At 65.7% G+C, this 57671-nt stretch carries 49 protein-coding genes (1 of these 49 running past the window's edge); 29 read left to right on the top strand and 20 right to left on the bottom strand.

Annotated elements, in window-relative coordinates:
* Positions 1-380, top strand: partial view of a LysE family translocator gene (locus tag WS46_RS15300; RefSeq protein WP_059691005.1) — the 3' portion only. It extends 268 nt beyond the left edge of the window; the window shows 380 of its 648 coding nt (coding positions 269-648); the start codon falls outside the window, past its left edge; it ends in the stop codon at positions 378-380.
* Between the two features lie 141 nt (positions 381-521).
* Here the strand turns inward: WS46_RS15300 and sfnG are convergent, their stop codons facing one another.
* The gene (gene sfnG, locus WS46_RS15295) at positions 522-1625 is read right to left on the bottom strand and encodes a dimethylsulfone monooxygenase SfnG (RefSeq protein WP_059691004.1); all 1104 of its coding nucleotides are present in this window, start codon (positions 1623-1625) and stop codon (positions 522-524) included.
* A gap of 139 nt (positions 1626-1764) precedes the next feature.
* Positions 1765-2073, bottom strand: a complete 309-nt coding sequence (locus WS46_RS35340; protein WP_156443137.1) for a hypothetical protein — start codon at positions 2071-2073, stop codon at positions 1765-1767.
* A gap of 88 nt (positions 2074-2161) precedes the next feature.
* On the opposite strand from WS46_RS35340, the gene WS46_RS15285 reads away from it, so the two are divergent.
* Positions 2162-3286, top strand: a complete 1125-nt coding sequence (locus WS46_RS15285) for a sigma-54-dependent Fis family transcriptional regulator (RefSeq protein WP_059691003.1) — start codon at positions 2162-2164, stop codon at positions 3284-3286.
* 165 nt (positions 3287-3451) lie between these two features.
* On the opposite strand, the gene WS46_RS15280 is transcribed toward WS46_RS15285, so the two are convergent.
* On the bottom strand, positions 3452-4648 hold the full coding sequence (locus WS46_RS15280) for a collagen-like triple helix repeat-containing protein (RefSeq protein ID WP_059691002.1): 1197 nt from the start codon (positions 4646-4648) through the stop codon (positions 3452-3454).
* A gap of 341 nt (positions 4649-4989) precedes the next feature.
* Between WS46_RS15280 and WS46_RS15275 the strand changes: the two genes are divergently transcribed.
* The 3 genes from WS46_RS15275 (at position 4990) to WS46_RS15265 (ending at position 9446) form a co-directional block, all read left to right on the top strand.
* Positions 4990-6699, top strand: coding sequence for a dihydroxyacetone kinase family protein (locus tag WS46_RS15275; RefSeq protein ID WP_059691001.1), 1710 nt, complete (start codon positions 4990-4992; stop codon positions 6697-6699).
* Between the two features lie 129 nt (positions 6700-6828).
* On the top strand, positions 6829-8217 hold the full coding sequence (locus WS46_RS15270) for an MFS transporter (protein WP_059691000.1): 1389 nt from the start codon (positions 6829-6831) through the stop codon (positions 8215-8217).
* A 296-nt stretch (positions 8218-8513) separates the two neighbouring features.
* Positions 8514-9446: an MBL fold metallo-hydrolase gene (locus tag WS46_RS15265; protein WP_059690999.1), complete on the top strand. Its 933-nt coding sequence runs from the start codon at positions 8514-8516 to the stop codon at positions 9444-9446.
* Between the two features lie 169 nt (positions 9447-9615).
* Here the strand turns inward: WS46_RS15265 and WS46_RS15260 are convergent, their stop codons facing one another.
* The 8 genes from WS46_RS15260 to WS46_RS15225 form a co-directional block, all read right to left on the bottom strand.
* On the bottom strand, positions 9616-11010 hold the full coding sequence (locus tag WS46_RS15260) for an aspartate aminotransferase family protein (protein ID WP_059690998.1): 1395 nt from the start codon (positions 11008-11010) through the stop codon (positions 9616-9618).
* 20 nt (positions 11011-11030) lie between these two features.
* Positions 11031-12509 (bottom strand): NAD-dependent succinate-semialdehyde dehydrogenase, encoded by a 1479-nt coding sequence (locus WS46_RS15255; protein WP_059690997.1) that lies wholly within the window; start codon positions 12507-12509, stop codon positions 11031-11033.
* 123 nt (positions 12510-12632) lie between these two features.
* Positions 12633-13103, bottom strand: a complete 471-nt coding sequence (locus WS46_RS15250; protein ID WP_059530774.1) for an Lrp/AsnC family transcriptional regulator — start codon at positions 13101-13103, stop codon at positions 12633-12635.
* A gap of 13 nt (positions 13104-13116) precedes the next feature.
* The gene (doeB, locus tag WS46_RS15245; RefSeq protein ID WP_059690996.1) at positions 13117-14154 is read right to left on the bottom strand and encodes a N(2)-acetyl-L-2,4-diaminobutanoate deacetylase DoeB; all 1038 of its coding nucleotides are present in this window, start codon (positions 14152-14154) and stop codon (positions 13117-13119) included.
* A 4-nt stretch (positions 14155-14158) separates the two neighbouring features.
* Positions 14159-15367: an ectoine hydrolase DoeA gene (gene doeA, locus WS46_RS15240; protein WP_059690995.1), complete on the bottom strand. Its 1209-nt coding sequence runs from the start codon at positions 15365-15367 to the stop codon at positions 14159-14161.
* 10 nt (positions 15368-15377) lie between these two features.
* Positions 15378-16382 carry a cyclodeaminase gene (locus WS46_RS15235; protein ID WP_059690994.1) on the bottom strand — a complete coding sequence of 335 codons (1005 nt, stop codon included), beginning with the start codon at positions 16380-16382 and terminating at the stop codon, positions 15378-15380.
* Between the two features lies 1 nt (position 16383).
* Positions 16384-17355, bottom strand: coding sequence for a hydroxyectoine utilization dehydratase EutB (gene eutB, locus WS46_RS15230; RefSeq protein WP_059690993.1), 972 nt, complete (start codon positions 17353-17355; stop codon positions 16384-16386).
* Positions 17356-17463: 108 nt separating this feature from the next.
* Positions 17464-18876, bottom strand: coding sequence for a PLP-dependent aminotransferase family protein (locus tag WS46_RS15225; RefSeq protein WP_059690992.1), 1413 nt, complete (start codon positions 18874-18876; stop codon positions 17464-17466).
* 402 nt (positions 18877-19278) lie between these two features.
* Between WS46_RS15225 and WS46_RS15220 the strand changes: the two genes are divergently transcribed.
* From WS46_RS15220 to WS46_RS15185, 8 genes are all read left to right on the top strand, one after another.
* Positions 19279-19758, top strand: coding sequence for a MarR family winged helix-turn-helix transcriptional regulator (locus tag WS46_RS15220; protein ID WP_059690991.1), 480 nt, complete (start codon positions 19279-19281; stop codon positions 19756-19758).
* Positions 19755-21905 carry an FUSC family protein gene (locus WS46_RS15215; protein ID WP_059690990.1) on the top strand — a complete coding sequence of 717 codons (2151 nt, stop codon included), beginning with the start codon at positions 19755-19757 and terminating at the stop codon, positions 21903-21905. Before WS46_RS15220 ends, WS46_RS15215 begins: the two co-directional genes overlap by 4 nt.
* A gap of 34 nt (positions 21906-21939) precedes the next feature.
* Positions 21940-22152: a DUF1656 domain-containing protein gene (locus WS46_RS15210; RefSeq protein ID WP_044849171.1), complete on the top strand. Its 213-nt coding sequence runs from the start codon at positions 21940-21942 to the stop codon at positions 22150-22152.
* A 2-nt stretch (positions 22153-22154) separates the two neighbouring features.
* On the top strand, positions 22155-23108 hold the full coding sequence (locus WS46_RS15205) for an HlyD family secretion protein (RefSeq protein WP_059690989.1): 954 nt from the start codon (positions 22155-22157) through the stop codon (positions 23106-23108).
* Complete coding sequence (locus tag WS46_RS15200; protein WP_059690988.1) at positions 23105-24604, top strand: efflux transporter outer membrane subunit; 1500 nt, start codon at positions 23105-23107, stop codon at positions 24602-24604. Before WS46_RS15205 ends, WS46_RS15200 begins: the two co-directional genes overlap by 4 nt.
* Positions 24605-24780: 176 nt before the next feature.
* On the top strand, positions 24781-25206 hold the full coding sequence (locus WS46_RS15195; RefSeq protein ID WP_059690987.1) for a molybdopterin-binding protein: 426 nt from the start codon (positions 24781-24783) through the stop codon (positions 25204-25206).
* A 16-nt stretch (positions 25207-25222) separates the two neighbouring features.
* Positions 25223-25813, top strand: a complete 591-nt coding sequence (locus WS46_RS15190; RefSeq protein ID WP_059690986.1) for a nitrogen fixation protein NifQ — start codon at positions 25223-25225, stop codon at positions 25811-25813.
* A 119-nt stretch (positions 25814-25932) separates the two neighbouring features.
* The gene (locus WS46_RS15185) at positions 25933-26298 is read left to right on the top strand and encodes a bleomycin resistance protein (protein WP_059690985.1); all 366 of its coding nucleotides are present in this window, start codon (positions 25933-25935) and stop codon (positions 26296-26298) included.
* A gap of 114 nt (positions 26299-26412) precedes the next feature.
* Here the strand turns inward: WS46_RS15185 and WS46_RS15180 are convergent, their stop codons facing one another.
* Together WS46_RS15180 and WS46_RS15175 are read right to left on the bottom strand one after the other, a co-directional pair.
* Complete coding sequence (locus tag WS46_RS15180; RefSeq protein ID WP_059690984.1) at positions 26413-27474, bottom strand: DMT family transporter; 1062 nt, start codon at positions 27472-27474, stop codon at positions 26413-26415.
* Between the two features lie 569 nt (positions 27475-28043).
* Positions 28044-28700 (bottom strand): ProQ/FinO family protein, encoded by a 657-nt coding sequence (locus tag WS46_RS15175; protein WP_059530813.1) that lies wholly within the window; start codon positions 28698-28700, stop codon positions 28044-28046.
* Between the two features lie 677 nt (positions 28701-29377).
* Here WS46_RS15175 and WS46_RS15170 point away from each other — a divergent pair.
* Positions 29378-29962 carry a DUF2889 domain-containing protein gene (locus tag WS46_RS15170; protein WP_059690983.1) on the top strand — a complete coding sequence of 195 codons (585 nt, stop codon included), beginning with the start codon at positions 29378-29380 and terminating at the stop codon, positions 29960-29962.
* Positions 29963-30150: 188 nt separating this feature from the next.
* Here the strand turns inward: WS46_RS15170 and WS46_RS15165 are convergent, their stop codons facing one another.
* Together WS46_RS15165 and WS46_RS15160 are read right to left on the bottom strand one after the other, a co-directional pair.
* The gene (locus WS46_RS15165; protein WP_059690982.1) at positions 30151-30642 is read right to left on the bottom strand and encodes an NAD(P)H-dependent oxidoreductase; all 492 of its coding nucleotides are present in this window, start codon (positions 30640-30642) and stop codon (positions 30151-30153) included.
* A 193-nt stretch (positions 30643-30835) separates the two neighbouring features.
* Positions 30836-31489 carry a TetR/AcrR family transcriptional regulator gene (locus tag WS46_RS15160; protein ID WP_059690981.1) on the bottom strand — a complete coding sequence of 218 codons (654 nt, stop codon included), beginning with the start codon at positions 31487-31489 and terminating at the stop codon, positions 30836-30838.
* 84 nt (positions 31490-31573) lie between these two features.
* On the opposite strand from WS46_RS15160, the gene WS46_RS15155 reads away from it, so the two are divergent.
* The 3 genes from WS46_RS15155 (at position 31574) to WS46_RS15145 (ending at position 36198) form a co-directional block, all read left to right on the top strand.
* Positions 31574-32701, top strand: coding sequence for an MBL fold metallo-hydrolase (locus WS46_RS15155; RefSeq protein ID WP_059690980.1), 1128 nt, complete (start codon positions 31574-31576; stop codon positions 32699-32701).
* A gap of 1777 nt (positions 32702-34478) precedes the next feature.
* On the top strand, positions 34479-35174 hold the full coding sequence (locus WS46_RS15150; protein WP_006759638.1) for a ParA family protein: 696 nt from the start codon (positions 34479-34481) through the stop codon (positions 35172-35174).
* On the top strand, positions 35167-36198 hold the full coding sequence (locus tag WS46_RS15145; RefSeq protein ID WP_059530826.1) for a ParB/RepB/Spo0J family partition protein: 1032 nt from the start codon (positions 35167-35169) through the stop codon (positions 36196-36198). The genes WS46_RS15150 and WS46_RS15145 overlap by 8 nt, the downstream gene beginning before the upstream one ends.
* 95 nt (positions 36199-36293) lie before the next feature.
* Here the strand turns inward: WS46_RS15145 and WS46_RS15140 are convergent, their stop codons facing one another.
* Positions 36294-37610, bottom strand: coding sequence for a replication initiation protein (locus WS46_RS15140; RefSeq protein ID WP_059682318.1), 1317 nt, complete (start codon positions 37608-37610; stop codon positions 36294-36296).
* A 2541-nt stretch (positions 37611-40151) separates the two neighbouring features.
* Between WS46_RS15140 and WS46_RS15135 the strand changes: the two genes are divergently transcribed.
* Positions 40152-40478 carry a hypothetical protein gene (locus WS46_RS15135; RefSeq protein WP_044848822.1) on the top strand — a complete coding sequence of 109 codons (327 nt, stop codon included), beginning with the start codon at positions 40152-40154 and terminating at the stop codon, positions 40476-40478.
* Between the two features lie 367 nt (positions 40479-40845).
* Here the strand turns inward: WS46_RS15135 and gcvA are convergent, their stop codons facing one another.
* Positions 40846-41748: a transcriptional regulator GcvA gene (gcvA, locus tag WS46_RS15130; protein WP_059690979.1), complete on the bottom strand. Its 903-nt coding sequence runs from the start codon at positions 41746-41748 to the stop codon at positions 40846-40848.
* A gap of 140 nt (positions 41749-41888) precedes the next feature.
* On the opposite strand from gcvA, the gene WS46_RS15125 reads away from it, so the two are divergent.
* Complete coding sequence (locus WS46_RS15125; protein ID WP_059690978.1) at positions 41889-43178, top strand: adenylosuccinate synthase; 1290 nt, start codon at positions 41889-41891, stop codon at positions 43176-43178.
* A gap of 235 nt (positions 43179-43413) precedes the next feature.
* Complete coding sequence (locus tag WS46_RS15120; RefSeq protein ID WP_059691044.1) at positions 43414-44355, top strand: LysR family transcriptional regulator; 942 nt, start codon at positions 43414-43416, stop codon at positions 44353-44355.
* A 319-nt stretch (positions 44356-44674) separates the two neighbouring features.
* On the opposite strand, the gene WS46_RS15115 is transcribed toward WS46_RS15120, so the two are convergent.
* Positions 44675-45388: a dienelactone hydrolase family protein gene (locus tag WS46_RS15115; RefSeq protein WP_059690977.1), complete on the bottom strand. Its 714-nt coding sequence runs from the start codon at positions 45386-45388 to the stop codon at positions 44675-44677.
* Positions 45389-45699: 311 nt separating this feature from the next.
* The gene (locus WS46_RS15110; protein ID WP_059690976.1) at positions 45700-46011 is read right to left on the bottom strand and encodes a DUF4148 domain-containing protein; all 312 of its coding nucleotides are present in this window, start codon (positions 46009-46011) and stop codon (positions 45700-45702) included.
* Between the two features lie 648 nt (positions 46012-46659).
* On the opposite strand from WS46_RS15110, the gene WS46_RS15105 reads away from it, so the two are divergent.
* The 9 genes from WS46_RS15105 to WS46_RS15065 all read left to right on the top strand — a co-directional run bounded on the left by WS46_RS15105 (position 46660) and on the right by WS46_RS15065 (position 56466).
* Positions 46660-47115 carry an antitoxin Xre/MbcA/ParS toxin-binding domain-containing protein gene (locus WS46_RS15105; protein WP_006753033.1) on the top strand — a complete coding sequence of 152 codons (456 nt, stop codon included), beginning with the start codon at positions 46660-46662 and terminating at the stop codon, positions 47113-47115.
* Entirely contained in the window at positions 47112-47591 is a 480-nt protein-coding gene (locus tag WS46_RS15100; RefSeq protein WP_059530847.1) for an RES family NAD+ phosphorylase, read from the top strand. The genes WS46_RS15105 and WS46_RS15100 overlap by 4 nt, the downstream gene beginning before the upstream one ends.
* 316 nt (positions 47592-47907) lie before the next feature.
* Positions 47908-48297: a hypothetical protein gene (locus WS46_RS33935; RefSeq protein WP_257129995.1), complete on the top strand. Its 390-nt coding sequence runs from the start codon at positions 47908-47910 to the stop codon at positions 48295-48297.
* Between the two features lie 162 nt (positions 48298-48459).
* Positions 48460-49005: a hypothetical protein gene (locus tag WS46_RS15090; protein WP_059690974.1), complete on the top strand. Its 546-nt coding sequence runs from the start codon at positions 48460-48462 to the stop codon at positions 49003-49005.
* Positions 49006-49306: 301 nt separating this feature from the next.
* On the top strand, positions 49307-50068 hold the full coding sequence (locus tag WS46_RS15085; protein WP_059690973.1) for a hypothetical protein: 762 nt from the start codon (positions 49307-49309) through the stop codon (positions 50066-50068).
* 328 nt (positions 50069-50396) lie between these two features.
* Positions 50397-51647, top strand: a complete 1251-nt coding sequence (locus WS46_RS15080; RefSeq protein ID WP_059690972.1) for a DNA repair exonuclease — start codon at positions 50397-50399, stop codon at positions 51645-51647.
* A gap of 3 nt (positions 51648-51650) precedes the next feature.
* Positions 51651-55121: a YhaN family protein gene (locus WS46_RS15075; protein ID WP_059690971.1), complete on the top strand. Its 3471-nt coding sequence runs from the start codon at positions 51651-51653 to the stop codon at positions 55119-55121.
* Between the two features lie 121 nt (positions 55122-55242).
* Complete coding sequence (locus WS46_RS15070; RefSeq protein WP_044848835.1) at positions 55243-55767, top strand: HD domain-containing protein; 525 nt, start codon at positions 55243-55245, stop codon at positions 55765-55767.
* A gap of 9 nt (positions 55768-55776) precedes the next feature.
* Positions 55777-56466: a DUF429 domain-containing protein gene (locus WS46_RS15065; protein ID WP_059690970.1), complete on the top strand. Its 690-nt coding sequence runs from the start codon at positions 55777-55779 to the stop codon at positions 56464-56466.
* Positions 56467-56655: 189 nt separating this feature from the next.
* Here WS46_RS15065 and WS46_RS15060 read toward each other — a convergent pair whose 3' ends face one another.
* Positions 56656-57126 carry a hypothetical protein gene (locus tag WS46_RS15060; protein WP_059690969.1) on the bottom strand — a complete coding sequence of 157 codons (471 nt, stop codon included), beginning with the start codon at positions 57124-57126 and terminating at the stop codon, positions 56656-56658.
* Positions 57127-57671: the final 545 nt, after the last annotated feature.

Below are 57671 nucleotides of genomic sequence, written 5' to 3'. Positions count from 1 at the left end.
AGGCGATCCGGCCGGGCGGCCGGTCGCCGTTCGAGGTGAAGACATTGCCGAACGAGCAGCCGCTGCGGCTGCTCGCGATGGGCGCGACGACCAGCGTGCTGAATCCGAAGCTCGCGATGCTGTTCGTGTCGCTGCTGCCGCAGTTCATCGATTACCGGCAAGGCAGCGTGTTCGGCCAGTCGCTCTTTCTCGGTTCGTTGCTGATTGCGGCGTTCGCGTCGGCGAACGGGCTGGTCGCGATCTGCTCGAGCGGCATCGCGAAGTTCCTGCATGGGCGTCCGGCGCTGCTGCTCGCGCAGCGCTGGGCGATGGGCGCGGTGCTCGGCGGCCTCGGCGTGCAGATGCTCGTCGAGGCATCGAAAATGGCGGGTGCGGTGTGACGCGGGCGGCAGGACGCAGATCGGATGAATTCACGCCCGACCCGCGCCGTTCGTTGTGACGCGGCGATCGTCGACGGCCGGCGGCACGCGGCGCCAGCCGTGACGTTCACGCGATCGCCACGTCCTGCACACCCGCGCGCATCACGCGGCAACCGCCTGCTGCTGCGCTTCGAGCTCGCGCACGAGCGGCAGCACGCGCTTGCCGAAATACTCGACTTCCTCGATGAAATGCAGGAACCCGGCGAGCACGAGATCGACGCCGATCGCCTTCAGCGCGACGATCCGCTCGGCGATCTGTTGCGGCGTGCCGATCAGGTTCGTGCGGAAACCGTCGTTGTACTGCACGAGATCCTCGAACGTGGATTTCGCCCAGTTGCCCTCGCCTTCCGGTGACGCCTTGCCGGCCTCCTTCACCGCATCGCCGAACGCATGCACGGCCGCGACGTGTGCGTGCCGGACGATGTCGTCGAGCACGGCCCGCGCCTCTTCCTCGGTGTCGCGCGCGATCACGAACGCGTTGACGCCGATCCGCACGCGATGGTCGTTCGCGGCGGCCTTCGCGCGGATGTCGTCGATCTGCGCCTTCAGGTTCTCCGGCGTATTGCCGTTCGTGAAGTACCAGTCCGACACGCTCGCCGCGTTGTCGCGCGCCGCGCGCGAACTGCCACCCTGGAATATCTCCGGGTGCGGTTTCTGAACAGGCTTCGGGCTCAGCGTGTAATCGTTGAAGCGGTAGAAGTCGCCCTTGAACGTGAAATTGTCCTGCGTCCAGATGCCCTTCAGCGCCTGGATGAATTCCTTCGAGCGCCGATAGCGTTCGTCGTGCTCGAGCCACGGCTCGCCGATCGATGTGAATTCGCCCTTGAACCAGCCGCTGACGACGTTGATCGCGATGCGTCCGTTGGAAATGTGGTCGATCGTCGCGAGCTGCTTCGCGACCACCGCCGGATGCCACGGCCCCGGCAGGATCGCGGCGAGCACCTTCAGTTTCGTCGTCGCATGCAGCAGCGCCTGGCTGAACGAGACCGACTCGTGCTGGTATTCGGCGCCATAGCCGGCCGTGAAGCGGATCTGGCTCAGCGCGTAGTCGAAACCGGCCGCCTCGGCCGTGCGCGCGAGCTTCTGGTTGTACTCGAGGCTCCAGTCGGTACGCTGCTCGATCGTGCTGACGACGAGGCCGCCGCTGACGTTCGGCACCCAGTATGCGAATTTGACGCCGTCGGCTGCTGGTTCGTGAATGCTCATGAGAGGTCCTGATCGAAGGGAAAAACGAAAGACGGGCTGCGCGGCGGCGACAAGCGCGCGCGACTGCAGGTCGGGTTCGCAAGGAGCGTGCCATTGTCGATCGATGCACGTTCGCGCAGATCATCTGCAGCACGAAGTTTCATTCGATCGCCCATCTGTCAAAGCTTTCGCGGCCAAATAACCAGCCATGGAAAGCGTTTCGCCAGCCGCATCGCATCGATATTCCACAGTGAGATGAACCGACGGAATCAGCGTTGCTGATACGCTGCTGCTCGATCAGCAGTTTCGCGCCCGCCATTCGGCGGATCGCCGCGACCGGACGCCATTGCATCGAACGCGATGACGTCGAATCCGCTGTCGCGACAGCGCGCTTCCGCGCCGTTGCATCCTGCGCAGCAATCCGGCTTTCGTTATCAGAAATCGATGTTTCCCGTGCGGCGCAAAACACTGAACACTCTGCTGATCAGGCAGCAACCGGACCGCGGCGCCAGTCGACGCTGGTTCGAACCGTTCGATCGACTCACGCCTTCATCGCCATGACTTCCCTGTTTGCCACGCCACGTCCGGTCAACCTTCGTGTCGTCACCGCGCAGCCGGACGAATCGCGCGGCGCGCCCGTTCTCGAGCGCTCCACGCACCATGCGCGAGCCCGCACCCGCGCGCCCGTGTTCGTCGATCCGCGTTCGCTCGCGCTGCTCGAACGCGTGCGGCTCGTCGCGCCGAGCGACGCGAACGTGCTGATCGTCGGCGAGACCGGCACCGGCAAGGAGTTGATCGCGCGCCACGTGCACGACGTCAGCCATCGCGGCGGCGGCCCGTTCGTCGCCGTGAACTGCGGCGCGCTCTCCGACACGCTCGTCGACAGCGAACTGTTCGGTCACGAGAAAGGCGCATTCACGGGCGCAGTCGGCGCGAAGCCCGGCTGGTTCGAAGCCGCGAACGGCGGCACGCTGTTTCTCGACGAGATCGGCGACCTGCCGCTGTCGATGCAGGTCAAGCTGCTGCGCGTGCTGCAGGAGCGCGAGGTCGTGCGGCTCGGCTCGCGCACGGGCATTCCGATCGACGTGCGCGTGGTGGCCGCGACCAACGTCGACCTGCAGCAGGCGGTGGCGGACGGACAGTTTCGCGCCGACCTGTTCTATCGGCTCAACGTCGTGCGGCTCGACGTGCCGACGTTGCGCGAACGGCCGGGCGACATCCTGCCGCTCGCGCGCCACTTCCTCGACGAATACCGCAGCCGCGTCGGCCACGGGCCGCGCAGCATCGACCCGCGCGCGGCGCGGCGCCTCGAAGCGCATTCGTGGCCCGGCAATATCCGCGAACTGGAGAACGTGATCCATCACGCGCTGCTGGTGAGCCGCCACGATGCGCTGCAGGACACCGACCTGAACCTGTCGACGTCATGCGTGCGGGCCGTGGTTGCCGGCGCGCGGGAAGCGGCGGGCCGCGTGCCCGGTCAGGAAGCGCTCGAACTGACACTGTGCGCGCTGTTCGACGAGCCGCACGAGAACCTGTTCGAACGCATCGAGGACACCGTGATGCGGGTCGCGTTCGACTTCAGTCACCGCAACCAGGTGCAGGCTGCGCGACTGCTCGGCATCAGTCGCAATGTGCTGCGTGCGCGGCTGATTCGCGCGAAGGCGATCGCAGCGCTCAAGTGAGCGCGATCGCGCGGCAGCACGCGGCGCCGCGCGTCGGCGATGCGGGCGCCCGATGCTTCAGCTTGTGGCAATTCATCGACGGCATGGGCCGGCAAAGCCGATGCGCTGCTCGCCTTCCCCACGGCGAGCAGCGCGTGGTCCAGCCGCTCGCCGTGTGGTACGCCACTATTTCCCGACGCCGCCCGTCACGCCGCCGAGCAACGACGTAACGGGCGCGAGCGGATTCGCCGAGGAACCGGCTCCGCCCGCCGCGCCACCGAGCGTGCCGGTGACCGTCGACACGAGATTCGTCACCGGTGCCAGCGGGCTTGCCGCACCGGCACCGGTCGTGCCGCCGAGCGCACCGGTCAGTGACCCGAGCGGCGTCGAGCCGAGCCCCGACAGCACGCCGCCGAGCGGGCCGGACGCGCTCGAACCGTTCGACGGACCGTTCTGCACGGTGGTGATGGACGCGCCCGCGAGACTCACGATCAGGCCGGGAATCGGCGCGACGCCGTTCGGGCCGTTGTAGTTCACGAGTCCACCCGCGTTCGTGACGGTATTGCCGAGCGCGCCGACGAGCGTTCCCACCGCGCCGACGGCCGGCTGCGACGAAACGGATCCCATCCGCGAGCCCGTCGTCGCCAGCGCGCTGCCGACTTGCCCGAGCAGACCGGCCACCGGCTGCCCGAGGCCCGTGGTCGCGCCAATCTGCTGCGTCGCCTGGCCGGCCGTGATGACGAGCGGCGTGACGGCCGAGCTGAGCGGCTGCGTGACCTGTTGCACGGCGCCCGACGCCAGCGTCGCGCCGACCGTGTTGCCTGCCGTGCCGAGTCCGCCGGCCACGGTGTCGAGCACCGCGCCGACGGGTGTCGTCACCGGCGCGAGCGGCGCCAGCGGCCCCGAGCCGAGCGCGCGGACGGTCTGCGCGAGGCCCGCGACCGGATTCGCCGTCGCGCCGACGACGTCGCCAAGGCCGGCGACCGTCGTGCCGACCGGGTTCGAGGTCGAACCGATCTTGCCGAGCCCGTTGCTGAGCGCATCGGTCGCGGCGCGCGAAATCGTGCTGACGCTCGAGATCGTGTCGCCTGCGCTGCGCGTCACGGTATTCCCGAGTACCGGCAACGATATCGCGCTGACGGTCGAGCCGACGCCGATCGCGAGCGCGCCGGCGGTGCTCACGACGCCACGGGTGCCGGGGGCGCCGCTGGTGCCCCAGCCCCCGTCCGAGGTGTTGCTGCCCGGCGTATTGCCGCCGTCGGTTGCGCCGCTGGTGCTCGCGTTCGCGCTCGACGGTGCGGCGACGTCGTTGCCGCCACAGGCGGCCAGCATGCCGGCGGCGGCGAGCAACGCCGCGGACGTGACAATGCGGGTTCGATACATGGTGGTCTCCTCGCGGTCCGGGCGATGGAAATGTTCGGTTGAGGACCGCGGGAGAAACAGCATTTTCCATGCCATTGGCGCCAGGCGAATGGGCCTGCCCGACGCCACGCCAGCCTCCGCACGCCCGTCCGGGTGCTGCTCGCAATCATGCTCGGTACGTTTCGGGCCCCATGAGCGGCTCTGTTTTCGTTACATTCGTGCTACGAATGCTTCGATGTTACGTAACGCCGGCCGCGCGGCGCGCCACCTTCGGGGGGCGCCGTCTACCATCCAAAGTTCGAAGCCCCACGGCACCGCATGCGTGCGGCCGGGCTTCGTCCCACCGTCAGGAACCCGTTGCCATGAAAAAGCTCGTGAACCACCCGTCCGATGTCGTGCGCGAAATGCTCGAAGGCATCGCCCGGCAGTCGCCGCATGTCGCGATCCTCGGTGACGAGCAGGTGCTCGTGCGCCAGCCGCTGCCCGAGCCGTCGCAGCGCCCCGTCGCGATCCTGTCCGGCGGCGGCAGCGGCCACGAGCCCGCGCACGGCGGCTATGTCGGCGAAGGGATGCTGAGCGCGGCCGTCTGCGGCGAGGTATTCACGTCGCCGCCGACCGACGCCGTGCTCGCCGCGATCCGCGCGTGCGCCGGCCCGAACGGCGCGCTGCTCGTCGTGAAGAACTACACCGGCGACCGCCTCAATTTCGGGCTGGCCGCCGAACTTGCGCGCGCCGAGGGCATTCCCGTGGAGACCGTGATCGTCGCCGACGACGTGTCGCTGCGCGGCCGCGTCGAACGCGGGCAACGACGCGGGATCGCGGGCACCGTGCTGATCCACAAGCTGGCCGGCGCGGCCGCCGCGCGCGGGTTGCCGCTCGCCCGCGTCGCGGCAATCGCGCGCGACGCAGCCGCGGAACTCGGCACGATGGGCGTCGCGCTCGACGGCTGCACGATCCCGGGCGCCGACAAGTCGGGGTTCAGCCTCGCGGATCACGAGATCGAGCTCGGCCTCGGCATCCACGGCGAGAAAGGCGTCGAACGCACCGCGCCGCTGCCGGCCGACTTGCTGGTCGAGACGCTGCTGTCGAGCATCGTCGCCGACCTCGTGCTCGATCGCGGCGAACGCGTCGCGCTGTTCGTCAACGGTCTCGGCGCGACGCCGGACATGGAACTGGCGATCGTGCTGCGCGCCGCGTACGACAACCTCAGCCGGCGCGGCATCGCCGTCGCGCGGGCATGGGCCGGCACGTTCCTGTCGGCGCTGAACATGCCCGGTTGCTCGATCTCGCTGCTGCGGCTGAACGACGAACGCGCCGCCCTGCTCGACGCGCCGACGCAGGCGCGCGCATGGCCCGGCGGCGGCGCGGTCAACGCGCAGATCCGGGTGGCCGCGGCAGCCGCGCCCGACCAGCCGCCGCCGCCGCTCGATGCGGCCGGCCATGCGTGGGCAACACGCCTGCAGCCGGCGCTGCACGCTGTCGCGCAAGCGTTGATCGACAACGAAGCGACGCTGACGGAGCTCGACACGGCCGCCGGCGACGGCGATCTCGGCGCGAGCATGTATCGCGCCGCGCAGGCGATCCTCGCGTTGCCGGAAGCCGCATACGGCACGCCGGCCGGCATGCTCGCGGCGCTGGGCACCGCGTTGCGTCGAGCGATCGCGGGCAGTTCGGGACCGTTTTATGCGACCGCGCTGCTGCGCGCGTCGCGGCGCCTCGCCGATGCCTCGGATACCGCCGCACCGTCGGCGCGCGACTGGGCTGCGGCATTGCGCAGCGCGGTGGATGCGATCTCCGAACTGGGCGGCGCACGTGCCGGCGACCGGACGATGCTCGATGCGCTGGTGCCGGCCGCCGATGCGTTCGATCGCGCGCTCGATCATGATCGCGACCCCGCCGGCGCATGGGCGCAAGCCGTCGAGGCAGCGGAACACGGCGCGCAGCGAACGGCCGGCATGACGCCGCGCGCGGGGCGTGCGAGCTATCTCGGCGAACGCGCGATCGGCACGCCGGATGGCGGCGCGGTGGCGGTCGCGTACTGGCTGCGCGCGTTGCTGCCGCACGTGCGGTAAACAGCGACCACGGCACGGGAAAACCCCGATCCCCACATCGTCCTATGACATCGGGCATCGCTAATTGGCGGGATTACTTTGATCCTCGTCGGCGCCCGCCCGGGCGCACGCTGATAGCGAGGACCCCTCATGCGATACGTGCCATCGTGGACTTCCGTTTCCGCCGCCACGTCCGTTCCGGACGAGACGGCTTCCCGCGGCGACGAGCCGCACTGCCTGCCGCGGGTCGCGATCGCGGCCGCCGCCCTCGGCAATGCGACCGAATGGTTCGATTACGGCATTTACGCGTACGGACTCGCCTACATCTCCGCCGCGCTGTTTCCCGGCAACACGGCCAGCGCGACGCTGTTCGCACTCGGCACCTTCGCGATCTCGTTCCTGATCCGCCCGCTCGGCGGCCTGTTCTGGGGCCCGCTCGGCGACCGCCTCGGCCGCAAGCGCGTGCTCGCGCTGACCGTCCTCACGATGTCGGGCGCGACCCTGCTCGTCGGCGTGCTGCCAACGTATGCGAGCGCCGGCTGGCTCGCGCCGGCCGCGCTGATCGTGCTGCGCATGGTGCAGGGCTTTTCAACCGGAGGCGAATACGGCGGCGCGGCGACCTTCATCGCCGAATACGCGCCGGATTCGCGACGCGGCCTGTGCGGCAGCTTCCTCGAATTCGCGACGCTCGCCGGGTTCTCGCTCGGCGCGCTGCTGATGCTCGGCTTCGCACTGCTGCTCGGCGACACCGCGATGCATGCGTGGGGCTGGCGCCTGCCGTTCCTCGTCGCGGCGCCGCTCGGGTTGATCGGCTTCTATCTGCGTTCGCGCCTCGAGGAAACGCCGGTGTTCCGCGAACTCGAGGAGCAGGCGCATCGGCGCGAGCAGAGCACCGCCGCGACCGCGCTGCCGATCGGTCAGCTGCTGGTCCGTTTTGCGCGGCCACTGCTGCTGCTCGGCGGGCTCGTCGTCGCACTGAACGTCGTCAACTACGTGCTGCTCGCGTACATGCCGACCTACATGCACAAGGAGCTCGGCGTCAGCGAGAACATGTCGTTGCTGATTCCGCTGATCGGCATGCTCGCGATGATGGTGCTGCTGCCGTTCGCCGGCTGGCTGTCGGATCGCGTCGGCCGCAAGGCGATGTGGTGGATCTCGCTGGTCGGGCTGTTCGTCGCGGCCGTGCCGATGTTCACCTTGATGACGCACGGCGTGCTCGGCGCATTCGTCGGCTTCGCGGTGCTGGGCCTGCTGTACGTGCCGCAGCTCGCGACCATCTCCGCGATGTTCCCGGCGATGTTCCCGACCCACGTGCGGTATGCGGGCATGGCGATCGCGTACAACGTGTCGACTTCGCTGTTCGGCGGCACCGCGCCGATCGTCAACGACTGGCTGATCGGCAAGACCGGCAATGCGCTGATTCCCGCGTATTACATGATGGCGGCCTGTGCGATCGGGCTGGTGGCGCTGTCGGGCGTGATCGAGACGCGCGGATGCTCGCTGCGCGGCGAGACGGTGCCCGGGCGACAGCCGGGTTGATACCGGATGCGGCGCGCACGCCGCTCCCATAAACGGCATCCCTTGCATCGCCCGCGGTCCGACGACGGACGGCGGGCGATGTGCATTTCAACGCCATGAACCCGCCGGCGGATTGTTGTCGCGAGGACAACACGATGTTCGCAGGCGCGGTGCTTCAGGCGTTCGCCGGGCCTCCCTACAATCGCCGACATGCTCGATCGGCATGCGCGCGACACAAAAAGCGCGTCATGCGCGATCGCGCGCGAACCGCGCTGCGCGGCGCGGAAGACCCCACTCGATGAAGAGGACGATTGAACATGAACGGATCAATCCACAACGTGCGGCCGGTAACGACCCCGCTGGGCAAGGAAGCGGCTGGTGAACTCGTTCCATCCCGCTACGCGGTGCGCATCGGCGACGTCGACGTCGTGCTGATCAGCGACGGCGTTCTGCCGCTGCCGACTTCCACGATGTCCACCAATGTGAGCGAGGCGGACCGCAACGAATGGTTCGACGGACGGTTCCTGCAACGCGACATGTTCGACTGGGCGCTGAATATCGCGCTGGTGCGCAGCGCCGATCGCCTGATCCTGATCGACTCGGGCGTGGGCGACAGCTTCGAATACTTCACGCGCGCGGGACGGTCGGTGATGCGTCTCGAGTCCGCGGGCATCGATCTCGCCGCGATCACCGACATCGTGATCACCCACATGCATATGGATCACGTCGGCGGCCTGAACGTCGACGGCGTCAAGGCCCGGCTGAGCCCCGACGTGCGCATTCACGTATCGGCCGCGGAATTGGCGTTCTGGAAGAATCCGGACTTCAGCAAGACGGTGATGCCGGAAACCGTCCCGCCCGCGCTACACAAGGCCGCGGCGCGATTCGTGGAGCTGTATCGCGAGCACATCGTACCGTTCGACCACACCGTGGAAGTTGCGGCCGGCGTATCGGCGCGCGTGACCGGCGGCCATACGCCGGGACACTGCGTGGTCGATATCGCATCGAACGGCGAACGACTGACGTTCGTGGGCGACGCGATCTTCGAAGTGAACTTCGACCATCCTGACTGGCAAAACGGCTTCGAGCACGATCCGCAAGCGGCTACCGACGTCCGGATCGCACTGTTCAACGACGCCGCCGAAACCGGCGCGATGCTGGCCGCGGCGCATGTCGCGTTTCCGTCGATCGGCCACATTGCGAGAGACGGCGACGGCTTCCGCTTCGTCCCTGTCGTGTGGGACTACTGAGTGATGCGGGGCACGCAGCGGGCTGCCGTGCAGACCGGATTGACGATGGTTGAGCGATCGCCGCCGTTCTTGCAGAGATGGTGATGCGTCGTGAAGCAAAAACGCCGCCGCACTTCCGTGCGACGGCGTCATTTCGCGCGCTTGCGCGCGCATCGGACCCGCAGGAAACTCAGGCTACGATCGAAACATTGCGCTCCGCGACCTCGTCCACCGCTTCCTTCACGATACCGACGATCTCGTCGGCTTCGGCGCGCGTCATCACGAGCGGCGGTGCGAAGCCGAGAATGTCGCCGTGCGGCATCGCGCGCGCGATCACGCCACGCTGCAGCGCCGCGGCCGATACCTGCGCGCCGATCTTCAGCGACGGATCGAACGGCGTGCGTGCATCCTTGTCTGCCATGAACTCGAGCGCCGCCAGCATCCCGACGCTGCGGACCTCGCCGACGAGCGGATGCGCGCCGAACGCGTCACGCAGCTTCGCGCCGAAATACGCGCCCACTTCGGCAGCGTTGCCGACCAGGTTCTCGCGTTCGAGGATCGCGAGGTTCGCGAGTGCGGCGGCCGCGCACACGGGGTGACCCGAATACGTCCAGCCGTGCCCCATCGGCCCGTGCGCCTGCGAGCCGCGCGCGATCACGTCCCACACCTTCTCGCCGACGATCACGCCCGACAGCGGCGCATACGCACTCGTCAGCCCCTTCGCGACCGTGATCAGATCGGGCGCGATCCCGAAGTGCTGCGCGCCCATCTTCGAGCCCAGGCGCCCGAACCCGCAGACGACTTCGTCCGAGATCAGCAGGATGTCGTGCTTGCGCAGCACGGCCTGGATCGCGGGCCAGTAGCCGGCCGGCGGCTCGATGATGCCGCCCGTGCCCATCACCGGCTCCGCGATGAACGCGGCGATCGTGTCGGCGCCTTCGCGCGCGATCAGCTTTTCGAGTTCGTCGACGCAGTACGCGACGAACTGCGCTTCGCTCATGCCGGCCGGCGCCTTGCGATACCAGTGCGGACACACCGTATGCTTCACGCGGTCGATCGGCAGGTCGAAATGCTGGTGGAAACTCGGCAGGCCCGTGAGGCTGCCCGTCACGATGCCGGAGCCATGATAGCCGCGCTCGCGCGAGATGATCTTCTTCTTGTTCGGGCGGCCGAGCACGTTGTTGTAGTACCAGACGATCTTGACCTGCGTCTCGTTCGCGTCGGAACCCGACATCCCGTAGTAAACCTTCTTCATCCCGGCCGGCGCCCAGTCGATGATGCGCGACGACAGCTCGATGATCGCATCCGACGAGTGGCCGACATACGTGTGGTAGTACGCGAGCTGCTTCGCCTGCGCGTACATCGCGTCGGCGACTTCGGTACGGCCGTAGCCGATGTTCACGCAGTAGAGGCCGGCGAACGCGTCGATATAGCGCTTGCCCTGGTGATCCTCGATGTGAATGCCTTGCGCGCCGCGCACGATCTTGCCCGGCAGCGCACCGGTCTCGTGGTCGTATGCGTGCGTCGACGGATGCATGAAGTGGGTGCGGTCCTCGCGCAGCAGTGCGTCGATCGATTGTTTCATGATGGGCTCCTTTGAATGGGTCAGGCCGTCGCCGCGACGGGCAGGCCGAGATTGCCGAGGCAGAAATACTTGGTTTCGGTGAACGGTTCGAACCCTTCGGCGCCGCCTTCGCGCCCGAGGCCCGACGCCTTCATCCCGCCGAACGGGATCGGCGCACCGGTGAATTTCACGCCGTTGACCGACACCATCGCGAAGTCGAGCCGTCGCACGAGCTGGAAGATCGTGTCGATGCGCGTCGCACACACGTAGGCGGCGAGGCCGTATTCGGTGTCGTTGGCCTTGCCGACCACTTCGTCGAGCGTGTCGAACGCACACACCGCCGAGATCGGCGCGAAGTTCTCCTCGTCGTACACGCGCATGCCGGGTGCGGCATCCGCGATCACGGTCGGTTCGTAGAACCAGCCGCCGAGCGCGTGCGGCCGCCCGCCGGTGACGATGCGCGCGCCGCGTGCACGTGCGTCGTCGACGCGTGCCGCCGTCGCGTCGAATGCTGCCTGGTGCATCAGCGGACCGACGTCGACGTCCGGCTCGAACGCCGGGCCGGTTTTCAGTTCGCGCACCGCGTTCGCGTAGCGGTTGACGAATGCTTCATAGAGCGGGCGCGCGACGAAGATCCGGTTCGCCGCGCAACAGTCCTGGCCGGAGGTCTGGAACTTCGCGCCGACGGCGATCCGCACCGCCTGCTCGAGGTCCGCGTCCTCGGTCACGATGAACGGCGCGTTGCCGCCCAGTTCGAGCGCGACCTTGCGAATGCCGGCCTTGGCGGCGGTCTCGGTGACGAGCCGCCCGACGCGCGTCGATCCGGTGAAGCTCACCGCGCGCACGCGCGCATCGCCGACGAGCGTTTCCATCGCCATCTGCGGCTCGCCGAGCACGACGTTGAACACACCGGCCGGGAAACCGGCCTCGTCGGCGAGCTGCGCGAGCGCGAGCGCCGAAAACGGCGTTTCGTGCGCGGGCTTCACCACCACCGCGCAGCCGGCCGCGATCGCGGCGGCGGCCTTGCGCGTGATCATCGCGGCGGGGAAATTCCACGGCGTGATCAGCGCCGCGACGCCGACGGGCTCCATCAGCGTGCCGAGATGCGCGCCGTCGATGTGCGTCGGGATCGTGCGGCCCGCAACGCGCTTCGCCTCGTTTGCGAACCACTCGACGAAGCTCGCCGCATAACGGATCTCGCCGCGCGATTCGGCGAGCGGCTTCCCCTGTTCGAGCGACAGCAACGCGGCGAGATCGTCGAGATGCCGCAGGATCAGCGCATGCCAGCGCAGCAGCGCCACGCTGCGCACGGCTTGCGGCGTCCAGCGCCACGTGTCGAATGCACGCTGCGCGGCGTCGACGGCCGCGACGATCTGTGCGCGCTCCAGCATCGGCACATGGCCGATCACGGCCTGATCGGCAGGGTTCACGACGGCGACCGTCGCGGCACTGTCGCTGTGGATCCAGCGACCGTCGACATAGCACGTCGACTTGAACAGAACGGGGTGTCCGGGCAGCATGCTGCGTCTCCTCGTTTGGGTGGGCACGAGCTTCATTCTGTCGTGCCGCCGGCTGCGGAAATTTCGGTTTCGGCGCTCACGCCTTGCGGTTTTTTCCGTATTGGCCCGCGTTCGCGCGAAGTTTCAGTGCCAGTCCGGCGCGCCGCCCGATTCGCACTTCACGACCTTCGTCACGACGTACGTGAAGTAGCGCTCGATGCCGAGGTCGTCCATCAGCAGGCCATCGATGAAGCGCTGGTAGTGGTCGATGTCGCGCGCGACCACGTGCAGCACGTAGTCGACGCCACCGCCCGTCGCATAGCACTGCGCGACTTCGGGCGCCGCGCTCACCCGGTCCTCGAAGCGCCGCATGTCGGGCGCGGTATGACGCGACAGCGTCACCTCGACGACGATGCGGCTGCCCGAGAACGTGCCGATCCAGTCGACGTCCGCGCGATAGCCGCGGATCACGCCGCTTTCCTCGAGCTTGCGCACGCGCTCCCACGCGGGCGAGATCGACAGGTTCACGGCCTCCGCGAGCTTCGACTTCGTGATGCGCCCGTCGCGCTCGAGGATGCGCAGGATCGCCAGGTCGTATCGGTCGAGCTTGATCACGTCGTGCGCATCCTCATGCGGCCACCGGAATGTTGCGCTCGACGATGTCGGCGACCACCGCGATCGTGTCGCCGGCCTGCACGATGCCCGGGAAGTGCCGGGCCGCGAGCAGGCCGCGCCGCCGCGCGACGTATTCGACCGGCGCGACGCCCGTGCGGTCGATGTCGTGCACGCGCGCGAGCACGTCGCCCGCGTCGACCTCGCTGCCGAGATCGCGGCACATCTCGAGCAGCCCGCGATGCTCGCTGGTCGTGAAGCACGAACCGTCCGGCATGTCGAGCAGCGTGGTCGTGCGTGGCGCGCCGCGCGTGCGGCCGCGCTCGCCGTCGACGTTCGCGAGCACGCCCGCATGCGCGAGAAAGCCGCGCACGCCGCGCTCGGCGATCGCGACGCTCGCGGCCGTCGACGATCCGCCGCCGCCGAGCTCGGTCGACACGAACACCTTGCCGGCCGCCTCGGCCGCGGTGTCGAAAAGCCCGACGCTGTCGAGCTCCAGCATGCGCATCGAGTACGGCGCGCCGAACGCGCGCATCGCGCGTTCGCAGCGTGCTTCCTGGTCGCGATCATCCAGCACGTGGATCGCCGCGAACGGCACGAAATCGAGCGTGCGGCCGCCTGCATGGATATCGAGCACGTGCGTCGCGAGCGGCAGCAGATGCCGCTGGAAATAGTCGGCGATCTTCTCGGTGACGGTGCCGTCCGGACGCCCCGGAAAACTGCGGTTGAGGTTGCCCGCATCGATCGGCGACGTGCGGCAGCCGGCGCGAAACGCCGGGTAGTTCATGAACGGCACGACGATCACGCGACCGGTCACGTCGGCTGCCTTCAGCGAGCCGGCGAGTTTCGACAGCGCAACAGGCCCTTCGTATTCGTCGCCGTGGTTGCCGCCGGTCAGCAACACCGTCGGCCCGTCGCCGCGCTTCACGACGGTCACCGGAATCATGATCGCGCCCCACGCGGAATCGTCGCGCGAATAAGGCAGCTTCAGAAAGCCATGCTGTTCGCCGTCCGCGTCGAAATCGACGGTCGGCGTGATCGGAGAAGCACGCATCGTCCTACTCCTTCACGAACAGCTTGCGCGGCACGTTGCAGAACGTCTCCACGCCGGTCTCGGTGATCAGGATGCTTTCGGTGATCTCCAGCCCCCAGTCGTCGAGCCACAGTCCCGGCATGAAATGGAACGTCATGCCGGGTTCGAGCACCGTGCGATCGCCCGGGCGCAGGCTCATCGTGCGCTCGCCCCAGTCCGGCGGATAGCTCGCGCCGATCGGGTAGCCGCAGCGGCTGTCCTTCTCGATGCCGGCACGGCGCAGGACCGCGAAGAACGCATTCGCGATGTCTTCGCATACGTTGCCGGGCTTCGCGGCGGCGAGCCCCGCCTCGATCCCCTCGACCACCGCGCGCTCGCCTTCGACGAAGTGCGCGGGCGGCTTGCCGAGATAGACGGTGCGCGACAGCGGGCAGTGATAGCGGCGGTAGCAGCCCGCGATCTCGAAGAACGTGCCCGCGCCGCGCGCGAATGTCGTGTCGTCCCAGGTGAGATGCGGCGCGGCCGCGTCGGCGCCGGTCGGCAGCAGCGGCACGATCGCGGGATAGTCGCCGCCGAAGCCGTCCGCGCCGCCGATCCCGGTCGCATAGATCTGCGCGACGAGATCGCTCTTCTTCATGCCGGGCTCGATCGTGTCGACGATATGCGCATGCATGCGCTCGACGATCCGCGCGGCGACGCGCATGTACTCGATCTCGCGCGGCGACTTCACCGCGCGCTGCCAGTTCACGAGCGCCGTCGCATCGACCCAGCGCGCGGCCGGCAAATGCTTCCGCAGCGACGCGTACGCCGCCGCGCTGAAGTAGTAGTTGTCGAGTTCGACGCCGATGCGCAACATGCTCCAGCCGCGCGCGGCGATCACCTCGGTCGACAGGAAGTCCATCGGGTGACGGGCCGTCGACTGCACGTAATGATCAGGATAGCCGACGATGTTGTCGTGCGCCATGAACACGGTGCGCTTCGCGCCGTTCGCGTCCTGGCCGCGGCCGTACCAGACGGGCTCGCCGTCCATCGGCAGCAGCACGCACTGGTGCACGTAGAACGACCAGCCGTCATAGCCGGTGAGCCAGGCCATGTTGGTCGGGTCGGTGACGATCAGCAGGTCGATGCCGGCCCGCTGCATCGCCGCGCGCGTCTTCGCGATGCGCGCGGCGTACTCGCTATGCTCGAACGCGAGGCGCGGCGCGGCTTCGTGGGTTTCGATGACTGCGGACATCTGTCTCCTCTCAAGTCGTGAGGTCGTTGTGAAAAATCGTGCCCACCTCGGCCGCGCGGGCGCGCTGCAGCGCGAGCACGGCAATGGCGGTGTCCTGCGCGCCGGTGCCGGTCAGGTCGCAGATCGTGATGTCGTCGCGATGAGTGCGGCCCTCGCGCTGCCCGGCGATCACTTCGCCGAGTTCGGGAAACACCGCGTCGGCCGCGACCGCACCGGCGGCGATCGCGTGCGCGAGTTCGCCGGCCACGCGGGTCTGCTGCAACCGGTCGCAGAAGTAGCGCGCCGCGCCGAACACCGACGGCGCGAGTTCGGTCTTGTAGTCGGCGTCCGAGCCCATCGCCGTCACGTGCAGCCCCGGATGCAGATCCTCGGCGTGCACGAGCGGCTCGCGGCTGGGGGTGGTCGTCACCGCGACGTCCGCGTCGGCGAGCGCTGCATGCACCGAGCGCGCGACAACCGCGTCGATCCCGTGCGCGGCACGCACGTCGGCCGCGAAGCGCGTGGCACGCTCGGCGTCGCGCGCCCAGACCGTCACGTGCGCGATGTCGCGCACGAGCATCAGTGCGTCGAGCTGCAGCCGCGCCTGTTCGCCCGCACCGATGATCGCGGCGCGGCGCGCATCGGCGCGCGCGAGCCGGCGCGCGGCCACCGCGCCGGCCGCCGCGGTGCGCACGGCGGTCAGGTAGCCGTTGTCGAGCAGCACGGCTTCGGTCAGGCCGGTGCGCGCGGACAGCACGAGCATCAGCCCGTTCAGGCTCGGCAGCCCGAGCGACGGGTTGTCGAAGAAGCCGGGACTGACCTTGATCGCGAAGCTGTCGAAGCGCGGCAGGTACGCGGTCTTCACGTCGACCTCACCGTGCCGCGCCGGCAGCGCGAGATTGAGGATCGGCGGCATCGCGACCGCATCGGTTGCGAGCGACGCGAATGCGGCCTCGACCTGGTCGATCGCGGCGAGATCGAGCGGGACCAGTGCGCGCAGTTGCGCCCGTCCGAGCAGCGTGACGGGATGGGCCATGTCAGTTCTCCGAAACGAGCCGGCGATGCACGGCCATGTCGATGTTCGCGCCGCTGACGATCACGACGATCGGGCCACTGCGATCTCTGTGCGCGATCCGTTCGTCCAGCACGGCGGCAATGCCGACCGCACCCGCGCCTTCCACGACCAGACGCTCTTCGCGATACGCATGCGCGACGCCGCGCGCGATCGCCGGCTCGTCGAGCAGCACGACGTCGTCGGCCAGCGCGCGCGTCATGTCGAACGTGTAGCGGTTGTCCAGGCCGATGCCGCCGCCGAGCGAATCGGCAAGCGTCGGCTGTTCGTCGATGTCGACCGGTCGTCCGGCCGCGAGGCTCGCGTGCATCGCGGCGCCGCGCGCCATCGACACGCCGATCACCTCGATCGCGGGCCGGATCGCCTTCGCGGCAAACGCGACGCCGCTGAACAATCCGCCGCCGGACAGCGGCACGACGAGCGTGCACGTATCGGGCAGCGCTTCGAGAATCTCGACGCCGATCGTCGCCTGCCCGGCGATGATGCGCGGATCGTCGAACGGCGGCACGTACGCGTAGCCCTCGTCGCGCACGAGGCGCCGCGCCGCGGCCTGCGCATCGTCCTGGCTGTCGCCGGCGATCACGACCCGCGCGCCGAGCGCGGCGACCGCGTCGACCTTGTTCGACGGCACGAGCGACGACATGCAGACGGCGGCCTCGATGCCGAACGTACGCGCCGCATGCGCAACCGCACGGCCGTGATTGCCGGTCGACGCGGTGACGACGCGCGTCACGCGCCGTGCCGCGAGTTCGGCGAGCGCGTTGGTCGCGCCGCGCAGCTTGAAACTGCCGGTCGGCTGCAGCGTTTCGAGTTTGAGGTGGACGGATGCGCCGACCCGCGCGGACAACGCAGCGGACGCGACGAGCGGCGTGACGCACGCATGCCCGGCGATGCGTCGGCGCGCGCGGTAGACGTCGGACAGCGACAGGAGGGACATGGATCGCACGCCTCATCATTGATGTAGTGCGATCCAGTCTAATGTTCCAAATTGCGCTTTCGAATGTCCTGATACATTGTGCGTCGCTGGCACGACGCCCGCTTCGCTTCAGTGAAAATCGTGCACGTGCGGATATTGCTCGAACACGCCAGCGATCGTCGCGAGCGCGGCGTTGCATGCGGCATCCGTCGTCTCCGCACCGATGCACACGCGCACCGCGTTCGGCCGCTCGGTGCCGCCGACGAGGAACGGATCGGGCGACGTCACGGCGATCTTGCGGGTCCGCAATTCGCGCACGAGCCGGTCGGCCTGCCAGTAGTCGGGCACGCGCAGCCACGCGGACAGCGCGTTCGGATGCGCACCCAGCACATAGGGGCCGAGCGTGGCCTTCACCATGTCCTGGCGCACCGCGAGCCGTTGCCGCTGCAGTTCGACGAGCCGTCGCGCGGTGCCGTCCGCGATCCAGCGCGTCGCGATCTCCGCGATCGGTGACGTCGCCATCCAGCTGCTCACGCGCAGCACGCTCTCGACGCGCAGCGCGAGCCGCCTCGGCATCGCGAGATAGCCGGTGCGCAGCCCGGTCAGCACCGATTTCGTCATGCTCGTGCAGTAGAAGCCGAGGTCCGGAATCAGGCTCGCGATCGGCGTGGCCGTCTTCGCGGGCAGCGGGCCGTATACGTCGTCCTCGATCACGTACACGCCGTAGCGCGACGCGATGCGCGCGATCGACTTGCGGCGCGAATCGGACATCATCGATACCGTCGGGTTATTGAGGGTCGGCGTGCAGACGAGCGCACTGATTCGCTCGCCGTCGCACATTTCCTCGAAATGTTCGGGACGGATCCCGTGTTCGTCCATCTCGAGCCCCTTCAGCGTAAACCCGAGCACGTTCGCGGAGCCGATCACGCCGTGGTCGGTCAGGCTCTCGCACAGCACGGTATCGCCCGGCCCGACGATCGACGCGAGCGCGAGAAAGATGCCGTGCGCGGCGCCGTTCGTGATCAACAGCGATTCGGGATGAATCGGCAGATTCAGCGACGCGAGCCATGCGGCACCGGCCTCGCGATGCGCATCGAGGCCCGCGATCGGCCGGAACGAGCGGATCCACGGCTGGTCGTCGACATCGGCCAGCGCCGCGCAGACGGCCCGCCACGCGGCGTCGTGCTCCGGCGTGTGCACGATGCGCGCGATCGAGAAGTCGACCAGTTCGCGCTCGGCCGTATCGAGGATGTAGTTCGACATCGATTCGGTCACGCGCGCGGCTACGAAGCTGCCGCGCCCGACTTCGCAGCGGATCAGACCCTGCCTTTCGAGTTCCTTGTAGGCATTGGTGACGGTCTGCACGCTGACGCCGAGACTCGACGCCACGTCGCGCTGCGGCGCGAGCCGCGCGCCCGGTGCAAGGGCGCCGCTTTCGATGTCGGCGGCGATCGCCTTCACGAGCCGCTTGTATTTCGACTCGATGCCGTGCACCGCGCCGATCGCGTCGTGCCAGCGCGCCGATACCTCGGTCCGTCCCATCTCGATGTCTCCGTCGTTGCTTCCGCATGGTCGCTCAGAAAGACACCCGGAGATTATTGTCCTAGTGCAATCGCGTGCGGAGCCAGGACAGTACGGTGCGCATCGCGCGATCCCGGTCGGGCGGCACGGCCGGTACGCGATTATCCAGGTCGCATTTTTCTTACAACGCCCCTACAACCCACGCTTGACCGCCGAGCCGTCACGTGCGATCGCCGCGTTCGATCCGGATTGCACGCGACACATGAGGATCCGCCGGTCGCTTGCAACGTGACAGCTTGACCGGCGCCGGACCGACCGCCTAAATTGCTCGTTGCGGGGCGACGCCCCGGGCGTGCGGCATGACATGCGAGTGACAAAAACGATAGTTTGCTATCGAATGTTTTTGCCCCTATCATCTCGCCCATGACCAATCTGCACGACCTCCGCCTCGCCGTCAGCAGCCTGCTGGTGCTCACCGCGCGCAAATGGCGCCGCACGAGCGACACCGTGCTGACCGCGTACAACGTGTCCGAAGCCTGCGCGACGCCGTTGCTGATTGCCGGTCGCCTCGGCGAAGGCGTGCGCCAGGGCACGCTCGCCGAACACGTCGGCATCGAGGGGCCGTCGCTCGTGCGCCTGCTCGACCAGCTGTGCGCGGCCGGCCTCGCTCGCCGCGACGAGGATCCGCACGACCGCCGCGCGAAGACGATCTCGCTGACGACTGCCGGCCGCGCGGTCACTGCCAAGATGGAGGAAGACCTGCGCGTGCTGCGCGCCCAGGTGCTCAAGGGTGTCACCCGTGCCGATCTCGAAGCGACGCTGCGCGTGCTGAACGCGTTCAACGCGGCTGACCCGCAGCATCCGGCGTCGCGCCCGTCTCACCCCGCCGATTCCGCGTCATGACCTATCCGAGCCTTCGCGACTGGCTGTTCTCGGGCAAGACGTTCGCCGCGTCGATGCTGGCGCTGTATCTCGGCCTCTATTTCCAGCTGCCGCGCCCTTACTGGGCAATGGCGAGCGTCTACATCGTGTCGAACCCGTTCGTCGGCGCGACGCGCTCGAAGGCGCTGTATCGCGCGCTCGGCACCGCGCTCGGCGCGGCCGCCGCGATCCTGTTCGTGCCGCCGTTCGTCGAGACGCCATTCCTGTTCAGCATCATCGTCGCGACGTGGTGCGGTACGCTGCTCTACCTCGCGATCTCCGACCGCACCGCGCGCAGCTACGTGTTCATGCTCGCCGGCTACACGATGCCGCTGGTCGCGCTGCCGACGGTGACCGATCCGTCGACGATCTTCGACGTCGCGATCGCGCGGACCGAGGAAATCGTGCTCGGCATCGTGTGCGCGAGCGTTGTCGGCAGCGCCGTGTTCCCGAACCGGCTCGCGCCGACGCTGATCGAGCGCACCGACGCATGGTTCAAGGACGCGGCGTTCTACGGTCGCGAGACACTGTCGGGGCACATCGCGGGCAAGGCGCTGTCGGCGTGCCGGCAACGCCTCGCCGCGACCATCACCGGCCTCGAATTCCTGCTGAGCCAGTTGAGCTACGACCATGCGCACCCGCGCGTGCTCGCCCGTGCGCAGGCGCTCGCGGGCCGCATGCAGCTGTTCCTGCCGCTGATGTCGTCGCTCGCCGATCCGCTGATCGCGCTGATGCGCGACCTGCACGTGCGACCGCCGGCACTCGACGCGCTGCTCGCCGACGCGGCAAAGTGGTTCGATGCACCGCTGCCGGCCGTGAAGACCGGCACCGACGGCGACGTGGCCCACGATCCGGTCGCGGACAATCTGCGCGAGCGCATCGCGTCGCTGCAGCCGTCCGACAGTGACCTCGCGAGCTGGGACGGCGCGCTGCTGTCGAACGCGCTGTGGCGGCTGCATCAGGTCATCGACATCTGGCAGGACTGCCGCTCGCTGCGCGCATTGATCGCGAACGAGTCGGGCGTCTGGCAGCCGCGTTTCCGGCACTGGCGGCTCGGCGGCACCGAACGCTTCTTCGATCGCGGGATGATGCTGTTCTCGACGCTCACCGTCGTGCTCGCGATCGTGGTCGCATGCTCGCTGTGGATCTCGTCAGGCTGGCACGACGGCGCCGCGGCCGTCACGCTCGTGGCCGTGTCGTGCAGCTTCTTCGCCGCGCTCGACGAGCCGGCACCGCTGGTGTTCAAGTTCTTCCTGTCGACGGCCGCGAGCGTCGTGTTCGCCGGCCTGTACCTGTTCGTCGTGCTGCCGCACGTGCACGACTTCCCGATGCTCGTCCTGATGTTCGCGGGGCCGTTCATCCTGATCGGCACGCTGCTGCCGCGCCCGCAGTTCAATATGGTGACGATGCTCGTCGCGGTGAACACCGCCACCTTCATCAGCATCCAGAGTGCGTACGACGCCGATTTCTTCGTGTTCCTGAACAGCAACCTCGCGGGCGTCGCCGGGCTGCTGTTCGCGTACGTCTGGACGCGCGCGACGCGTCCGTTCGGCGCGGAACTCGCGGTGCGGCGCCTGCTGCGTTCGGGCTGGGAGGACGTCGCACGCTCCGCATCGACGCAGCCGCTCGACGACCAGCGCAACCACGCATCGCGCATGCTCGATCGCGTCACGCAACTGCTGCCGCGCCTCGGCGCGTCGGACGACCACCGCCATCCGTCGATCGAGAGCTTCCGCGACCTGCGCATCGCGCTGAACGCGCTCGACCTGCGCCGCTCGCGCCGCAAGCTGACGGGCGACGTGCCCGACGCGATCGACCGCGTGCTGGCCGGCGTCACCGATCACTACACGCGCTGCGCGGCCGCGAATGCGCGACAGCCTGCACCGCCCGCGCTGCTCGCATCGATCGACGATGCGCTGCAGCGCGTGGCCGGCCGCAACCTGCCTGGCACGGCCGCCGCGTCGGCGGGCGACGGCACGACGCACGCCGCGCCCGCAGCGCCGGCCACGCCCGCGACACACCGCCGGCTGCGCGACACGCTGCACGCGCTCGTCGGCCTGCGCCTGTCGCTGTACCCGGCCGCGTCCGCGCAGCCGCCGCATGCTGCACCGGACGGAGCGCGCGCATGATCCCGCTTTCCAACCTGTCTTTCCGACCGCGACCATGATCGGCGAAATCGACATCTTCGGCGTATTCGTGCCGGCTCCGCTCGTGCTGATGCTGATCGCCTACTTGATCAACATCGTCGTGCGCGCGCTGCTCGAACGCGTCGGCTTTTACCGCCTCGTCTGGCACCGTTCGATCTTCGACCTCGGCATCTACGTGTTCGTGCTTGCCGCGGTCGTCATCGTGTCTCACCATCTCGTGGCTAGCTAACCGTGAAAAAAACCTGGCTCTCGGCAGGGCAGATCCTGCTCACCCTGATCGTCGTCGTCGTAGCCGCCCTCGTACTGTGGCGGATTATCAACTACTACATGTTCTCGCCGTGGACACGCGACGGCCATGTGCGCGCCGACGTGATCCAGGTCGCGCCCGACGTGTCGGGGCTCATCACCGCGGTGCACGTCGCCGACAACCAGGAGGTGAAGCGCGGCCAGGTGCTGTTCGTGATCGACCAGGCCCGCTACACGCTCGCGGAGCGGCTGGCCGAAGCGACGCTCGCGCAGCGTCGCGCGACGCTCGCTCAGGCGAAGCGCGAATATGCGCGCAACCTGCAGCTCGGCAACCTGGTCGCCAGCGAGCAGGTCGAGGAAAGCCGCACGCGCGTCGAACAGGGCGAAGCTGCCGCCGCCGATGCACAGGTGTCGCTCGACACCGCGAAGCTCAATCTGCAGCGCACGACGATCGTGAGCCCCGTCGACGGCTACCTGAACGACCGCGCACCGCGCGTCGGCGAATACGTGCCGGCCGGCCGCGCGGTGCTGTCGGTGGTCGATCGCAATTCGTTCCGCGTCGACGGCTACTTCGAGGAAACCAAGCTGCGCGGCATCGGTATCGGCCAGCCGGTCGACATCGTCGTGATGGGCGAGCCGCATCCGCTGCGCGGCCACGTACAGAGCATCGTCGCCGCGATCGAGGATCGCGACCGCACGCAGGGCGCGAACCTGCTGCCGAACGTGAACCCCGCATTCAGCTGGGTGCGGCTCGCGCAGCGCGTGCCGGTGCGCGTCGTGCTCGACGAGGTGCCCGACGACTTCCGGATGATCGCCGGCCGCACCGCGACCGTCGCGGTGCGCACCGACACGCGCCGCGACAACAATGCGAAGCCGGCCGCCGGCGCGTCCGCGGCATCCGCGCCCGCGGCCGTCAGCGCGGCGGGAGCATCGCAATGAAGCGGCACGGCCTGCGCCTCGCGGCGGCACTCGCGCCGCTCGCGCTCGCACTCGGCGCGTGCAAATCCGTCGGCCCCGACTACAAGCTGCCGCAGCAGGCATACGTGAATGCGCCGCTCGCGAACCACGCGCTCGACGACGCGAACGACACGCTCGTGTCGCGCGACGCAGTGCCCGGCAACTGGTGGCAGCTGTACGACGATCCCGTGCTCGACGAACTCGTGCGCAGTGCGCTGAAATCGAACACCGACCTGCGCGTCGCCGCGGCCAACCTCGCGCGTTCGCGCGCGGCGCTGGAAGTCGCGAACGAACAAGGCGGCTTCTCCGGCAGCGCGGAAGCAGCCGTGCAGCGCGCGCAGGAATCGGCCGAACAATATCTGCTCGAAAACAAGTTGCCCGTCGTGAACGAAGGCGCGGTCGGCATCAGCGTGTCATACGAACTCGATCTGTTCGGCAAGCTGCGTCGCGGGGTCGAGGCCGCGCGCGCGGACAGCGAAGCCGTGCAAGCGGCCGCCGACCTCGCGCGCATCACCGTCGTCGCGGACGTCGTGCGTGCCTACGTCGAATCGTGCTCCGCCGGCGACGAACTCGCGATCGCGAAGCAGTCGCTCGCGCTGCAGCAGCAGCGCGTGAAGCTGTCGCAGCGCCTGCGCGATGCGGGACGCGGCAACCAGACCGACGTCACGCGCGGCGTCACGCAGGTACGCACGCTCGCGGCCGACATCCCGCGCTTCGAAGGCCGCCGCAAGATCGCGCAATACCAGCTCGCCGCGCTGCTCGCGCGTTCGCCCGCCGATCTGCCGAAGGCGGTCACCGAATGCGAGCGCCTGCCGAAGCTGCGCCAGCCGATTCCGATCGGCGACGGCGCAGCGCTGCTGCGCCGCCGTCCCGACGTTCGCGAAGCCGAGCGTCAGCTCGCCGCCTCGACCGCACGGATCGGCGTCGCGACCGCCGCGCTGTATCCGTCGATCAGCATCGGCGCGTCCGCCGGTTCGGTCGGCGTCGCCGCCGATCTGTTCTCGTCCACCACGAATCGCTGGTCGTTCGGACCGCTGATCAGCTGGTCGTTCCCGGTCAACGGCCAGCGCGCGCGCGTGCGCGAAGCCGAGGCGGCGACCGGGGGCGCGCTCGCGCACTTCGACGGCGTCGTACTGAACGCGCTGCGCGAGACGCAGTCGAGCCTCGCGACCTATGCAGCCGACGTGCAGCGCACCGACGCGCTGCGCACGGCCTACGAATCGGCGCGCAGTTCCGCTGACGAAACGCATCGGCTGTATACGGCCGGCCGCGAATCGTTCATTTCGGATCTCGATGCGACGCGCACGCTGACGAGCGTGCGTGCGCAGGTCGCCGCGGCCGAAGGTCAGGTCGCCGCAGACCAGGTGAAGTTGTTCCTCGCGCTCGGCGGCGGCTGGGAAGGCGATGTGACGGCCGCTGCGGCGCAGCAGACGTCGACGGCGGGCACGCCAGCTGCTGCGTCGGCGGCTGCGAAGTAAGCGCGCGCGGGGCGGCGTGCACGACATGCCTGCCGTCGCGCAGCATCGTGCGCCGTTTCGCATGTCCGGTATGTCGATGCCCACGTCGCGCTTGACTTGCATTGCCGGTAAACTCGTCCGCGGTTTCCGCCGTTCGCTCGCCGCCCGCCGGGCGGCCCCTTTCCTGGAGAGTCATCATGCGCACCAGCGCCCGTAATCAATTCGCCGGCCAGATCAGCGCCGTCAAGCCCGGTGCCGTCAACGACGAAATCACGTTGCGTACCCAGGACGGCCTCGACATCGTCGCCGTGATCACGCACGGCAGCGTGGCATCGCTCGGTCTCGCGGCCGGCGCGAAGGCCTTCGCGCTCGTCAAGGCATCGTCGGTGATCGTGATGGTCGACGTCGACGGCAGCAAGGTGTCGGCGCGCAACTGTGTCGCGGGCACCGTGTCGTCGATCGCGAAGGGTGCGGTCAATTCGGAAGTCGTGATCAAGGCCGCAGGCGGCGCCGAGATCGTCGCGATCGTCACCAACGACAGCGTCGATCGTCTCGGCCTTGCGAGCGGCAAAGCCGCGTCCGCGCTGTTCAAGGCATCGAGCGTGATCGTCGGAGTCGAGTGATCCTCCGGTGATTGCAATGACGTCCGCGCTCGAGCATGCGCATCGACGCATATTGCAAGCGCTGCTGTCCGGCGCGGCCGATACCGATTCTCCGGATGCACGTCTGTTCGGTGAACTCATTGCGGCACGCGCATGCCGCAACGAGCTCGCGCTGCTCGGCCTGTCTCCCGCCCGGTTGAACGGCCTGCTTGCCCGCCAGTTTCCGCGCCTGAGTTCCGCCGATGCGTCGGCGCTCGCGCCGGCAGCCACCGTCGCACCGCTGCCGGCCGCGCACGCGCAATTCGTCGAGACGCTACATGCGCTGTTGATGCGGGATGCGCATCCCGCCGTCGCGCACGACGATGCCGACTGCGTCGCTGCAATCATCGCGCATGCGTGCCTGCGCCCCGATCACCTGTGGCGCGATCTTGGCCTTGACGGACGCGACGCGGTAACCGCGATGCTCGATCGCTATTTCCCCGCGCTTGCCGCACGCAATGTCGCGCAGCTGCGCTGGAAGAAATTCCTCGCGCACGAAGTGGCCGCATCGCTCGGCCGGCCGCCCGGGCCCGCGCCAGGATGCCCGGGCTGCGAGGATTTCGGATTCTGCTTCCCCACGGGGCGATAATCGCGACGGCGGCCTGCGCAGCTTGTCGGTGCGCATCGTTTGACCGATGATGCGCGACATCCCGTCCGCGCGTTTTCCCGCGCGTTCGTTCGACCGCAACGCTCACTGGAGAACCGGCCTTGACCGACTTTGCGAGTCCCAATCTGCCGTCGCGCGATTTCGAAGCCACGTCGCTGTTCTACGCGAAGCTCGGGTTCGTCGAAACCTGGCGCGACGACGGCTGGATGATCCTGAGACGCGGCGATCTGCTGCTCGAATTCTTTCCGCATCCCGGTCTCGATCCGGCCACGAGCTGGTTCAGCTGCTGTTTCCGGCTCGGCGACGTCGGTGCGTTTTTCGACGATGTGCTCGCCGCCGGCATCCCGGAACAGACGACCGGCTGGCCACGCGCGCATCGGCCGAAGCGCGAGGCATGGGGCGGCACCGTCGGCGCGCTGGTCGACCCGGACGGGTCGTTGATCCGGTTGATTCAGACAGAAGACTGAGTCGCAATCGAACGACGTCGACGCGACCCTGCGGGCACCCGATAACGTCCCCATAAACAGCTACTTTGCGATGCGCATTGCACGCCGCGCGCGTCGTTGTCCTTTGCCGCGCAATCAGTGCCGATGGCGGTGGTGAATGTCCGGGAAATGCGCGTGACTGTGCGTGATCGGCAAGTGCACGTGCGGATGCGTGTGCGGTTCATCACCGTCATACGGAAAATCGTGCGTGTGCTGATGATGTTCGTCATGCCGATGCCGGTGCGTATGCTCGAGTCGTTCATGCGCGTGCTCGTGTTCGTGCCGTTCGCGCACGTGCAGCCAGATGCCGAGCGCCATCAACGCGGCCGCGATCCAGAACGTGACGGACGGCAGCGCCGGCCAGATCAGCAGCGACAGCACGACGCCGAACAGCGGCGCCACCGAAAAATACGCGCCCGTGCGCGCACTGCCGAGATGGCGCAGCGCCACGACGAACAACACGAGACTGATCCCGTAGCCGCCGAGGCCGGTCAGCATCGCGGCGGCCGCGGCCGGAATGGCGGGCAGCGCCGCGCCGGTCGCGAGCGCGATACCGATGTTCACGGGCCCGGCGACCAGGCCCTTCGCACACGCGATGACCATCGCATCGTTCGCGGCAACCTTGCGGGTCAGATTGTTGTCGATCGCCCAGCACAGGCATGCGCCGGCAATGAGCAACGCGCCGACCGGCACGCCCGCGCGCCCCGGGCCCCACGACAGCAGCGTGCCGCCGGCGACGATCGCGACCATGCCGAGAAACACCTGAAGATCCACGTTCTCGCGAAACACGACCCACGCGATGACCGCTGTCAGCACGCCTTCGAGATTGAGCAGCAGCGCACTCGTCGCAGCCGGTGTGCTCGACAGTCCGAGCATCAGCAGCGCCGGCCCCGCGACGCCGCCGGCCGCGATCGCGCCGGCGAGCCACGGCAGGTCCGAGCGTTGCAGCGGCGCGGCGTTCTCGGCCGGCGCGCGGCGGCGGCGCAGCCCGCGCAACAGGATTCCAACGCCGAGGCCGATCCCGCTGCCGAGATAGAACAGGCCGGCGACCATGAACGGCGACATCGCGCCGATCAGTGCCTTGGCGAGCGGCGTCGCGGCGCCGAACAGCGCGGCAGCCGTGAGCGCGACGAGAATCGCGGAATGTCTCGGGTTCATGATGCGGTCTTTGCGTAGCGCGTTGTGCGTATGAAATCGGCAAGCTTCGTGTGACGCGGTGACGCGTACGCCTTGCCGGTGCCTTTCAATTTTGGGGAATGTCGGACGAATTGCGCCGGCTTTCAGGTAGCTGTCGCGTCATGCGCGACCGGCAACGCGCCGGCCCGACGATTCGTGCCGGGGAGATTATCGCGTGTGTGTGACTGGTCGCCAACTGACGGGCGGGCGGCCGTGCGGTGCGTCCGGACATCGCCCTGCGGGCTTTCGAATATGGCCGCACTTTGCGTTTGACTGCGGCTCACGTCCGACAAATTCGTGTCGGAGCGCGTTCGGGGTTTCATCTGCAATCCGATTACATTAGGAAAACGAATTATCGTGGACGAAACGTGAGCGAGTGGACGTGGGTCACGATTGGCAGTTCGATGAGGATTGGGTGAGGCTGACTGGCTGTGCCGCCAGCGGAGGCAGTCCCGACCTGCCCCGGAGGACAGGTCGGTCTGTCATGTGTGCGCTGCATGCGTGGTGCAGGCAGGCCGTCACCGCGCGGTCGCGCGGCGACACATCGCGTGTTACTCGCTCGCGGCCGTTTGCTGCTCGGGCTGCGGTGCTGCGTCGGCCGGTGCTTCCGCGGTCGCCGGCTGCGGCGCGGCGGCGGCCTGCGCTTCCACCTTCGGCTGCTGCGGTGCGCCCTTCGCCGCTTGCGCGCCGCCCTTGTTGCCCGGACGGCGCGACTTCAGCCGGCGCGCACGCGCCGCGTCGTCGTGCGTCACGCGCCCCGCTTCGTTACCTTGCAGATCGACCCGTACCGCGTCTTCGACGAGACACGACCAGTAACGATTGCCGCGGCACCACGTGGACATCGCCTCGCGCAGCTCGGCCTCGCTCAGGCCGACGGCTTGCGCCTCGCGAGCGAGGTCGTCCCAGATACCGACCTTCAGCGGCACCTTCGGAGCCGGATTCTTCGGGAACGCGCGCGGGAAGCGGCGCTGCAGTTTGCCGATCGCGACGATGACCGGATCGACCGGCGTCGACGGCTTCGCCGAAGCGGGCTTCGCGCCGGACGACGCTTTGGCCCCGGCACCCGATTTGGCCCCACGAGCGGGCCGGTCGCCGGACTTCGGCTTCGCGCCTGCGTCCGGTTGCGTAGCCGGTCGCTTCGCGTTGCGCTCCTGCTTGGCCTTTGCTGCGAGCTGCGCCCGCAATTCGGCAAGTTGTTCAAAACCCATAAATTCAATCCACCAGGAATATAAGGTGTGGTTCGTGCAGCCATTCCGCACATCGGCGTTCGCCGCATCGCCTGCGGCTCGTCTGCCACCGACGCGGATCATTGCGGGGCCGCATCGCCACCACCACTGTTTCAGGCACCCGGCCACGATGCCGGACAAAGGCAGGAGTGGAAGTATACCGGTACGCGCGGCAGTCGGTTGACTCAACGGTTCGCGTTTGATGGATCCGATGGCAAGGCAATGCGTCCGCGCGGTCGTGTTGCGCATTATGGCGGCGTTTTCGCGGTGGATCGACACCCGCGTTACGTAGTGTCGTTACGGGTCTTTCTGCTTCAGTGCGCCAGTCATGCGATGCACCGGTTATTCCACAGTACGAAATGGCGAGCAATGGTACGGATAGCGAAGACGTCGGATTCTGCCGATCCGCATCGTCCGAAAGACCGGGGCTTTCGCATACGATAAGCGCGGCGCGGCGAGTGTGCATCGATCTCTGCCGTCAGGCTATTAGTTGCGGCCGCATCGATCGTCGAGCGCATGCCGGCATCGGAAAGTGCGTGCTATTGGCCGGATCGACAGCGTCGGCGGTTCGCCGTGGCCGGCTTCACGACGCGCTGTTCAGCCGACGACATCGCGGTCGAATGCAAAATGACCCCGGCCGTACGACACGGAGCGAATACATGAATTCCCGACACGACCTCCCGCACGACGGCGTCACGCGCGAAGAGATTCACCATCGGCGGATCGACATGCGCGGCTATCGGCGCAGCGACGGTCTGTTCGAAGTCACGGCCTGTCTCGCGGACCGCAAGACGAGCGATTTCACGCCGCCCGGCGGCACGCGCACCATCGCGGCGCTGGCGCCGATTCACGATCTCGGCGTAACGCTGGTCTTCGACACCGACATGATCGTGCGCGCGGTATCCACGTTCATCAGGTCGCATCCTTATGCGCAGTGTCCGGGCGGCGGCGACACGCTGCAGGCGCTCGTCGGACTGCGCATCGGTGCCGGGTGGAACAGCGAGGTCCGCAAGCGTCTGCCGTCGTGTGACACGTGCACGCATCTGAAGGAAATTCTCGGTCCTGTCGCGACCGCGGCCTATCAGACGACGGTCGGCGTGCGCCCGTCGTCGCTGAATCAGCGAGGCGATGACGGGAAACCGCTCAAGATCGACAGCTGCCATGCGTATGGCGCTTCACGCGATCTCGTGAAAAGCCTGTGGCCCGAATACCATCGGCCGCCAGTGTCGACAAAGGCTGACTAAGGCAGACTAAGGTATCGACATTCCACGGGTGCAGCTGTCGCAAACTGCAATGCGATTCGCACGAGCGATGTCTCGCGCAAAATACGCGTCTCGGGAATTCGCTGCAATCGGCGCCATACGGCAGGCGTCGCGCTCCGGTCGTTGCGTGCTGCCGCAGCCCCCGGTTCGGCCGACTTGATCGCCGGCAATCAGAACACGCCGAGTGCAAGACCCGCAGCGAGCCCCGCGCCGATCTCCGCGCAGCGCGCGAGATCCTCGCTGCCAATCGTCTTCGGCGCGAGGATCCGCTCCGGCGTTTGCGCGTGGGTGCAGATAATCAGGCCCGGCGACACATTCCTGAGCCGCCATCCGGTTGCGATCCGGTCGATCTGACGCAGCGCGTTCTGTCCGTCACTGCCCGCGCAGATCATCGCCGCATACGGGCGACCGTTCACGCGATCGAGCGCCGCGTAGTAACAGCGATCGAAGAAATCCTTCATCAGCCCGGACATCGCGGCGAGATTTTCCGGCGTCGCGAACAGGTAGGCGTCGGCGGCGAGCACATCGTCCGCGCTGGTCGCATCCGCACGCTGCAACTTGACGTCGACGCCGGGTTGCGCGCGCGCGGCAGCCGCGGCCGCTTCGGCCATTTGCTGCGTGCCTCCGGTCATCGTGTGATAGACGATCAACAGCGTCTTCATCGGTTTTCGCTCGCGTTCGGTTTCATTTGCGCCTGCCGCATGCGTCGGTGCGGCTCAATCTGGCTACGTAGACGTGTGTACCGGTGCCTGCGTTCGCCGGTTGTCGAATGGCGCTTTCCTCGAGGCGGAGGATGAGGCTCGCGTTGCGGATATCGACGCGACTATTCCGCATCGTGCTTCGCGCGACGTGCGGTCAGTCTTGCACTGTACGTGACACATCGGCGTGATCCGCGCGCGCGTAGTACGCAAGAAACATGTCAGCAGCCGTTTCCGCGACCTTCTGTTGTTCCTGCACGCCGAGCGGCGGCTGGCCCATCGTCACTTGCGGCCAGAACGCGAACGCTTTCACGATCCCGTGCAGTTGATGCGCGGCAAATACGGGATCAGTCACCGACAACCGGCCAGCCGCCGCGGCCGCACGAATCCAGACCGTCACGTCTTCTTCGCGCTCGCCCATGCGTTCGACCATGTCTCGCGCGCGCTCCGGCGAATGGATAGCCGCACCGATCGCGACGCGGGCGAGTGCAAGAAACGCTTCGTCGTTCAGTAGCCGCAACTTGCGGCCCAGCAGCGCGATCAGTTGATCGCGCAGCGGGACGTCGGCGCAGTAGGCCGGCGCGCCGGCGGTCAGCGTTGCGTCCCACAGCTGATGCAGGATCGCCGCGAACAATGCTTCCTTGCCAGGGAAATGGTTGTAGACGGTGCGCTTCGACACGTCCGCGCGAGCGGCGATGCGATCCATGCTGGTCGCGTCATAGCCGGCCGCGAGGAATTCGTCGATCGCCGCGGCGAGTATTGCCGCTCGCTTTCGGTCGGTCAGCCGTTGAGGAGAAGTGCTCGTATTCATTCGAAAAATTCTACACCCTTGAGTTTACTTTTGACGGAGATAAACTACACTGTTCGGTGTACTTTATTTTCCGGACGAATCGACATGGCTTCGCCTCTCGTATTTCTTCATCGCATGCTAGGTTTCGCCGCCGCCAGGCGTGGCCGCACCCTGTCCGGCGAGTCGCCGCAGCACAACGGCGAACGCTTCAGCAACGTTGCACCGCGACCGGCTGAAGGCTTCGGTAAAACGCTGGGCATTGCATGGAATATGCTGGTCAACAAACCACGCAACACGGTTCCGACAGGCGCATTGCCCATCGATTCACTGACTCGCGAACAACTCGACGCAGCCCCCGACCGCAGCCTGTATCGGCTAGGACACTCGACGGTACTGTTGAAACTGCGCGGCGAATTCTGGCTGACCGATCCCGTATTTGCCGAACGCGCATCGCCGTTCCGGCGCATCGGCCCGAAGCGCTTCCATGCGCCGCCAATCGCGCTCGAGGACCTCCCGCCGTTGCGTGGCGTGCTCCTGTCGCACGATCACTACGATCACCTCGACCGTGACACGGTGCTCGCGCTTGCGGCGACCACTGGCGTGTTCGTCACGACGTTGGGCGTCGGCGACCGCCTGATCGAATGGGGTATCGACGGGAAAAAAGTACGCCAGCTCGACTGGTGGCAAAGTGTCGAAGTCGATGGCCTGACGCTGACCGCGACACCGGCACAGCACTTCTCCGGGCGCAGCTTATTTGACGGCAACAGCACGCTATGGGCGTCGTGGGTCATCGTCGACGACGACCTGCGGGTGTTCTTCAGCGGCGATACCGGCTACTTCGACGGTTTCCGGACGATAGGCGAACGGCTTGGGCCCTTCGACGTGACGCTGATCGAGACCGGGGCATACGATCCGCAGTGGCCCTACGTGCACATGCAGCCGGAAGAAACCGTGCAAGCGCACATCGACCTGCGCGGGCGCACGCTGATGCCGATTCACAACGGCACGTTCGATCTCGCGATGCACCGTTGGCAGGAACCGTTCGAGCGCGTCACCGCGTTGGCAATGGTGCGTGGCGTCGAGCTATCGACGCCCAGGATGGGCGAGCGACTCAATCTGGATGCTCCGCATCGCGGCGAACGTTGGTGGCGAACGGTCGATGAGCCAGCAAAGGCTTCCGCAACGAAGGCGCGCCGGTGGCAGCAGCTGTGCGCATCGCAGGCGACGAAGTAAGTTCGTTGGCCGCAGAGGTTTCTGGACGGGAACGCCGCGGCGATGAATTTTCGTTGTGATATGCGGCGTGGTAGCGGACTCTTTGGGCGATCGTCGGTGACGATGATTGGTCGTCCCCGATAGCAGACATCCGGAGAAGTGGAAGGTATATACCGCCGGTGGCGATGCGCTTCACCGTGTTGACACGAAGTCTGCAGATTCTCCTTCAGCCGCATTGTGATGGACACTGGCAAGACACATAGGAAACAGTCTTCCGCGGCCGTCTACAGAATCCGCCTTCGCTCAACGCTGCCTGGGTGCGCGTCGCGAATGCAATATCGACCGGGCGACCGCTTCGATTTCCCCGATGCCTACGGGTTTGCGATCCGGCACCGTCGCTGCAGCGCGTTGTCACGTGACAACTAGCGATATAGGACTCGCTACACCCATCAAGTCCCTGCTGGTCGATCCACGCGATATCTGGGGTCGCCAATAGGCCGATCGAACTGCACGTCGATCCAGGAAATTCGTATCATTTATCACAAAACACGTCTCATTTGACACACTATCGCGTGGATCATCATTATCCAGACGCAATAACGCACGTCAAATTCATGCGCCCCTATTTCACCCGTCGCGCGCGCTCGTTTTGCGTGAAACAACATGAAGAAAGTGGCGCAACCCATTGCTAGACAAGGGTTTCAGAACGCCCCCTTTTTTTCAAAATTGTTTCACGCCCTGCTGATTTGCGCCATCTCTCCTCGCCGACGCCCAGGAATTTGCGCCCCCCCCAAAGCCCATCGAGAACGTGTGACGCAATGCCGATGCCCTTGACCGTCGAAGCGGCGGCCGACACAACAAGATGCGATATCTGTCCCGCCCTACCCTATGCCATCGTCGTGGCCTCAGGATCCGAACCGCCTTTTTTATTGGGGACATATCACATCACCAGAATTAGTGTGCCTCTGCAGGTCCAGAGACACGCACAGTTCGGGCGGGTCTACCCAAGACACCAACCGACTCGACCAGCATCGATCGCTGACACATCCCCGGCTGGTCCAGCACCTCCCCATACGGTACCGCTGAAAATGCTGCGCCGGTATCAAGCTGCTGATTCCGGCATCCATCCGTGGCGGTTGTCACGTGACAACAACCCGATGCCTTACGAATAAGTGACTTGGGCCCAATCGAACATGACCAACTCATGTATCGCACGGACTTCTTTGCACCCGTGCCGTCTACGGTGGTTGCGCCAAGACAGGAGATATGTGTCCAGAATCATCGTTTAGGTGCGTTGTCACGTAACAACCCGCATCAGTCGCAGTGCCAGTCGTCATGAATGCAGGGCGCCGTAATGAGGATCGAGGAAGAAGAAATCGTCGGCATTACCATCGCGCGTCGTGTCTGCATGCTTACCGGCCAGCAGCATTTGACGTCTTAACCCACCGAATCGGCTTGTCACGTGACAACTTTAGATCCCGACGCAGCTCAGGGCGAGTCACGAGCAGATTGCCAATTTGCGCCGGAATTTCCAACGATAGCGAGATTACATCTGGGATCAGCACTGTGACCCATGTTACCGGCACTGAAGTTGCCAGCACTTCATTAGCACCTTCATCTCGAACGAAATGCCATGTGTTTTTATTTTTCATTCGAATTACGAATAATCTTCTAGCCATTCGACCAGCTTGTCACGTGACAACAACATCCATCAGAAAATCCTTCTTTTCCTCCGATGCTTTTCTGGACTTTTTGGCAATAACTGCATATATTACGCAAAACTCCTTGGAGGAATTTAATGGCTTTCAAGATCGCCGTCAGTAATCAAAAAGGTGGTACTGGAAAGACCACCATCTCCGTCAATATCGCTGCAGCCTTCGAGGCGGGTGGCAACAAGGTCGCCTTGATCGATGCCGACCCTCAAGGCACATCGGTCAGATGGGTGACGAGCGGCGAAAATACGCTCCCGATGACAGTTCTGTCGTTGGCCCCCGCAGGCCGCGGCATTGGCGGCGAGATCAAGAAGCAGGATGCAAATTTCGATGTGATCGTCGTCGATTGCCCCGGCAACCTCGAGGACCCGCGCATCGCATCCGTACTCGAAGTCGCCGACTTCTGCCTCGTGCCGCTGTCGCCATCGCCGGCCGACCTGTACAGCACCGTCGCGATGATTCGTATGATCGAATCGATGCGTGCCGTTCGTAACCCGAATTTGTCTTCCGCGCTGATGCTGAATAGCGTCAATGGAAAAACTAAAATGCGAGAAGAAATTTTAAAAATTCTAAGGGCTGAAGAAATAGGGGAGCATCTGCTCGACAGTCAGATCGCGCAGCGCGAGGTCTACCGGCAGACATTTGCCCTCGGCACCACGATCCATCATCACAATCGATACCTGAAGGGACTGAAGGAAGCCCGCGCGGAAATCGAGAGACTGGTCACCGAAATGGCCCAATACATCGCGTCGACGCGCGCTACCGGAGCCGCTCATGGCTAAGGACACATCGAAAGACAAGAAGCCGACCGGCAACCTGCATCTCGCAGCAGGCTTGCTGCGCGGGCTCGCTCAGGAAAACGCAGCGCTGGAAACGCGCCTGCCCGAGCCGACGCCCGCGTCGAATCCTCCCGTCGAAGCCGCAACCCCCGTCATCTCGACCGCTGTCCCCGCATCCGACGCGCTCGATCTCGGTGCGCCGCAGAAGGTCGCGGTCAAGGACTGCATCCCGAACCCGTTCAACCCGCGCGTGTTCTATTCCGAGTCGAGCCTGCACGAACTCGCACTGACGCTGAAGCGGGAAGGGCAGATCGAGCCGATCAAGGTCACGCGTCTCCCGGAATTTCCCGGCAAGCTCGTCGTGATCGACGGGCAACGCCGCTTGCGCGCGACGAGCATCAACGGCGACGAAACGATCAATGCGACATTCCGCACGGACCACACGCCCGAGCAGCTCTACACGATCGCGTATCGCGCCAACCACGACCACGAACGCCAGACCATTTTCGACGATGCAGTCGCATGGAAGCGTCTCCTCGACGAAAAGGTATTCCCCGACCAGAACACACTCGCGGAGAAGATCGGCAAGGACAAGGCATCGATCAGCAAGACACTGTCGCTGAACGCACTGCCGAACACATTGCTCGAACGGATGGCCAGCGCGAACGATGTGGTCGGGCTGCAGGCCGCGTACTTCCTGAAACTGATTTTCGAGCGCCTGGGCGAACCGGCTGCCGACCGTCTGCTCACGGCGGTGATCGACCGGAAAAAGTCGGTGCGCGACCTCGAGAATTTCCTGCGCGCGCAGAGCGACGGCAACAAGAAGACGGGGCGCACACGTTACAGCGTTCGCCACGATTTCGCGCTCGAATCACGCGCGATCGGCCAGCTGAAGACCTATCCGGACGGGCGTCTGGATCTGCAACTGAAGGGAGTCGATGCGTCCCACCAGGAAGCGCTCGCCGACCGGCTCAAGACCGTGATCGACGCATACGTCGCTGATCTGGCGGTAGCCGCGCAAAAATAAAAGAAGGCGTCCAAAGCAAAGGCCTCGCACCGGCATGGCACCGCGCTGCCGGATGAAGTCCGGTCCACGGCGCATGCCAGGCTGCGAGGCCTTGATCAGTTGGTCGCGAGGCTGCTTTTCAGCAGGAATTCCAGCAAGTCGTCCGAGGTCGGTTCGCCCCAAGTATCGAGCGCCAACCATCGGAAGAAGCTGGTTTGCGCCAGCTTGCTCGCCTTCTTCTTCGGCGACAGCGTGAGATCCTTCGAACCGGCCACCGTTTCGTTGTAGCGCTCGATCAGCTTGGTCTGGTCGTCGATCTCCAGCTCGCGGAAATACGCGCCGGCTTCATCGACCTTCGCCGCCAGGTATTTGTCGCGAATCTGTTCCTGCTTGCTCTGCCCGGATTCCTTTGCCGGCGCGGCCGTTTCGGTCCCCTGCCCGTCGGCCAACGTATAGCCATGCGTCAGCGCCTTGCGGAAATACGCGGCCACGTTGTCGACCGGCGCTGCGTTCTTCTTCGTAGTCCGATTGAGCGTATAGGCGATCGCCGCCTTGATGCGCTGCACACCGTACTGCGTGATCAACCGGCGCGCTTCCGAACGCGGGATGCCGAACTTGGCGACCTCGTCGACGAGTGCTTCGTTCTTGACGTCGCCTTCCTCGACCGTATCCGCGCTCTGCTTGCGCGTCACCTTGAACTGGACGGCCTCCACACTGCGACCTGACTTGTGTTCGATCAGCTCGAGCGTATGGTCGGAAACTTCGTTCACCTCCTGAATGCACGGCACCAGGACCTTGCTCTTGAAGAGCTTGTACTCCTTGTACGACTGCGACGCCTTATCCTGACCGAGAATGAGGTCGCGGAATTTCGGCAGCGGAATCTTTGCCGTGATGCCGATCCCCTCGTAGCGCACCGTGTTTTCCCAAAGGGCAAGCGAGTGCGAACGCCGAAACTCGCGCGCGATCCGCATATCGATGAGTGCGTAGATTTCCGGATTGAGCAGCTCGCTGCGAATCTGGTCGGAGAAGCTGTACTTCAGCACCGATTGCTCGAGCTCGGCACCGGCGAGCAGGCCCGACGCCTTCCACACCGTCGAGCGGTCCGCGGCAAGGTAGTCCCAGTTGACGACGGTACTGATCAGCGAGTTGACCGTATCCTTCACATACTTCGTGTTGTTGCTGTTCAACCCGCTCTCGTGCGACAGCGCGGCGATCGAGATCGAGAAGCTGGTCCGGCCGGGTTCGAACGCTTCCTGACGAAGGGCGTTCTTGATCAGCGAGCTGAACATCTTGCGCTGCTGCAGACCGATCTTTCCGGACTTCGGAGCGATATGAATTGCCTGGACCGCCTTGCGCAGCAGATCGGGTGGCTCGGGCGTCTGAAATAGCGAAACCTGCTTGTCGGAGCCTTTGATTGCGGGCTTGCGCGGCATCGTGATGTCCGGAGAAGGTGACCGTATTGATGGCGGACTTTATACCTTTTCGAGTTACCGGGCAATGGCTTCTTCTCCAGTATCACTTCCAATATCGCCGCTAAGGCCTCGTCTTAAAAGGAAAAATTCCATTTTTACGATTTGTGCGGAACCCCATATCCATCTACCTTTCCGCCAGAATCAGCTCCCAAAACCTGCTACCTGTGTGATCTGTAGCCAGAATCCGGCACGGGACTTGCCTAACTGAAGGTAGCCGTTCATGGGAAATAATCCGGAGGAACGGGATCGGTGAACCCGATTCGTGGTGCCCTGCAACACGGTCTGCATTCCCCCATAACACGCTACCTTTAGCACATCCCATGAATGGTTACCTATCCAGATCCTCCAGCTCGGCGTTTTGCCTTCATCTGCGCTCGGCAGCCGAAAATACCTCCCATGAATGACTACCTTGGGATTTCCCCACAGAAGGTTACCTTTCCGCCGGCCTGATACTGTTTATGGGACCCCAGCTCCGAGGGGACGAGCAGGACTAGATCGTTCTGTCCGCGACGGCACCCATAAACGACTACCTGGAATCCATCCCATAACCGGCAACCGCACATGAAATGCTGTGCCCGCCACCATAGACGAATCAGCAAGGACGCACCATAAATGGGTACCAATAGATTCCCCCCATAAAAGGTTACCTGAGGCGTTTTTCGGCCAAAATCCCATAGCAGGCTACGCGTGCCCCATATCCACAACCCCCATTTCCCACAGCGCGGTACCCGATTCCCCAAATCCACAGACCTGAAACCCCATATCCTTCCGCCTGAGCCCCCATAAATGGGTACCGAACACCTGTCAAACCCTTACCAGACAAGGCTGTGAGCCGTCTAAAAGTAGTTAAAGAAGTAAACGTCGTTTACCAAAGATGTAAACACACGTGTGCCTGTGCAGAAAAAGCAACCCCATAAACCGCTACCAAAGCGAACCAGTGAGGCTCGTCGAGCACAGCAATTCTGGGCCTAAGGCCTGTGGAACCCTCGATCTCGGCCTTATTTTGCAAGCGTCCCAGGCCTAGCAAGGCTCCCCATGAAGGTGAGTACCTACTAACAAATACTCAAACGTAGAAACTTATGGGAGGAAATCTCCGCTTTCGGTCCCTAGGTTCCCATCTATGGGAACAAAAAAGGCACCCAGCGGTATGTTTCCCATCCGGGATTACCCGCAGGCTACGGCCACCGTGGTCAACAGCGGAGTGCCGCCGGTTCTCGTCATGGCAGTGAGAAATCATCGGAATTCATTCTCAAGCGGTTTTTTTAGCGTCCGAGTCGGTGCTTCCGTGGAAAAGTCTTCGACTGTCACGTGTTGGCCTGTCGGGGGCTTTCTGCTCGATGACCCGTGCACAGACGAAATGGGCTGGCTCTTGATCCGCTCACTCTGCATCGCGGTTTTCTACCTTTGAACCGGCATCTGAATTGCCACCGTGTCCCGACCGGTGCGACGAAAACCCATCCCTGTGCCAAGCGAGACGCCGACCGCGCCGCTCGATCACAACAATCCTGGCAACGGCCTCGAACGTGAGGCTGCCGCCATCAATATGGCTCACCCTCATCGAACCCGTACTCGAATCCCGAAAATTCTCACCGCTGGAAGTTACCGTGTCCTGTAAAAGCTCACCTACAAAGTGTCCGTCGGATGAACAAACCGTGCGCGCGACGCCCCCGCACCAGATGCGGTCACCCGATGGAAAAGCTGTGAGGCATGCGCGCAGCGCCTGATGTGTCGCCGTTCTTGCCACATAGACTCGAGACGCTTCGCGACGTCGGTACGATGACAAGCGTCGCGCATTCGCTCATACGACCATTAGCCAATCGTGAGCGAATGCCTAACGAAGCGTTCACCTTGAGCGGCGGAGGTCGTCTCAACCCGCAAACGTCATCTCCCACATCTGGCGACGAATAGAACCGAACAGGTAGCCACGCGTGCGACGATCGGTTACCCGATCGTTCGCGTCGTGTCGACGTGCGGGGAATGCGGCAGGCTCGGTACAGAATGAAGCGTGGTCGTTTATGGGAGGAACCGTCGTTCGCGCGACAGCGAATCACAACATGGCGCACAGGTTCGCGATTCCGTCGCATATCCCGCTCATGAGGCGACGATCGCGTTGCGCGAGCAGCCGATTCCACGGGTGAAACAGTCGGCGTCGTGCGAGTGCGTAAAGCACCGAAATCGATCTCACCTTCATCGGCAATCTGCACCGTATCGGTGGAACGATTCGCTTCGCCACGCGGTTGCCGCGGTCGTGCACGTTGCGTGATTCCCGAGCACGATGCATCACCTGGCCCCTGCGAAACGCGGAGCGGACGGGCGCGGGACACATGACGACACGACGCCCCCATACGCGTATTCCCAACAATGTACGCATGATGGCGCCACATTTTTTTCAACGCGGTTATGATGCAAAGGCCCTGACCGAGACATGAAGACCGATCAGGGGCAGGGGCGGTATCTCGATGTGCTTTCACTCCGTGACCAATCAGAAAAGAGAGTTCAGCGATGCGAATCCAGATCAAAAAACTGACGCTGGCTGCGACGGCAGCCGCGTTCCTCTTCGGCTCCGCCGCTCCGGTGTTCGCGCAGACCGACGCCAGTGCACCGGCCGCATCCGCCGCATCGGATGCGAAAGCCGCGAAACGTGAAGCACGCAAGGCAGCACGGGCAAAACGCAAAGCCGAACACAAGGCAGCGCGTGCGAAGAACAACGCCGAACTGAAGAAACTCGAAGACGCTGGTTACAAGCCGGCGGCCAACGATCCGAACTATCCGCAGAATCTGCAGAACGCTGAGAAGAAGGCGGGCGAAGCCGCTGGCGCAAGCCAATAAGCGTTTCCCCCACGAGACAAACCCCGGCGCGAGCCGGGGTTTGTCGTTTCTGCTGCTGAAACGCGATGCGCGACCGGTCACCATGGAGGTGTGATATCCGAGTCAATTGATTCGATATCCTTTGTTTCTCGGTGAGATGAATGCCAACTCGATTCGTTTAGTCGTCCTGCGCTACTTGAACGACATGAGCCATTCTGTTTGTTCAGTATTAGAGGAATCCTACGGATTACAACAGATCGTTGGGTGAATCGCGAGGCGAAAAGCGATCATTCGCAAGCAATACGGCTCCGTGGAAAGGAACACGAAACCCGCACCAATCGAGCCGATGCGCATTGCGCAACGACTGGTCGCCGACATACCGACTCAGTCAGCGCCGCGCGTCCGCCGTTGCGTTCCCTGTTGCTTTCAGCCAGTCCTTGAATGCCCGCACGGCTTCGTCTTCCGCGCGCGCAGCCGCCACGTAAGTGAAATAGCGCCACGGCGGTAGTGCCGGTTCGCTGAACGGCTGCACCAGCCGGCCTTCGGCGATGTCGTCCGCGACGAGGGCGATCGGCCCCATTGCGACGCCGAGGCCGTCGAGCGCGCCTTGCAGCGTCAGATAGAAATGCTCGAGCGTGAGCGAATGCCGCGGCGCCAGATTCGCGTGCCCGGCCGCCGCGAGCCACTCGGGCCACATACCGGGGTACGTCGCCGCATGCAGCAGCGTGAAGCCGGCGAGATCGGCCGGCGTACGCAACGGCCGACCCTCGAGCAGCTTCGGCGCGCATACGGGCAGCCGGATTTCGGATAGAAACTCCTCGGCAACATATCCGTCGATCGCCTGCGGGCCGCCGCGCACGATCAGGTCGACCTTATCGCGCAACTTCTCGATGGGCTCGTTCGACGTCGACAGCCGCACCTCGATGGCCGGATGCGCAACCTGGAACGACGACAGCTTCGGCACGAGCCAGCGCAGTGAAAACGTCGCGGGCGCGCTGACGCGCAGCACGCGCTGCTGCTCCTGGCCGAAATGCTGCGCGGTGGCGAGCGCGATCCGGTCGAACGACGCACCGACCTCGGCAAGGTACATGCGACCGGCATCGGTCAGTTCGACCCGCCGGTTGTGGCGCTCGAACAGCGGTCGGCCAAGCCATGCCTCCAGTTGCTGAACATGCCGGCTGATCGCGCCATGCGTCACGCACAGCTCGTTGGCGGCGAGCGTGAAACTGCCGAGGCGGGCCGCGGCTTCGAACGCGCGCAGCGAGTTCAATGGAGGGAGTCGTCGGGCCATGCATCGTTTCGCGTGAAATTTACTCACGCGACTGCTCAGATTTAATCGTTTGATCGGGTGATCCTGCTCCGCCAATATGGCATACAAACGGCCGATGTGGCCGGAATGTGTGTCTGGATTTCTCACATGGAGTATGGAGCATGCCGAACGTGGTGGTGGTGGGCGCCCAATGGGGTGACGAAGGCAAGGGACGCGTCGTGGACTGGCTGGCGGCGCAGGCCGATCTCGTCGCACGCTACAACGGCGGCCACAACGCGGGGCATACGCTGGTCGTCGGCGACAAGACGTACAAGCTCGCGCTGCTGCCGAGCGGCATCGTGCGCGGCAAGCGCGGCGTGATCGGCAACGGCGTGGCGCTCGATCCGGAAGCGCTGCTGGCCGAGATCGGACGGATGGCCCAGCTCGGGCTGTCGGTGACGCCGGACAATCTGTCGATCGCGGAGAATGCCACGCTGGTCCTGCCGATTCACCGTGCGATCGACCAGGCGCAGGAGCGTCTGCGTCGCGAACCCATCGGCACCACGCTGCGTGGGATCGGGCCCGCTTACGAGGACAAGGTCGGGCGCCGCGGGCTGCGGGTCGCGGATCTGGCGGAGCCGAACCGGCTTGCCGACAAGCTCGACGTGCTGGTCGATCACCACAATGCATGGTTCCGCGGCCTGGGGCTCGAGCCGTGCTCGCGCGACGCGATGCTGGCAACGCTGATCGACATCGCGCCGAAGATACTGCCGTTCGTGCGTCCCGTGTGGGCCGACCTCAACGACGCGAACGACCGCGGCGAGCGCATCTTGTTCGAGGGCTCGCAGGCCGTGATGCTCGACATCGACTGGGGCACGTATCCGTTCGTGACGTCGTCGGGCACCGTTGCATCGGCCGCGGCGGCCGGCACGGGCCTCGGCGCGTCCAAACTCGGTCACGTGCTGGGTGTGACCAAGGCGTACGCGACACGCGTCGGCGGCGGACCGTTCCTCACCGAACTGACCGACGCCACCGGCGAAGCGCTGCGCGCGCGTGGCCAGGAGTTCGGCGTCAACACGGGCCGGCCGCGCCGCTGCGGATGGCTCGACGCCGCGCAGTTGCGGCAGGCGGTGCGGATTTCGGGCATCGATTCACTCGCGCTTACCAAGCTCGATGTGCTCGACGGCGTCAAGTCGATCCAGCTGTGCGTCGGCTACGAACTTGACGGCGCACGTGTCGACCATCTGCCCGCGAGCGTCGATGCGCAGGCGCGCGCAACGCCCGTCTACGAAACTTTCCCCGGGTGGGACGGCACCGTGAAGGGTGTACGTGAGCGCGCGGCGTTGCCGCGTGCCGCACGGGATTTCATCGCGTGCGTCGAGGCGATCGCGGGCGTGCCCGTGTCGATGATCACGACCGGTGCCGAGCGCGACGACACGATCGTGCTGCGCAATCCCTTCGACCCGATCTGAGCGCGACGCTACACGCGCGATGTGTGCCTCGGCAGGCCGCGATGCGGCTTGCAACGATCCGGTGCCGGTCGTCCTTCGACATGCGGCGCCGCATGAGCGATCGCCCGCCGATGCGGCGCACGGCAAACTGGACACGTCTGCACCGCTGCGGTACTGTTCCGCACAATTCGCGCCAGACCGGAACGTGCCGGGGCGGGCGCCGCTGCAAGGCGATTTCAATCCCGGGGACATGTCGATGGACACGTTACAGATGATGCGCATTTTCGTCCGGGTGGCGGAGGAGGGCAGCTTCACGAGCGCGGCCCAGCGCCTGGATATCACCACTGCCTACGCATCGCGTTCGGTCGCGCAACTCGAAACGCACCTGCGCACCCGTCTGCTCAACCGGAGCACGCGCCGCATCGCATTGACGGATGCCGGACAGCGCTATCTCGACCGCTGCCAGCGCATCCTCGGCTATATCGACGAAGCGGAAGCCGAGGCGGCCGACGCGCAGGCGAAGCCGTCGGGCCGCTTGCATGTGCATGCGACGACCAGTTTCGGTCAGGCCTACCTGGTGCCGGCGGTGGTGCGATACCGGCAGCGTTATCCGTCGGTGGCCGTCGAGCTCACGCTGTCGCAGCACGTGCCCGACATCATCGACGAAGGCTACGACGTGTCGCTCCAATTGAGCGCGACGGAGCTGCCCGACTCGGGGCTGGTGTCGCAGCGGCTCGGCGATGTGCACAGCGTGCTGTGTGCGTCGCCGGCATACCTGAAGGAACGGGGCACGCCGCGCACCGTGCGCGATCTCGAATCGCATGCGTGCCTGCAGATCGTCACGCCGATTTTTCCGCGCGACCGGTGGCATCTCGACGGCCCCGATGGTCGCGAGACGTTCGCACTACCGCTGCCGGATTTCCAGGTCAATATCGCCGATGCGCTCGGCGCCGCATTGCGCGCCGGTCTCGGGATCGGCTCATTGCCGATGTCGACCGCGGTGCCTGCTCTGGCGAGCGGTGCGCTGGTTCGCGTGTTGCCCGAGTACCGGCTGCAGAAGCTGACGGTCTACACGCTGTATGCGTCGCGCCAGTACCTCGACGCAAAGATCCGCACGTTCGTCGATTTCCTGCGCGAATGCGTGCCCGAAATGTTGTCCGCCGACGAGGCGGCGCTGCGCGGTTCCTGCGAATCCTGAGCGAAGGCGGACAACGAGTGCCGGGTTGAATGACCCGGCATTCGCAAACGCGGTCCGTGAATCGACGTTTGGCCGTGCAGGATATTTTGCACACCGAACTTGATGACGAGGGCGCAGCCGAGCTTTCGAAACTGAGGTGTATTGCGGAGCCGGCCGTGGCACTCGCATTCCGTCGTGCGCGCTTCGGTGTCGAACCCGTGACGCGCGAGATGATCGCATAACGAATTCGCTCCATAAAACGACAACGCCACGATTGCAAGGTCGTGGCGTTCGCTTCATGTGCATCGCAGCCCAGCAGCGGTGGAGATCCGCTGCGATATTACTGCTGCTTGTTCCAGAGCGTGCGCCCGAAGAACGTGAGTGTGCGATCCCACGCGATCTGCGACCACACCGGATCGAACTGCGTGCCGCCGATGCGGCCCGGGCCGACAGCCGTTTCGTTCGCGAACGCGTGATGCGCGAGATAGCGGTGGAATTCGACGTCGACCTTTGCGCCGGTCAGCTTCTTCTCCAGCGCATCGACCTGTTCGATCGCGAAGAACGCATCCTGCGTGCCCCAGTGGCCCATCAGCGGCACCTTGATCTTCGACGGATCGAGGTAGTCGAGCGGGGGGAAGCCGTACCAGGTGACACCGGCGTCCGCATCGGCGAACTGCAGCGACAGCAGCGTGAGAGCGCCGCCCATGCAGAAGCCGGTGATCGCCACGCGCGACGCGCGCGTCTTCAGGTATTGCACCGCGCCGGGAATGTCCTGCGATGCCGCATCGCCGAAATCGAGGCCCGTCATCAGGTGATGCGCTTCTTCCTCCTCGACCGTCGACTTGCCGCGATACAGGTCGGGCACGAGCGCAATGTAGCCGCAGCGCGCGAGGCGATCGGCGACGCCGCGGATCTGGTCATTCAGGCCCCACCACTCCTGAATGACGACGACGGCGGGTGCACCTTCGGTCTTTTCCGGCGTGGCGAGGTAGCCCTGCAGTTCCTGGCCGTCCGGACGGCGAAACGTGATCATGGAACCGGATGTTTGAGACATGAAACCGCTCCTTTTCGAAAAATGCGATGAGTGCGGCATCGGATCGGCCAGCGAGTGGGTATGCCCGGTGAGTCGAGGCTTCGCTCGCGTTCGCTTCGGCCGGCGCCGACCACGCGGCCATTCTATGCGCAAACGCCGGCGGTCTGCGTGAACAGCGCGTTGCGGCGGCCGATCCGCGCCCACGCGTCGGTCGGGCTGCGTGCAGCGCGCATGTCGCGTGCACCGAAAGCGAAACACCCCGCCCCGGTGAACGGGAGCGGGGTGCTTCGTCGGCAGCGGGCGTATCGCGGTATGCGCAGCGTGCGGCGGTCTTACTGACCGAAATAGATCGAGTCGTGAGCGTTCTGCTTGACCGCGATCGCGCGGCCAGTACGCACGCCGGCCGCAGCCTGTGCGCCGTAACCCGTTGAGTCGCTGTTCGTCACGCGTGCCTGTGCGGTCTGCAGCGCATTCGGATAGTGGACGTCGGACACTTCCGGCTTGTACCCGGCCTGTTCGAGCTGGACGAGTTCTGCGCGGACCTGAGCGCGCGTCAGTTGATTCGACGGGTTCGACTGAGCGAATGCGCCAAGGGATGCGGACAGGACGGCGGCAGCGGCGACTGCGTAGATGAACGACTTCATGGTGACCTCCGGTTTTTGTAGATTTCGCGCTTCGCTGGTTGCGTTGAGCGGTTGATTGCATCGTAGCGATCGCGATACCGGTCGGAAATACGCGTTCCAGCGAATAATTATTGCAATTGGGTAAACGATTCAAGGGCGAATGGGGTTTTGTCTGATGATTGTTGGTGTGCATGATGGCGGTCGCGGGTTGCAGTTGGCGCAGCATCGTCGGCGGACCGGATGAATTCGCAAGGCATGTTGGCGCAGAACCGATGGGCGGGCGCGTTCCCGGAGGGCGACCGCAGGCTGATCCCGTTCGGTAGATGGTCAAATTGAATCGGATACCGAAGTATTGATAGCGGGCACGGAAATTCGCTTGCCCAATCGCTTTGCAATTGAGACGGGGCAGGTGTCGCTCTGCCGATGGCTATTCATCAGAAAAATTGTTACGTGACAACTTCATGACGTCAGCGAGCGGTTTGATATATGTGATTTCGCGATTTCCGCTCCACGGCGAATCTTCAACTACGCGTGATGGGGCAGGGCCGCGAGCAGGAAAGCCGCTTCGCCGCCACCAGGAACTGCCAGCCACCGGGGCGGCCACCGACCGAATTCGCCTGTCTTCGGCAAAACGCCTATAATGATTGGGCAAATTGCCGGAGAAGAGCCATGAGTACGATCGCGTTTCATCCGTCGGGCGTCGCGCACCCGCGCCAGGCCGAGTTCACGATCCTTGAGCAGTTGCTCGCGATTCGCGTGCGCTCGGGCGCCGATCTCGCCGAGCTGGCGAGCGCGCGCGTCGACGTCGCGGTGATCGACCGGCTGTCGGAGCGCGGCCTGAAGTCCGATGAACTCGCTTTCATCATCCCGCGGCGTACCCTGAGCCATCGCCGCCAAGCACACGAGCGCCTGTCACCGGAGGAATCCGACAAGGCGATCCGGCTGGCGCGCATCGTCGCGCAGGCGACGGCCACGTTCGGCGACCAGGACAAGGCGATGGCGTGGCTGCGCAACGGGCTCCAGCGCTTCGGCGGACGCACGTCGCTCGACATGTCGAGCACCGAGCATGGCGCGCGACTCGTCGAAGAAGCCCTCACGCAGATCGACGAGGGGTACTTCGCTTGACGACGCTGTGGCGGATCAGCAATTACGCGGACCTGAAAGGCGTCGGCGGATTGCGGGCCGGCGGGCGCTGGCATTTTGCCGGGCAGCCCGTCGTCTACCTCGCCGAGCATCCGGCGCTCGCGCTGCTCGAGACGCTCGTTCACTTCGAAATCGCCACCGTCGCGCAATTGCCGAGCGGATACCAGTTGCTTCGCATCGAGGTGCCTGAATCGGTGGACGTTGCCGAGATCGCGGATGGCGATGCGCCGGCCGACTGGCGAGAGAACGTCGACTGGACCCGTAGTGCCGGGACCGAGTGGTTGCATACGCAACCGAGCGCCTTGCTGCGCGTCCCGAGCGTCGTCGTGCCGCACGCGCATAACTTCCTGTTGAATCCGCTGCATCCTGCCGCATCCGACATCCGTATCGCGGAAGTCATTCAGTCGCCGTATGACACCCGCATTCTGCGGCTGATCCATTCGAACAAGAGCGAATAGGACTGGCCGCACGTCGTTGCGTGCACAACGTCGATCAGCATTCCCGCGTGCGCGGTCGGCGCCCGCATCGGGTGCCAGCGTCAGCCTGATTCGCGTGACCGTTCACAAGCTGGCGAGGCCAAGCATTGCGCTGACATCGGCATGCGGATGTCCGTCGAGCACCGAGCGGCGCGCATATGTGTTGCTCAGCGCGCGCGGACTCAGGTCGGTTGCGTGAAAGCCGCTCGCGTGCAGCCAGGCGGCCGCGCAGCTCGAAGGCGCCGACGATCGTGCCGGTCTGCGAGTCGCAGCGGGCACGGCGCTGCGCGTCACCGACATGGAACATGAAGGCGGCGCATGGCAGCAACGATCGACGAACGGAACGACCACGCATCGTGGCAAGGGGCCGGGATTTTTCGATTTCCTCGGTGATGTCGATTGCGGTCGCGCGCTGACCAGCCGCGAGGCGGAGCCGTTCGACGTCTGCTGGATGACGGCATTCGAAAAAATCGACGGCGATCCCGGCGTGCATGTCCGACGACATCGAGCCGATCGCGAGAAGCCGATTATCTGGCTGCACCGACGGCTGGCCGACACACGTTCTTTGGGATGCCTACAGGAATGGTCGCTTTCCGTGCTAGCAGATACTTCGTGCGCCGATGCGCCGATGCAGGCCATCGAGCGACGCCAATCACGCGCCGAGCGCGATGTTTGTCAAACAGTGTGAGTCAATCGTCAGCATTTGCAACTGAAGTAACAGTCCCCGCAATTCGATGGTTTTGGACGTTGGCGCGGCTACATTAGCTCCACCTGCCGCACGTCGCGGCGAGGCATGCGACCAGCCGCACGAAGGCGGCCCGCAGCAACAACGTCTTTGGGGAGAATGACCATGAACAAGATTCGCACGATTCTGCTTGGTGCCGCGCTGACGGCAATCGCATCGGCTGCTTTCGCACAAACGGCGCAGACGGGCGCGGAAGGTTCCGCCGGCGTCGGCGCACAAGTCCAGACGCCGCTGCTCGGCGGTGGGGTGGGCGTGCAGGCAGGTGCAGGCGCGAATGCCGCGGGCTCGGGCTCGGGTTCGGGCGCAGGCAATCTCGTCGGCGGTGCGCTGAACGGCGTGGGCAAGACGGTTGGCGGTGTCGGCTCGGCAGCGGGCAACGCGGTCGGTGGCGCGACGCAGGCAGTTGGCTCGGCAGCCGGCTCGGCGAAGGATGCCGCGGCATCGGCCGTGCACGCGACGAAGTCGCACGTGAAGCATGTCGCGAACTCCGCGAAGAGCCACGTGCAAGGCGCGGTGTCGACGGCGGGTGATGTCGCAGGCGGCGCGAAGGCGAAGGCCGGCGAAGCGCTCGAGGGTGCGACGAACGCGGTGCAGGGCGGCGCTTCGGTCGGCGTGAAGGGTTCGGCGTCGGCACAAGGCGGCGCGCTGTAAGCGATACGCTTCCCGCCAAGGCCCGGCCCGCTTCGATGCGGGCCGGGCTTTTTTCATTGGGCGCGCCGCACATCGTGGTCGCGTTGGTGTGCCGTGGATCGAAACAGGCGGCTCGCGCACCCTCTGCCCATTGCCTCCCCACCGTGCTTAAATAGCGAGGCTCCCGATCGCCGGGCCGCCCTCGGGCGGCGCAGGTCGATTCAGGCAAGCATGTCCGATCGGCATCGTGACGACAGACGACTCCAAAGTGCCGCCCCGGCCTGCCCGGCGTGGTCCGATAACATTCCGAGGCATCACGATCATGACCATCCTGTTCCGTCTTCTCGCGCTCGCCTGCGTGCTGTGGCTCGCGGCGTGCGCGTCGCCGCCCCCGACTTCCGCGAGCGCACCGGCCAGCCAGGATGCCGGCGAACGTCGCGGGCTCGGCACCGCGTGGGGCGAGTCGGTGCATTCCGAAACCCGCAAGGTCGATTTCAAACGCGCGGATGCGACGACGCCGACGGATCTCGCGTCGGTCTACTACAACGATGCACTGCCCGGACATCCGCCCGCGTCGCGGATTCGCCGGTTGCCGACGCGCGTCGCGCTCGCGAACGGCGACATCGCGTTGTCGTTCACGGACGAGAAAGGCGCGCCGCTGCGTCTCGCGCGCAGCGACGGCCGCTGGCACATGGCGGGTGTCGAAGGCGCACGCTACATGATCGTGCTGCGCAACCAGGGGCGCCGCGCGTTCGAGGTCGTGTCGACGGTCGACGGGCTCGACGTGCTGTCGGGGCGGCCGGGTAGCTATGCGAACGGTGGCTACGTGCTGTATCCGGGCCGTACGCTGACGATCGAGGGCTTCCGCAGGAGCCGCGATGAAGTCGCCGCGTTCCGCTTCGCGTCGGTGCCCGACAGCTACGTCGCGAATTCGAAGTACGGCGATACGGCGAACGTCGGCGTGATTGGCGTCGCGCTGTTCGCACAGAAGGAAAGCGATGAGGCGGCGTTGCGTCGCAATGCGAATCCGTTCCCGGGCAACGAAAACGGCTTTGCGCCGCCACCCGCGCCGCGCGACGAGTGACACGCACGGGACGAATGTCGCGGGTGCCGTCGGCCGTCGACTTCGGAAGATCATCCGAGGCATCGCGACTGCCGTGTTTCGGGTCGCAGGTTCGTCGAGGCTGCGCGATCACGCGCGGATTGAGGGCGTGGGGTCGTGCACCTTCCCGACGCCCGCTTTCAGGTACCATCCCGACCCGCTGGCGACGGGTGGCATCATCGCCCGGACGAGCGTTGCATCGGACGATGCAACGGCGATGGTCCGGTTCGTACCTCGCCGGCGTTGCGTCGCTCGACGGCGCACAATGCTTGTCGACATCGCCCCTTCGTCCTGAAACAGAGGAATCTTCGTGAAGTTCATCCACGCGGCAGACATTCATCTTGACAGCCCGTTGCACGGCCTGAGCGCGTATCCCGACGCGCCGGCCGCGCAGTTGCGCAACGCGTCGCGGGAGGCGCTGCGGCAGCTCGTGGATCGTGCGATCGAAGAGGCGGTCGCGTTCCTCGTGATCGCCGGCGACCTGTACGACGGCGACTGGAAGGACCACAACACCGGCATTTTCTTCGGCCAGCAAATGGGTCGCCTGCGCAAGGCCGGCATTCGCGCATTCGTGCTCGGCGGCAATCACGATGCCGAAAGCGAGATGACGAAGAAGCTGACCTTGCCCGACAACGTCACTGTGTTCGGCCATCGCAAGCCGGAAACCCATCGGCTGCCGGAATTCGACGTCGCGCTGCACGGGCAGAGCTTCAAGGACAAGGCCGTCGTCGACAATCTCGCGATCGGCTATCCGGATCCCGTGCCGGGCCATTACAACATCGGCGTACTGCACACCGCGCTCGAAGGCTATGCGGCGCATGCGAACTATGCGCCGTGCACGCTGGCTGAACTGCACGCGAAGGGCTACGACTACTGGGCGCTCGGCCACGTGCACGAGTTCCAGCAATGGTCGGGGCCGTCGACCGTCGTGTTTCCCGGCAACCTGCAGGGTCGCCATATCCGCGAGACGGGCCGCCGCGGCGCGGTGCTCGTGACGGTCGAGCAGGGGCGCACGCAGGTCGAGCGCCTGTACCTCGACGTGCTGCGCTGGGAAGCCCTGTCGATCGACGCATCCGATTGCTTCACGGTCGCCGACCTGTCGAGAAAGATCGGCCAGTCGCTGGAGGCGCTGTTGACCGTCGACGGTGACGTGCCGCGCGCGGTGCGCGTGACGGTCACGGGGCGCACGCCCGCGCACGGTCTTTTCTTCGGCCGTGCGCCGCAATTGCGCGCGGAGGTGCTGAACCAGATCGGCATCATCGGCAACGAACGGCTGTGGCTGGAGAAGGTCCGTCTCGCGACATCCGCGCCCGAGCAGCCGCTGGGCGAGAGCGAGCAGCTCGAGGCGCTGGAGGATCTGAAGCAGATCCTGGCCGACGCCGCGCACGATCCGGATTTTCTCGCGCTGCTCGAACGCGACCTGAAGCCGTTCGTCGGCAAGGTGCGCAGCGACGTGAAGGAAGAGGTGCCGCTGCTGACGATGGCGCGCGCGGGCGAACTCACGGCGCTGGTCGAGCAGGTCGGTCCCGCGTTGCTCGCGCGACTGGCGAGGGGGGAATAAGCGATGCGCATCAGCCAGCTCGATCTGATCAAGTACGGCAAGTTCACCGACGAGACGCTGCGCTTTCCGTCGGCCGGACAGGATTTTCACGTGATCGTTGGGCCGAACGAGGCCGGCAAGTCGACGATCCGCACGGCCGTGTCGGAACTGCTGTTCGGGATGAAACTGCAGACGCCGCTCGACTTCCTGCATGCAACGCCCGACCTGCGGATCGGCGGCGTGCTGGAGGGGGGCACCGGCGCGCTCGCATTTCATCGCGCCCGCGGGCGCAGCCCGTTGCGCACGCCCGCCGACGACAAGCTCCCGGACGACTACCTCGCGGCCATCCTCGACGGCGCGACGCGCGAGTTTTTCGAGCAGATGTTCGGGCTTGATCACGGGCGGCTCGTCGACGGCGGCCGGAGCATTCTCGATGCGTCCGACAAGCTCGGCCAGGTGCTGTTCGAATCGGCGGCGGGTGTCGGCACGCTCGGGCCCGTGCGCGAGGAGCTCGACGCGCGTGCGGGCGAGCTGTGGGCACCGCGACGCAGCGGCAGCGCGTTCGCGCTGGCCGAGACGTCGTTCAACGAAGCGGTCGGCGAACTGAAGGCGGTCCAGGTGCGCACGCGTGACTGGGTCGATCGCAAGGAGGCGCGCGACGCGGTCGAGCAGGAGATCGAGCACGCCCGCGTGGAGCAACGCCGCCTCGAAGCGCTGCGTTCGAAGCTCGAGCGTGTGCGGCGGCTGGCGCCATACCTGAAGGAACTGACGATCAAGGAAGCGGCGCTTGCCGAACTGGGCACCGTCGTCGAGTTGCCGCCGACCGCGTATGCCGACTTGCTGAAAGCGCAAGGCGACCTCGCCGCAGAACAGAAGGTGCTCCAGGAGCGTCGCACGGACCTGCTCGCGAAACGGCAGGCGCGCGATGCGATCGATCCGGACGCCGATGCGCTGGCGCTCGAAGGCGACATCGAAGCGCTCGACCGGTTGCGCGGCGCATGCATGAATCACGCTCAGGATCTGTTGTTGCTCGGCGCGGACGTGGAGCGGCATCTGACCGCCGCGGGCTCCGCGGCCGCGCAGCTCGGCTGGCCGACCGACGAGGCGTCGCTGCGCGCGGCACTGCCGACCGCGCTGTCGCTGAAGACTGTCGCGAATCTCTTGCGCGACCACGGCGCGCTGCATCAGGCGCTGGCCGGTGCGCGGGAATCGCTCGACGAACGCATGCAGGAACTCGCGCAGGCGCAGGAACAACTCGCGCGTCTGTCTACCGTCGATGTGCCGGAAGTGCTTCGTGCCGCGCTCGCCGATGCGCAGGGGTTTCGCGGCAGCGGCCAGCGCGAACTGGCGCTCGAGCGCGACATTGCCGCCGCCGAGCGCACGCTCGCCGACGCGCTCGATGCGCTCGGCCAGTGGCGCAGGCCGGTCGACGCGCTGCGTGTGCTCGACGTGCCGTCGGCGGCGCGGCTCGGTGCGCTGCTCAACGAAGCAAGCGAGCGCGCGAGCGCGGCGGCCGCCGCGCGCGATGCACGGGACGGCGCGCAGGAAGAATACGAGCGGCTCGAACTGCAGGAGAGACATTTCGCGGAGACCCACAAGGTCGTCACCACTGCCGAAGTGCTGGCGGCGCGCGCGCGTCGCGACGGCGCGTGGGGCGACATCCGCAACGGTGTGGTCGATCTGGCAACGGGCGCGCCGGCCGTCGACGATGCGATCCGCCTCGCCGACGAACTCGTCGACGCGCAGCTCGGCGCCACGCAAGCGGCGGCGACGCTGCAATCGCTGCGTCAACAGGTCGAATCCGCGCGTGCCGTGTTGATGCGCCGGCAGGCGGCCATGGACGAGCGCGAACGCGAGCTCGCCGCGCATCGCGACGCGTGGTCCGAACTGGCGACGACGGCCGGCGTGCCCGGCATGCCGCTGGCGGCGATGGGCGACTGGCTCGCGAAGCGCGGCACGGTGTTTGCCGCGCAGTTCGAACTTGACCGCCAGCGCCGCGAATTCGCGACGATCCGCGATGCGCGCGCCGGCGCGGAAGCCGCGTTGCGTTCGGCGCTGCGCCTGGTCTCGCGCGGCAGCGACGCCGACGGGTTGGCGGCACTCATCGCGATCGCCGAGACGTTCGTGCAATCGGCGGAGAAGACGCTTGCGCAGAAGGACAGCCTCGAGGACCGCGCGCGCGAAGCCGAACGCGGATGCGCGACGGCCCGTTCGCGCGCGGGCCAGGCCCAGGCCGCGTACGATGCGTGGCAAGCACAATGGCGCGACGCGCTCGCCGACGCGAAGCTGTCCGCGAACGCGGTGACGCTGGCTGCGGCGGAAGGGGCGCTCGGGCTCGCGAATGCGGTGACGGACGAGCTGGCCGCCGCCGATGCGCCGCGCAACCGGATCGCCGCGATTCGTGCCGAGCTGGCTGCGCTCGAGGCCGGTGCCCGGCGGCTGGCCCAAGCGCTCGAACCCGAATGGCTGGCGAGCGGCAACTGGCTGGACGTCGCGCGCCGGTTGACGATGCGCGTGGCGGCCGCACGGGAAACCGCGCGTGCAATCGATCGTGCCGACGACGCGGTGCGGCAGGCCGAGGGCAAGGTCGCCGACGCGGCCGCCGCGGTGGCGGGTGCGGACGCACGCATTCAGCCGTTGCTGCAACTGGCCGGCGTCGCGTCGATCGACGCGGCGCTGCCGCTGGCCGAACGATCGGATCGCCAGCGCCAGCTTCGACAGGCCGTCGATGCCGCGAAGGAGGCACTCGTGCGCGACGGCGACGGGTTGTCCCAGTCGGCCGTCGAGGCCGAGGTCGCGGAACAGGACATCGCCGACGTGCCCGCGCATCTCGAAGCGGTGAAGCAGTCGCTTGGCGACATCGGCACGCGTCTGAACGCGCTCGCGCAACAGCAGGTCGTCGCCCAGCAGGCATTCGGCGCGATCGACGGCCAGGCGAACGCGGCCGTGGCCGAGGCGAAGCGGCAGGAAGCGCTGGCCGCGATGGGCGACGCGGCTGAACAGTATCTGGAAGCAGCGACCGCGAGCCGTCTGCTGAAGTGGGCGACCGATCGCTATCGCGACCAGAAGCAGGGGCCGATGCTGCGCCGCGCGGGCGAGATTTTCGCGGGGCTGACGCTGGGCGAATTCGCGCGGCTGACCGTCGACACCGAACGGACGCCGCCTGCGCTGTATGCGCGACGCACGAAGGGCACGTCGGTCGAGGTCGCCGGCCTGAGCGAAGGGACGCGCGATCAGTTGTTTCTCGCGCTGCGGATCGCGGCGCTCGAATTGCAGCTCGCGAGCAGGACCGCGCTTCCGTTCGTTGCCGACGATCTGTTCATCAACTTCGACGATGCGCGCGCGAAGGCGGGACTCGAGGCACTGCGCGATCTGTCGACGCGAACCCAGGTGCTGTTTCTGACGCACCACGATCACCTGCTGCCGCTCGTGCGCGACGTGTTCGGCGCGCAGGTGAACGTGGTGGGGCTGGAGCGCGAGGCGGCCGGCGCATGACGGCGCGCGGCCCGATGTTCCGATATGTGGGAATGGTCATCGCGTACAGGTAGTATGTGCGGTTCCGAAACGCACGCGACCGGTTCAGCCGGTCGCGGGTCCGGCCACACGAGGGATCAACATGAACAAGCTGGTAGCTGCCATCGCGTTCGCGGCGGACAAGCATCGCAATCAGCGGCGCAAGGACGACGAGGCATCGCCGTACATCAACCATCCGATCGCGCTGGCCGCCGTGCTGGCCAACGAAGCCGGCATCGAGGACGAGCGCGTGATCGTCGCGGCGGTGTTGCACGACACGATCGAGGATACGGAGACCACCGAGCAGGAGCTGCTGCGGTTGTTCGGCAAGGACGTCGCCGACATCGTGATGGAAGTCACCGACGACAAGTCGTTGCCGAAGGACGAGCGCAAGCGCCTGCAGGTCGAGCATGCGGCGACCATCAGCCGGCGCGCGAAGCTCGTGAAGCTCGCCGACAAGATCTGCAACCTGCGTGACATCGCGCGGCATCCACCCGCGGACTGGCCCCTCGAGCGCAAGCAGGCGTACTTCGACTGGGCGAAGTCGGTCGTCGACCGGATGCGCGGCGTGCATCCGGGCCTCGAAGGGATCTTCGACGCCGCGTACGACGCGCGGCCGGCGGACTGACGCGCAGCCATGCAGGCGGCCCGATCCCGCTCCCGATCAGTCGCGCGGTCGTTGCCCGCGGTGGCGGGTGTCGACGTGGGCGGCGACAAGAAGCGATGCGATCTCGTGATCTTGCGCGGCGCGACGATCGTTTGCCGCGCGGAGCGGATCGCGCCCGAAGCGCTGCCTTCGCTGTGTATCGAGCATGACGTGGTGGCGGTCGGCGTCGACGCGCCGAGCCTTTGGTGGACGGGCAGCGGACGCCGGGCTGCCGAGCAGGCGCTCGCGCGTGAACGGATCTCGTGTTTCCCGACGCCATCGCGCGAGCAGGCCCTGGCCAGCACGTCGGGCTTCTTCGACTGGATGTTCATGGGAGAGCGCGTCTACCGCGCGCTGGCCGACGCCTATCCGCTGCTGACCGACGCGCGCTATACCGGCGGGCGCGTGAGCTTCGAGACTTATCCGTACGCGATTACCTGCGCGTTGCTTGGCAAGGCGATCGCGTCGGCGAAGCAGAAACGCAACCAGCGCCGGCAATTGCTGACCCAACTTGGGATCGACGTGTCGACACTGCGATCGGTCGACGCGCGGGACGCGACGTTGTGCGCATTGACCGCGCAATACGTGATCGACGGAAACGCGCACGCGTACGGCGATGCGGAAGGCGGGTATATCCGTGTGCCGATCGTCGGCGAGACGATCGTTCTCGATACGCTCTAGTCACGGGCCGCGGCTTGCCGATACGCGTGAACCCGTGACAGGAAGGTGAGCTCTTTCGGGAGACGTGTCGGACATGTCGATGTCGAGGTGTCGAGCAGCGACAGCCGGTCGGCATGTGCGGGGCAGCTGGCGTGCGCAACATGCAACATATATGCAGTTGACGCACCGCGCGCCTCTCGGCCGGGATGCTCAGTCTTCGAGAATGGACTTCGGCACGCTGGAGAGATCGCAGGCAGCCGCTTGCTCGAAATAGCCTTGCGCATCGTCGATCATCACGACCGCGACGTCGATCAGTTCGTCGAGTCGCTGCAGCAGCGATTCGCGCCATTCGATGTCTTCGTCGCGCTCGGGCGTTTTGTCGAGCTGCTCGATGATCGAGTCGGCCGTCTGCAGGAACGGGATCGCCTGTTGATAGTTTTCGATCGAGACCATCGCTGCGTTGCGCGCGCCGACGAGTCGTTCACGATGCTCGTCCGCCAGGTCGGACACGCCGCTGATGCGCGGCAGGACATTCGAGATGCGTTGCAGGAGCGGCGGGACCTGTTCTTCGAGCATGACGGCGCGCTGGCGCAGCGCGGCGTATTCATCGCGGAGATCGGCGTCGCCGGATTGAGTGGTGCTGTCCATCGTCGGTATGAGTGCGTTGTTCGATCGCGGCATGATACTCGACGACGTGCGCTCTCTTGTTTGTGCCGTGGGGTGGTGTCCGGCGCGAGGCAAATGCGATGCGCTGTTGAACAGAGGGCATATTCAATCTCCTGTATAGGATAGGAGGAAAGAAGGACTCGCTCCGGATTGGTCGCGAGCTCCTCGCGCACCATGCGGTATGCAGGGCGTCAGACCGAAGCCCCCGTGCGCGGCAGCGCACGGGGGCTTTTTCAAAATATTTTCACAAAGGGGTTGCGGAGACCGGGGCGGGTGCTTAGAATCACGCCTCTTTCGCGCTAACGGAAACGCAGCGCGGGAGGAGAAGGGAAGCGGTGCGGTCGAGGGCGGTGGTAGAGCCTGGGCGCACACGAAGTTGAACCCCAGTCGTCGCAACGAAGCAGTTCAGAAAGTTGTTGACGAGCTGAAAAAGACGGTTCATAATCTCGCTTCTCTGCTGCTGAAAACGCAGCGCTGCTGAGAAACTTCAGGTTTCTCGCGGAAATGCTCTTTAAAAATTAACAGCCGATAAGTGTGGGCGCTTGATGGCCGCGAGCTGA

The organism is Burkholderia sp. RF4-BP95, assembly GCF_001521985.1.
In the GTDB taxonomy this organism is placed as follows: domain Bacteria; phylum Pseudomonadota; class Gammaproteobacteria; order Burkholderiales; family Burkholderiaceae; genus Burkholderia; species Burkholderia diffusa.
Note: the sequence above shows the minus strand (reverse complement) of the source record. Positions and strands in the feature narration are given on the sequence as shown.

What these genes read in the sequence shown, in the direction of transcription:
- WS46_RS15060 (WP_059690969.1), bottom strand. Translation starts at nt 57,126, where the DNA reads ATGCCGCGATCGAACAACGCACTCATACCGACGATGGACAGCACCACT.
- gcvA (WP_059690979.1), bottom strand. Translation starts at nt 41,748, where the DNA reads ATGGCCCGACGACTCCCTCCATTGAACTCGCTGCGCGCGTTCGAAGCC.
- sfnG (WP_059691004.1), bottom strand. Translation starts at nt 1,625, where the DNA reads ATGAGCATTCACGAACCAGCAGCCGACGGCGTCAAATTCGCATACTGG.
- WS46_RS15085 (WP_059690973.1), top strand. Translation starts at nt 49,307, where the DNA reads ATGACCATCCTGTTCCGTCTTCTCGCGCTCGCCTGCGTGCTGTGGCTC.
- WS46_RS15150 (WP_006759638.1), top strand. Translation starts at nt 34,479, where the DNA reads ATGGCTTTCAAGATCGCCGTCAGTAATCAAAAAGGTGGTACTGGAAAG.
- WS46_RS15285 (WP_059691003.1), top strand. Translation starts at nt 2,162, where the DNA reads ATGACTTCCCTGTTTGCCACGCCACGTCCGGTCAACCTTCGTGTCGTC.
- WS46_RS15220 (WP_059690991.1), top strand. Translation starts at nt 19,279, where the DNA reads ATGACCAATCTGCACGACCTCCGCCTCGCCGTCAGCAGCCTGCTGGTG.
- doeA (WP_059690995.1), bottom strand. Translation starts at nt 15,367, where the DNA reads ATGTCCGCAGTCATCGAAACCCACGAAGCCGCGCCGCGCCTCGCGTTC.
- WS46_RS15195 (WP_059690987.1), top strand. Translation starts at nt 24,781, where the DNA reads ATGCGCACCAGCGCCCGTAATCAATTCGCCGGCCAGATCAGCGCCGTC.
- WS46_RS15215 (WP_059690990.1), top strand. Translation starts at nt 19,755, where the DNA reads ATGACCTATCCGAGCCTTCGCGACTGGCTGTTCTCGGGCAAGACGTTC.
- WS46_RS15175 (WP_059530813.1), bottom strand. Translation starts at nt 28,700, where the DNA reads ATGGGTTTTGAACAACTTGCCGAATTGCGGGCGCAGCTCGCAGCAAAG.
- WS46_RS15110 (WP_059690976.1), bottom strand. Translation starts at nt 46,011, where the DNA reads ATGAAGTCGTTCATCTACGCAGTCGCCGCTGCCGCCGTCCTGTCCGCA.
- WS46_RS15145 (WP_059530826.1), top strand. Translation starts at nt 35,167, where the DNA reads ATGGCTAAGGACACATCGAAAGACAAGAAGCCGACCGGCAACCTGCAT.
- WS46_RS15075 (WP_059690971.1), top strand. Translation starts at nt 51,651, where the DNA reads ATGCGCATCAGCCAGCTCGATCTGATCAAGTACGGCAAGTTCACCGAC.
- WS46_RS15155 (WP_059690980.1), top strand. Translation starts at nt 31,574, where the DNA reads ATGGCTTCGCCTCTCGTATTTCTTCATCGCATGCTAGGTTTCGCCGCC.
- WS46_RS15275 (WP_059691001.1), top strand. Translation starts at nt 4,990, where the DNA reads ATGAAAAAGCTCGTGAACCACCCGTCCGATGTCGTGCGCGAAATGCTC.
- WS46_RS15235 (WP_059690994.1), bottom strand. Translation starts at nt 16,382, where the DNA reads ATGGCCCATCCCGTCACGCTGCTCGGACGGGCGCAACTGCGCGCACTG.
- WS46_RS15160 (WP_059690981.1), bottom strand. Translation starts at nt 31,489, where the DNA reads ATGAATACGAGCACTTCTCCTCAACGGCTGACCGACCGAAAGCGAGCG.
- WS46_RS15065 (WP_059690970.1), top strand. Translation starts at nt 55,777, where the DNA reads ATGCAGGCGGCCCGATCCCGCTCCCGATCAGTCGCGCGGTCGTTGCCC.
- WS46_RS15070 (WP_044848835.1), top strand. Translation starts at nt 55,243, where the DNA reads ATGAACAAGCTGGTAGCTGCCATCGCGTTCGCGGCGGACAAGCATCGC.
- WS46_RS33935 (WP_257129995.1), top strand. Translation starts at nt 47,908, where the DNA reads ATGGAACATGAAGGCGGCGCATGGCAGCAACGATCGACGAACGGAACG.
- WS46_RS15165 (WP_059690982.1), bottom strand. Translation starts at nt 30,642, where the DNA reads ATGAAGACGCTGTTGATCGTCTATCACACGATGACCGGAGGCACGCAG.
- WS46_RS15120 (WP_059691044.1), top strand. Translation starts at nt 43,414, where the DNA reads ATGGACACGTTACAGATGATGCGCATTTTCGTCCGGGTGGCGGAGGAG.
- eutB (WP_059690993.1), bottom strand. Translation starts at nt 17,355, where the DNA reads ATGTCCCTCCTGTCGCTGTCCGACGTCTACCGCGCGCGCCGACGCATC.
- WS46_RS15190 (WP_059690986.1), top strand. Translation starts at nt 25,223, where the DNA reads ATGACGTCCGCGCTCGAGCATGCGCATCGACGCATATTGCAAGCGCTG.
- WS46_RS15225 (WP_059690992.1), bottom strand. Translation starts at nt 18,876, where the DNA reads ATGGGACGGACCGAGGTATCGGCGCGCTGGCACGACGCGATCGGCGCG.
- WS46_RS15210 (WP_044849171.1), top strand. Translation starts at nt 21,940, where the DNA reads ATGATCGGCGAAATCGACATCTTCGGCGTATTCGTGCCGGCTCCGCTC.
- WS46_RS15135 (WP_044848822.1), top strand. Translation starts at nt 40,152, where the DNA reads ATGCGAATCCAGATCAAAAAACTGACGCTGGCTGCGACGGCAGCCGCG.
- WS46_RS15090 (WP_059690974.1), top strand. Translation starts at nt 48,460, where the DNA reads ATGAACAAGATTCGCACGATTCTGCTTGGTGCCGCGCTGACGGCAATC.
- WS46_RS15280 (WP_059691002.1), bottom strand. Translation starts at nt 4,648, where the DNA reads ATGTATCGAACCCGCATTGTCACGTCCGCGGCGTTGCTCGCCGCCGCC.
- doeB (WP_059690996.1), bottom strand. Translation starts at nt 14,154, where the DNA reads ATGCGTGCTTCTCCGATCACGCCGACCGTCGATTTCGACGCGGACGGC.
- WS46_RS15140 (WP_059682318.1), bottom strand. Translation starts at nt 37,610, where the DNA reads ATGCCGCGCAAGCCCGCAATCAAAGGCTCCGACAAGCAGGTTTCGCTA.
- WS46_RS15265 (WP_059690999.1), top strand. Translation starts at nt 8,514, where the DNA reads ATGAACGGATCAATCCACAACGTGCGGCCGGTAACGACCCCGCTGGGC.
- WS46_RS15270 (WP_059691000.1), top strand. Translation starts at nt 6,829, where the DNA reads ATGCGATACGTGCCATCGTGGACTTCCGTTTCCGCCGCCACGTCCGTT.
- WS46_RS15260 (WP_059690998.1), bottom strand. Translation starts at nt 11,010, where the DNA reads ATGAAACAATCGATCGACGCACTGCTGCGCGAGGACCGCACCCACTTC.
- WS46_RS15255 (WP_059690997.1), bottom strand. Translation starts at nt 12,509, where the DNA reads ATGCTGCCCGGACACCCCGTTCTGTTCAAGTCGACGTGCTATGTCGAC.
- WS46_RS15105 (WP_006753033.1), top strand. Translation starts at nt 46,660, where the DNA reads ATGAGTACGATCGCGTTTCATCCGTCGGGCGTCGCGCACCCGCGCCAG.
- WS46_RS15125 (WP_059690978.1), top strand. Translation starts at nt 41,889, where the DNA reads ATGCCGAACGTGGTGGTGGTGGGCGCCCAATGGGGTGACGAAGGCAAG.
- WS46_RS15170 (WP_059690983.1), top strand. Translation starts at nt 29,378, where the DNA reads ATGAATTCCCGACACGACCTCCCGCACGACGGCGTCACGCGCGAAGAG.
- WS46_RS15200 (WP_059690988.1), top strand. Translation starts at nt 23,105, where the DNA reads ATGAAGCGGCACGGCCTGCGCCTCGCGGCGGCACTCGCGCCGCTCGCG.
- WS46_RS15115 (WP_059690977.1), bottom strand. Translation starts at nt 45,388, where the DNA reads ATGTCTCAAACATCCGGTTCCATGATCACGTTTCGCCGTCCGGACGGC.
- WS46_RS15180 (WP_059690984.1), bottom strand. Translation starts at nt 27,474, where the DNA reads ATGAACCCGAGACATTCCGCGATTCTCGTCGCGCTCACGGCTGCCGCG.